The following is a 53,053-nucleotide window of genomic DNA, read 5'->3' on the forward strand; positions in this document are numbered from 1 at the left end:
CATTGAATATCCGAAAGGGGGGTGGGTTTTTGCTTGGCACAGCCTGAATATGAGGCGTGGTTCCTGGTAGCAGCTGACTTACTGGATTTAGGTAACCCTATTCCTGAAACTAAGCTTCCGAGAGGGTGTAAAGAAGAAATTCGTAATAGAACCAGGTATTCGCCCACTATAGACCAACCACGCTTCACTAGCAAGCTGACTAATCACCTAAAAGAGGTGCGGAAGCGCTCCCGGTCTTTTGACAAGCTCTTAAGGGAAGCGGAGCGGTTGTGCAACCTTTTGCGGTAAGCTCTTCCCATGGACTGCGTCTTCTGCCGGATCATCCGGGGGGAGCTGCCCTCGAGGAAGGTGTACGAGGACGAGGGCTTCGTGGCCTTCCACGACATCAGGCCCCGGGCGCCCGTGCACGTCCTGGTGGTGCCCAAGGAGCACGTGGCCAAGCTTTCCGACTACCCCGACTCCGAAGAGGGGGAGCGGAGGCTTGGGGCCCTCTTCCGCACCGCGGGCCGGGTGGCCAAGGCCCTGGGGCTGGAGGGCTACAAGCTCCAGGTGCACGTGGGGGCGAAGGGAGGGCAGGAGGTCTTCCACGTGCACGTGCACGTCATGGGAAGCCCCTAAGCCTCCGCGGCCCCGTGGGGCCTGAGGCTGGCCTCCTCCACCCCAGCCCTCTCCAGCACCTCCTCGGCCACCAGGATGGGGGCCCCCACCCGCAGGGCCAGGGCCATGGCGTCGGAAGGGCGGGCATCCACCTCCAGATCGATCCCCCGGTGCTCCACGATGAGGCGGGCGTAGAAGGTACCATCCTTGAGGTCGGTAATCTCCACCCGTTGGAGCTTTCCATGGAGCATATCCATAACAGACAGCAGGAGGTCGGGGGTGAGGGGACGAGGGGGTTTCTCCCCCTGGAGGGCCACCACAATATGATGGGCCTCGAGGGGGCCGATCACGATGGGGAGGAGCTTGTCGTTTTCCGCCCGGAGCAGAACCACCACGCTCCCGTTCTGGGGGTCCACGCCCAGGGTCTCGATCTTGGCGCTCAGCATACCTTGAGTATAGACTGGGCGGCGTGAGGACCTATCCGGTGGAGATCGCCGGGGTGCGGCGGGACCTGCCCATCGTTCGGGTGGGGCCGGACGTGGCCGTGGCCCTTTTGAACCTCCTGGGGGACACCGAGCTTACCGAGGCCGCTGCCGAGGAGCTGGCCAAGCACCTGCCCGAGGAGGCCGAGACCCTGGTCACACCCGAGGTCAAGGCCGTGCCCCTGGCCCACGCCCTGTCCCGGATCACGGGGAAGCCCTACGTGGTGGCCCGCAAGACGGAGAAGCCCTACATGATCAACCCCATCACCCGCCAGGTCCTCTCCATCACCACGGGAAAGCCCCAGCTCCTGGTCCTGGACGGGGCCGACCTGCCCCTGATCCGGGGGCGCAAGGTGGCCATCGTGGACGACGTGGTGTCCACGGGCTCCACCCTTTCGGGCCTCCGGGAGCTCATCGAGAGCGTGGGCGGGGAGGTGGTGGCCGTCCTGGCGGTCTTCACCGAGGGCACGCCCCGCCAGGACGTGATCGCCCTAGGCCACCTGCCCCTTTTCAAGCCGGAGTAGGAGGCGGTATGGAGACCTATCCCATCACCATCGGCGGCGTCACCCGCCACGTGCCCCTTATCGAACCCCTGCCGGGGCGGCGCATCCCCCTGGTAGAGTTCCTGGGAGACCCCGAGCTGGTGCGGGCGGCGGCCCGGGCCTTGAGGCCCCTGGTGCCCGAGGGCACCGAGGTCTTCTTCACCACGGAAACCAGCCCCATCCCCCTCACCCACGTCCTGGCCGAGGAGATGGGCTTGCCCTACGTGGTGGCCCGCAGGCGGCGCCGCCCCTACATGGAGGACCCCATCATCCAGGAGGTGCAGACCCTGACCCTGGGGGTAGGGGAGGTGCTCTGGCTGGACCGGCGCTTTGCCGAGAAGCTTCTGAACCAGCGGGTGACCCTGGTCTCCGACGTGGTCTCCAGCGGGGAGACCATGCGGGCCATGGAGCGGATGGTGGGGCGGGCGGGAGGACGGGTGGTGGGGCGGCTCGCCGCTTTCCGGCAGGGAAGCCCCGCCCTCGAGGTGCACACCGTGGCCGAGCTGCCGGTGCTCTGAACGCCCCGCGGCCGCCGAAGCCGCGGCGGGGACCCCAGAAGACGGCCCGCGCCGCCAGGGGGCCACGGTAGGTCCCCTCCTCTCCCTCCCAGGGAGCCCCTTCCCAGGCGCTTAGCCCGGCCCCGGGCAGGCTCGGGGGACGGGCCACACCCCTCTCTCCGTAGCCAGGTAGCCCACGGGAACATCCCAGGGGTCCTGGGGAAGCTCGGGGAGGAGCAGGGCCTCCGGCACCACCCCCACGCTTTCCGCCCCCACCGCGGCCAGGAAGCGGTCGTAGTACCCTAGGCCATGGCCCAGGCGGAAGCCCCGGCGGTCAAAGGCCAGCCCCGGCACCACCACCAGGTCCAAGACCCCGGGGTCCACCGCCTCCGTGAGGGGCTCCAGGAGGCCGAAGGGCCCGGGGGCCAGGGGGCCCAGGGGGTGCACGGTAAGCCCCTCCCCGGCCACCTTGGGCAGGTAGTAGCGGGCGGGGTAGCGCTGGGGCAAGGCCAGGAGGTCCAGCTCGTGGGGCAGGGGATGGTAGAGGAGGATGTGCCGAGGGAGACGGGCCACGAGCCAGGGCAGGAGGGTCTCCACCACCTGCCGGGAGAGGGCCTCCCGGTCCAGGCGCCGCCAAAGGCGCAGGCACCGCTGGCGCAGGGCAGGCTTGTCCACGGGGGGAGGGTACCATTCCCCTCTCTTGACACTCAAGGGTGGAAAGTGTCAAAATCCCCGTGGGAGGGTAGGGTATGCCGGTATACGTGTACAAGGGCCTGGAGACGGGCAACTACTACGAGTTCGAGCAAGGCTTCTGGGATGAGCCCTTGCGGGCGCACCCTGAGACTGGGGAGCCCCTCAAACGGGTGATCACCCCCCCGGCCATCCTGTTCAAGGGCTCCGGGTGGCATGTGAAGGACTACGCCAAGAAGGAAGGCGGGGGCAAGGGGGCGGGTTCCGCGGGCCAGGGCTCGGAGGAGTAGCCCCCCTCCTTGGGGGCAGGGGCTTCAGGGAACCACCCGGTCCCCGGGGCGGAGCTCCAAAAGGCCCTCCCGCACCTCCAGAAGGCCCCGGTAGGCGGTACCGGGGCTCAGGCGCTCCCCGGGCTCCAGCCGCGCCACCCGCAGGACCTGGCCCTGGGCGTCCAGGAAGGCCACCACCACCGGGAAACGGTAGCCTTCGGCGGTGAAGGACCGGTCCGTGGCCTGGGGAAAGAGGTAGAGGAGGGCTTCCAGCTCCTCCCGCCGCACCCCGAGGCCCCGGGCCTGTCCCTCCGGGGAGCGGATAACCCGGGCCTTGAGGGTGTGAGGCCCCTCCTGGGTGAGCACCGTCACCGTCTGGGGGGGCGGGGGGGTCTGCAGCCTCCGGGCCGCCAGGAGGTAGCCCGTGAAGGACAGCAGGGAGAGGACGATGAGGAGGGCGAAGCCCACCAGGGGGAAGAGGGGGTTCCGCTCCACTACCTAGGCCAAAACCCGAGGGCCTCCCCCCCCACCCGGGCCCCGGGGGTGAGGCCGTGCCGGGCAAACCAGCCCTGGTTCACCTCCAGGGCACCCTGGTAGATCACCCCCGGGTGGTAGACGGGGCAGGGGTCGGCCCGGCAGGGCTCCATGTCCAGGATGCGCAGGATCATCCCCTCCCGGTCGAAAAAGGCGATGGAGAGGGGGATCAGGGTGTTTTTCATCCAGAAGCCTCCCGCGGTGGGGGCGGGGAAGAGGAAGACCATGCCCTCGTCCTCCGCCAGGGCCTCGCGGAACATGAGGCCCCGGGCCTGGCGCTCGGGGGTGTCGGCCACCTCCACCCGCAGGTGGTGGCGGACCCCCTCCCCCTCTACCCAGAGGGTGCTGCGGGGAAAGGCCGGGCCCTCCCCCGGGGCCCGCTGCAGGGCCCAGAGGGCAAACCCTACCCCCAGAAGGAGGAACAAGGCCAAAAGGGCCCAGCGCCGGGGCGCCATGCCCCTATCCTACCCCCAGGAGGCCCTCGAGGTGGGCCAGGATCGCCCGGTGGACCTCCTCCACGGGGGCCGCGGCCGGGACAACCCGGAAGCGCTGGGGCTCGGCCCGGGCGAGCTCCAGGTACCCCTCCCGCACCCTCTGGAAGAAGGGGAGGCCTAGCCCCTCCAGGCGGTCGGGGTCCCTGACCCGCCCGAGGGCCTCCTCCGGGGGCAGGTCCAGGAGGAAGGTGAGCCTGGGTTTCAGGCTCCCTGTGGCCTCCTGGGCCACCGCCAGCAACCAGGGGAGGGACAGGCCCCGGCCGTAGCCCTGGTAGGCCAGGCTGGAGTCCAGGTAGCGGTCGGAGACGACCCAAAAGCCCGCCTCCAGGGCGGGGAGGATCACCCGGCGCACGTGTTCCGCCCGGTCGGCGCTGAAGAGGAGGTACTCCGCCTCCGGGGAAAGGGGTTCCCCTTTCAGGAGCAGGTCCCGCACCCCGGGAAGCCCTCCCCCGGGCTCCTGGGTGAGGCGCACCCTTAGCCCCCGGGCCTCCAGGGCCTGGGCCAGGAGCCGGGCCTGGGTGGACTTGCCCGAGCCGTCCAGGCCCTCGAGGGTCAGGAACACCCCCCTCATAGCCCTGTGGGGTGGTCCAGGAAGACCCAGGGCAGGCGGAAGCGGGCCTCCAGGTGGCGGGCCAAGGCCTTCACCCCGAAGACCTCGGTGTCGTAATGCCCGGCGTAGATCACGTTGAGGCCCCGCTCGAAGGTCTCGTGGAAGACGCCGTGCTTGGGCTCCCCGGTGATGAAGAGGTCGGCCTCCACCCGGCCCACGAGCCCCGCCGCCCCGCCGGAGACGATGACCACGGTTTCCACCACCTCCGCCCCGCCCTGGTGCACCAGGGGGGTCATGCCCGTGAGCTGGCCCAGCCGGTCCGCCACCCGCACCAGGGGGGTGGGTTGGGGGAAGCGGCCCCGCACCCCCACGTCGTAGGGCTCCAGGGCCACAAGCCCCAGGGCCCGGGCCAGCACGGGGTTGTTGCCCACCTCCTCGTGGGCGTCCAGGGGCAGGTGGGCGGCGTAGAGGCTGATGCCCCCCTGGAAAAGGAGCTCCAGGCGGCGCTTGTGGTGGCCCACGATGGGAAAGGGCTTCCCCCAAAAGAGGCCGTGGTGCACCAGGAGGAAGTCCACCCCCTCCTCGAGGGCCCGGCGGAAGGTGGCCTCGGCGGCGTCCACCGCCGCCCCCACCTTGCGCACCTCCCGCTTCCCCTCCACCTGCAGGCCGTTCAGGGAGGGGTCCTGGGGAAAGTCCCCGATCCGCAGGTAGGCGTCCAGGTAGCGCACCAGCTCGTCCCGGTCCATGGGGCCCAGCTTAGTACGCCCTCTTCGCCCGCGCCAGGGCCCTGCCTTGGGGCGGGGTCTGGGCAGGTGAATGACCGGTCAGTATCATGGGCCTATGGGACCGGAAGTTCTCCTCAGGCTCCGCTTCCTCTCCGACCTCACCCCTGGCCCCGAAGGGTTCCCCCTCCTCCTCCTCACGGACATCGTGGAGGGGGAGCCACCCCGGTACCGCTCCCGGCTCGCCCTCTTCGACGGCACCTTGCGCCTCCTCACCCGGGAGGAGGCCAAAAAGCCCCGCTACGCCCACCCCTACGCCTACTTCCTGCGCAAGGTGGGGGAAGCCCAGGAGCTCTTCCGCCTGGACCTCCGGGGGGGCGAGGCGGAGAGGCTCACGGAGACCCCGGGGGTTCTGGACTACGCCCTGGGCCCCGGGGGGGAGGTGGCCTTCCTGGCCCTCAAGGAGGCCCCGAAGCCCGGTAGCCCCCGGGTTTACGAGGGCTGGCCCTTCAAGTTCGACGGCCGCGGCCTCCTGCCCGAGGGCAACGTGGCCCTTTACCTCTGGAAGGACGGGGAGAAGCGCCTTCTTCTGGACCGCTACCCCGCCCCCAAGGAGATGGCCTTCGCCCCCGAGGGGCTCTACCTGGTGATGGCGGAGGACGTCCCGGCCCAGGCGGAGGGGCGGGACACCCTCTACCTCCTGCAGGATGGGGCTTTGCAAAAGGTCTACGGGGGGGTGGGCCCCATCTTCGCCCTGGAGTGGAGCCCGGAGGGGCTCTTCTTCCTGGGCCACGCCTTCGAGCGGGCCGGGGGCACGGAGGCCCGGCTCTACCACCTGCGGGACGGGGAGGCCCGGGTGCTCCTGGAGGGGAGCCTCCTGAACTCGGTGAACAGCGACCTGCGCTACGGCGCCTACCCCCAAGGGCCCCGGTGGGGCGGGGACGGGGTCTACCTGGTGCGCACCGAGGCGGGCCTGGCCCGGCTCTACCGGGTGGACCTCTCCGGCAGGGCGGAGGCCCTTTCCGCAGGGGGCAGCGTCCTCGCCTTCACCCCCACGGAGCGGGGCCTCTTCCTCCTCACCGAGGACTTCACCCGTCCGGCCCGCCTCGAGGGGCCCCTGGGTCCCTTCGACCCCAATGAGGGGGTTGCCCTCCCCCTAGCCGAGCCCCTTTACACCGAGTGGGAAAGCCCCGAAGGGCACCGGGTGCCGGGGTGGGTGCTGCTCCCGGAAGGGCCAGGACCCCACCCGGTCATCCTCTACATCCACGGGGGGCCCCACACCGCCTTCGGCCGGGCGCCCATGCTGGAGTTCCAGCTCTTCCGCCAGGCGGGGTACGCGGTGGCCTTCGCCAACCCCCGGGGCTCCACCGGCTACGGCCAGGACTTCGCCCTCCTGGAGGGGGCCTGGGGGGAAAGGGACGAGGGGGACCTCCTGGGCTTTCTGGACCACGTCCTGGTCCACTTCCCCCTGGACCCCGCCCGGGTGGGGGTGGCCGGGGGGAGCTACGGGGGGTACATGGTGAACTGGCTCACCGCCCGCCACCCCGGGCGCTTCCGGGCGGCGGTCACCGACCGGAGCATCTGCAACTGGCTGAGCTTCTTCGGGGCCAGCGACATCGGCCCCCGCTTCACCTTCCTGGAGCTCCTCGCCAAGCCCTGGGAGAGGCCGGAGATCCTTTGGGAGAAAAGCCCTTTGCGCCTCGTCCACCGGGTGCGGACCCCCACCCTTGTGGTCCACGCCGAAGGGGACCACCGCTGCCCCATCGACCAGGGGGAGACCTGGTACACCGCCCTCCTGCACCTGGGGGTGAAGACCCGCTTCTTCCGGGTGCCGGAGGAGGGGCACGAGCTCTCCCGCTCCGGCCGTCCCGACCGCCGCATCGCCCGGCTCAAGGCCTACCTGGACTGGTGGCGGGAGAACCTCTAGGTACCCCGTCGGGCTTGCGCCCCGACGGGGGCCCCAAAAAGGCCATGGGCAGGGCGCTCTGGCCCTTGCCCATGGGGCGACCCCCGTACGCGGGCACTGGGTTTCAGCACCGGGGCAAAGCCCTATCGCCGTGGGGCCTGGGGCCGGGAGAACCTCAGGCCTGGCCTTCCGCCACCGGCTCGGGGATGGGACCGAAGGCCTCCTCGTAGCGGGCCACGTTCTCCGCCAGGCTCCTGAGGAGGGCCTTGGCGTGCTGCGGGCTGGTGATCACCCGGCTCACCACCATGGCCCCCCCCTGGGGCTGCAGAAGGGCGAAGTCCAGGATGAACTCGTTCTTGGTGTGGGCGATCAGGGCCAGGTTGGTGTAGCGGCCGAAAGCGGTGTCCTTGTCGATCTGGATGTCCAGCTTCATCTCGCTCATGAAAGCGCCTCCTCTACTTGGGGCAGGACCTTCTTCAGGGCCAGGCGGGCCCGGCCCAGGCTTCCCATCCCGTCCAGCAGGAGAAGCAGGTGGTGGCCGGGCAGGGGCACCAGAAGGAGGGCCCCCTCGGGGTACTCTACCATGACCTCCTCCACCCCCTCCTGGGCCAGGGTCTGGGCCAGGGCCTTGGCCGTGCCCAAGACGGTGGCCGCCCGGGCCGAGAGGAGGGCCGCCTGGGGAGCCTCCTCGTCCCGGACCTCCTCCACCACGAACCCGTCCTCGCTGAGAAGGGCCGCCACCCGCACGCCCCGGGTGGCCTTGAGTTCTCTAAGGGCCTCTTCCACCATGCCTCCTCATGCTAAGGGCCAGCGGGGAGAGGGATTGCGGGCTCAAAGGCCCTGCACCCGCAGGGCGATGCGGGAAAGCTCCTGGCCTATGGCCTTGCGGTCCATTCCCCGCTCGATCACCGCCCCTAGGATGTAGTCTCCCACCCGCAAGGCCAGCACCTCCTGGTCCTCCGTGGCCACGGTGAAGCGGCGGACCTCCCCGGAAAGGGCCCCCGCCAGAGGGGCCATGTGCCGCACCAGGGAGGCCAGTTCCGCCGCCAGGACCTCCGCCGGGGGCGCCCCCCGGCCCAGGGCCTCGATGACCAGCCCGTCCAGACCGGTGAGCACCGCCCGCCGCACCTTAAGAGGCCCCAGGCTCTCTAGGTAGGCCATCCTACCACCTCTGCGAGCCCTTCCATACCCCTGGCCGAGGCGAGGCGCGCCTGCCCCAGGTTGGCCTCCGGGCCCATGAGCAAGAGGAGAAAGAGGTCCTCCCAGGGTCTGGGGCCGGAGAGAGGGCGCACCATCCGGGCATAGCCTACCACGGGGTACCCGGCCACCAGGAGCTCCTCCACCCCGGGGGTGCCCAGGCTGGCCGCGTAGGCCGCCCTAGCCTGGCGCAAGAGGGCGGCGTGTTCGGCCACCGCGGCCTCCAGGTCCACCCGCCTGCGCCGCACCCCCTCCACCAAAAGCCCCTCCAGGGTGCCGATGGCCGCGGCGAAAGCGCCCTCCACGCGATCCAAAAGGCTTTGCAGCAGTTCTTCCACAACGCGGGGCCCCCTCTACCCCCGACCCGGAATGGGCGCCGGCATGGCCCTAAAGGGGTTTGCGGCCCTCCAAGGCCCGCCCCAGGGTTACCTCATCGGCGTACTCCAGGCTTCCCCCCACGGGCAGGCCGTAGGCCGGGCGGGTGGCCCGGATCCCCCGGCGGCGGAGCTCCTCCGCCAGGTAGAGGGCGGTGGCCTCCCCTTCCACGGTCATGGAGGTGGCCAGGACCACCTCCTCCACCCCCGCAAGCCTCGGCCAGAGGCTCTCCAGGTTGAGCTCCTTGGGCCCCACGCCCTCCAGGGGGTTCAGGGCCCCCCCCAGCACGTGGTAAAGCCCCCGAAACTCCCCGCTCCTCTCCAGGGCGAAGAGGTCGGCCACGGTTTCCACCACGGCCATCACCCGGCGGTCGCGGCCCGCGTCCTGGCAGATGGGGCAAAGCTCCCCCTCCGCCAGGTTGCCGCAGAGGCGGCAGACCCCAAGGCCCTCCAGACCCCGGAGGGCGGCCTCCAGGTCCGCCGCCGCCTCCCGGCGGAAGGCCAGGTGCAGGGCCAGCCGCTGGGCGGTCTTGGGGCCCACCCCCGGCAGGCGGGAGAGGGCGCGGGCAAGCTTGAGAAGGCTTTCAGGGTACCTCACGCTTGTTTCCCCGGGGCCCCCAGGCAGGCCCATGCCCGCCTGGGGCTAAAAGAGCTTCCCCAGCATCTGCCCCACGCCCCCCAGCTCCCGGCTCATCTCCTTTTCCGAGAGCTCATGGGCCTTCCTCTGGGCGTCCTGGATGGCCACCAAGAGGAGGTCCTCCAGGCCCTCGGGGTCGTCGGCAAAGGCCTGCAAGGCCTCGGGCTTGAGGCGCAGGGCCAGGATCCTGCCGTGGCCGTTGGCCTCCACCTCCACCAGGCCCTGGGCCGTGCCCACCACGCTTAGGGTCTCCAGCCTCTCCTGGATCTCCGCGGCCTTCTTTTGGGCCTTCTGCGCTTCCTTCAGGAGCTTCTGCAGGTTCATGGCCCCTCCCCTATGAGTATAGTGGAAGCCATGGACCGCCCCAGAAGGCTCCGCTCTCCCCTCCTCCGTCCCCTGGTGGCCGGGGTGGACCTCTCCCCCCGCCACCTGGTCCTGCCCCTCTTCGTGAAGGAGGGCGGGGAACCGGAAGAGGTCCCCTCCATGCCCGGGGTCTTCCGCCATCCCCTGAAGGCCCTCCCCCGGGTGGGGGAGGAGGCCCTGAAGGCAGGCCTGGGAGGGGTCATCCTCTTCGGCGTCCTGCCGGAAGCGGCCAAGGACCCCCTGGGCCAAGGGGCCTACGCGGAGGAGGGGATCGTGCAGCGGGCCATCCGCCTCCTCAAGGAGGAGCTGCCCGGGCTTCTGGTGATGGCCGACACCTGCCTCTGCGAGTACACGGACCACGGCCACTGCGGGGTGGTGCGGGAAGGCCCCTCGGGGTTTTATGTGGACAACGACGCCACCCTGGAGCTTTTGGCCAAGACCGCCCTCTCCCAGGCTCAGGCGGGGGCGGACGTGGTGGCCCCGAGCGCCATGATGGACGGCCAGGTGCGGGCCATCCGGGAGGCCCTGGACCGGGGGGGCTTTGCCCATGTGCCCATCCTCTCCTATGCGGTCAAGTACGCCTCCGCCTTCTACGGCCCCTTCCGGGATGCGGCGGGGAGCGCTCCCCGGTTCGGGGACCGCGCAGGCTATCAGATGGACCCGAGGGCGGGCCTCTGGGACGCCCTCAGGGAGGCCCACCTGGACGACCTGGAGGGGGCGGACCTCCTCATGGTCAAGCCGGCCCTGCCCTACCTGGACGTGCTCGCCGCCCTCAAGGGCCGCTTCGCCAAGCCCCTTTTCGCCTACCAGGTCTCCGGGGAGTACGCCATGCTGAAGGCGGCAGGCCTAAAGGGCTGGCTGGACGAAGGGCGGGCGGTTTTGGAAAGCCTCCATGCCCTGAGGCGGGCCGGGGCCCAGGGGATCCTCACCTACTACGCCCTGGAGGCGGCCCGCTGGCTCCGGGAAGCCTGATACCCCCCCTGACCGCCTCGGGGTGGGGACCCCGGCGGGAGGGGCAAAGGGGCAGAGGGCACGGCCTGGAGGCCGGGGCTCAGGCCAGGGTCTGGCGCTCCTCCCGGGGGGCGGGGATGCCGCCGATGAGCAGGGTGTAGAGGGCGGCCAGGCTCACCATGCTCCCCGCCAGGAGGAAGACCATGGGGGCCCCGATGAACCCCTCCAGGGCCCCGCCCAGCATGGTGCCGATGAGGACGGCGGCGTTCATCACCGCGCTGAAGGCGGCGAAGATCCGCCCCCGCATCTCCTGGGGGGTGTTGAGCTGCAGGATGGAGCGGGCGGGGACGATGAAGACCATGTTCAGAAACCCCCCCAGGAAGAAGGCCACCAGCACCCAAGCGAAGACGGGGAAGGCCCCGACGGAGGCCTCGAAGATCCCAAAGAGCAAAAGGCCGAGGAGGAAGAGCCGCTCCCGGGGGATGCGCCTCAGGAGGTAGGGCATGGCGAGACCCCCCAGGATGGCCCCCAGGGCCATGGCCGCCTCCATGAAGCCGAAGCCCGCCGAACCCACCCCCAGCCACTTGATGGCCAGGACCACCCCAAGGGCGGTCTCCACCGAGCCGAAGGCCGCGGCCACGAAGAGGGTACCCACCGCCCGGCGGATGGTGGGGTGGCCCACCAGGTGGCCGATCCCCTCCTTCACCCGGGCGAAAAAGGCCCCCTTGGGGAGCTGCCGCGGCCGCAGGGAGGGCAGGCCCAGGAGGATGAGCCCCGAGGCCAGATAGGTGGCGGCGTTCAGGTAGAAGGCGTACTCCGCCCCCAAGGTGGCCACCAAGACCCCGGCGGCCCCCACGAAGAGCACCTCGGAGAGCCGGTCCGCCAGGAGGACCAGGCTGTTGCCCTCGTCCACCTCCTCCTTGGGCACCAGGTCGGGGACCACGGCGTTCTGGATGGGGTCGTGGAGGTCGCGGCAGAGCTCGATGAGGAAGACCAGGAGGAGGAGGACGGGAAGGCTCTTGGCCCCCAGGAGGGGGATGAGGGCCACCAGGGGTACCCGGAGGAGGTCCGACCAGACGAGAAGCCGCCTGCGGTCCTGGGTGTCGGCCCAGGCGGAGAGGAGGGGGGAGAAGACCACGGTGCCCAGGAGCTGGACCCCGAGGACCAAGGAGACCCAGAGGGCGTTTTCCGTGAGGAGGTAGACGAGGACCAGGAGGGCCACCCGGTGGATCTTGCTCCCCGCCTGGGCCACCACGTAGGCCAGGATGAGCCGGGCGAAAGCCCTGTGCCTAAGGACCTTCATACCCCACCTTGGTGGGGATTATACCAGAATAGAGGGCAGGGTCAAGGGGCTCGGCACCCCTAAGAAACCCCTCCCCAGGCCTCTTCCGGGGGCCTGGGGAAGAGGCAACCCCTAAAAGCGCTCCGCCACGGTCTTCATCTCCAGGAAGTGCAGGAGGTAGTCGGGCCCCCCCGCCTTGGTGTTCGTGCCGGAGAGGTGGAAGCCGCCGAAGGGCTGCACCCCCACCAGGGCCCCGGTGATCTTGCGGTTGAAGTAGAGGTTTCCCACGTGGAACTCCCGACGGGCCCGTTCCAGGTGCTCCCGCTTGCGGGAATAGACCCCCCCGGTGAGGCCGTAGACGGTGCCGTTGGCCACCTCCAGGGCCTCGGAGAAGTCCTTCACCCGGATCACGGAGAGCACGGGGCCGAAGATCTCCTCCTGGGCGATCTTGGCCGTGGGGGGCACCTCGGTGAAGACGGTGGGGGCGATGAAGTACCCCTCCCCCTCCAGGCGCTCCCCCCCCAGGACCAGCTGGCCCTCCCCCTTGCCGATCTCAATGTAGGAAAGGACCTTTTCCTCCTGGGCCCTGGAGGCCACGGGGCCCAGGTCGGGGTTCTCCTCCGCGGGGCCCACCACCAGGCGCTCGGCCCGCTTCAAGACCCTTTCCATCAAGGGCTCAAAGGCCTTCTCCGTGACGATGAGGCGGCTTGCCGCCGAGCACTTCTGCCCCTGGAAGCCGTAGGCGGAGATGAGGATGCCCTCCGTGGCCGCGTCAAAATCGGCGGTTTCGTCCACGATGAGGGCGTCCTTGCCCCCAAGCTCCAGGAAGACCCGCTTGATCCACTTCTGGCCGGGGGCCAGCTTGGCCGCCCTTTCGTGGATCCAAAGGCCCACCTCGAGGCTCCCGGTGAAGTTGATGAACCGGGTCCGGGGGTGCTCCACCAAATAGGCCCCCACCTCCCGCCCCTCCCCGGGCAGGAGGTTCACCACCCCGGGGGGGAAGCCCGCCTCGTGGAAGATCTCAAAGACCTTAGCGGCGATGACCACCGTGTCCTCTGCGGGCTTGGCCACCACGGTGTTCCCCACGACCACGGGTCCCGCGATCATCCCGGTGAAGATGGCGATGGGGAAGTTCCAGGGGGCGATGACCACCCCGGCCCCCAGGGGGATATAGAAACTCTCGTTGTCTTCTCCAGGGAAGGGCACCACCTCCACGGAGGGGTACTTGTACCGGAGGGCCTGGCGGGCGTAGTACTCCAGGAAGTCGATGGCCTCGGCCACCTCGGCGCTGGCCTCGGTCCAGTTTTTGCCGATCTCGTAGACCAGGGCGGCCTCCAGCTCCCGCCTTCTCCTTTTCATGAGGGCGGCCGCCTTCAGGAGGAGGCGGCTCCGGTCTTCCTGGGGCCAGTCCTTCCAGGTCCTGAAGGCCCGCCAGGCGGCCTCCAGGGCGGCTTCCGCCTCGGCCCGCCCGGCCTTGGCCACGCTTCCCACCACCTCCTTGGGGGCCGAGGGGTTTAGGGAGAGGATCTTCTCCCCCGTATCCATCCAGGCCCCGTCGATGTAGAGACCCCAGTGGCGGCCAAACTCGGCCTTAACCCGCCTCAGGGCCTCCCGCATCTCCCGCTTGGCCTCCTCCGTCCCGAAGGTCTCGATGGGCTGGTTGCGGAAAGGTTCCACGGTCATGGCATCCTCCTCCTAGCCTCCCAAGAGGCTTCTCAGCACCAAAAAGAGGTTCTCGGGCCGTTCGGCAATGCGCCGGCTTAGGTAGGGGTACCAGTGGGTGCCGTAAGGCACGTAGGCCCGCACGGTGTAGCCCTCCTGGGCCAGGCGCCTTTGCTCCTCGGGACGCACCCCGTAGAGGAGCTGGAACTCAAAGCGCTCCTTGGGGATGCCCATGGCCTGGGTGTAGCGCTGCACCTCGGCGATGAGGCGGGGGTCGTGGGTGGCGAAGGCCACGTAAAGCCCCTCCTTTAGCGCCAGCTTCCCCAGGTGCAGGAACTCGGCGTCGATGAGGCGCTTGTCCCCGTAAGCCACCTCCTTGGGCTCCCGGTAGGCCCCCTTCACCAGGCGGAGGTTGGGCCGGTAGGGGAGGAGGTCCCAGAAGTCCTTTTCCGTGCGGTAAAGGTAGCTCTGGAGCACGAGCCCCACCCCGCTGAAGCCCTCCTCCCTGAGCGCCTTGTAGAGGCGCAAGGTGGCCTCCACCCTGGGGGAGTCCTCCATGTCCAGGCGCACGAACACCCCCTTAGGCTCGGCCTCCCGGAGGATCCCCCGCAAAAGCTCCCGGGCCAGGGCCTCGGAGAGGTCCAGGCCCAGCTGGGTGAGCTTCAAGGAGATGTACTTGGGCCAAGGGCGCTCGGCCACCGCCCGGACGAGCTCCAGAATGCCTCTCTGGAAGGCGCGGGCCTCCTCCTCCCTATGGACCATCTCCCCCAGGAGGTCCAAAATGGCGTGGACCCCTTGGACTTCTAATCTCTCCGCCGCCTGGAGGGCCTCCTCCAGGCTCTCCCCCGCCACGTAGCGCCGCACCAGGCTCCTGGCCCGGGTCTTGATCAGGGCCTCCACCCTGGGACTCCCCGCCACGGAAAGCACCGCCTGCCGATACCAAAGGTCCAGGTTCATACCCCTCCTTTCAGCCTGCGCACCACCAGGTCGCGAAAGCGCCCCACGTGGGCCTCCACCGCCCGCTTGGCCCCTTCCGGGTCCCGCCTCCGTAGGGCCTCGAGGATGGCCCAATGCTCCCGGCGGGTGGCCGCCTCCTGGGAGAGGGTGGGGAGGGCGCTTCGCACCAGGGCCAGGCTGGAGAGGAGGTCCTCGTAGAGGCGAAAGAGGGTCTTGTTCCCGGAAAGCCGCACCAGGGCCCGGTGGAACTCCAGGTCCCGGCGCATCTGCTCCGGGTAGTCCTCCGCCGCCACCTCGTCGATGGCCTTTAAGTACGCCTCCAGCTCGGTAAGCTCCCAAGGAGTGGCCCTCTGGGCCGCCTCCCGCGCCGCCTCCCCCTCCAAAAGGGCCCGCACCCCGTAGACCTCCTCCACCTCCTCCGGGCTAAAGGCCCGCACCCGGGCCCCCTTCCCCGGGACGAGCTCCACCAGGCCTTCCTCGGCCAGGCGCATGAGGGCCTCCCGCACCGGGGTACGGGACACCCCAAGCTCCTGGGCCAAAAGGGGCTCGGAAAGCCTCTCCCCTGGGGCGAAGCGCCCGGAGAGGAGGAGGTCTTTCAGGTGGCGGTAGACCGCCTCGCGCACCTGGTTGGGGCGACGGAAACCCAAAGCTTGCATCCTGTATACAGGATAAACGGTGCAGGCGCAGGGGTCAAGCCAGCGAGGTGGCCCCCGTGGTCTCCCTTGGGAAAGGGTCCCCTAAGAAACCCGTTCCCGGAGGCGCCATACGCCTTTAAGGACGCCCCCCCACCGCTTCCACCACGGCCCAAACCGCGCCTCGTAGGAGCGGGCAGCCTCCTCGGGGCCCAGGTCCACCCCCAGCTCCTGGGCCAGGAAGTGGCGGTGGTCCATGACCCAGAGGTAGAGGTCGGCCTCCGTGCGCCCGGGGAAGTCCTCAAGGAGCCCCAGGCGGCGGATGGCCGCCACCGTGGGCTGGTAGAGGCCCCGGTACCAGTCCACCACCGCCTCCTCCCAGGGGATTTCCCGGTCCTCCTCGAGGCCCTTGAAGTAGCGCCGGGTGGCGATGTGGGAAAGGAGCAGGTCATAGCGGCCCAAGGCAGTGAAGCGGATCTCCTCCGCCTCCGGCACCAGCTCCTTGAGCCGGGTTCGCTCCAGGAAGTGGGCGTATTCCCCCTTCAGGATAAGGTCCTTTAAGGTGTCCCCCGGTTCCACGGGCACGGGCACCTCCAGGGCGATGACGTAGGCGTCGATGAAGCGCTGGCCCGTGGCCCTAGCCAGGGCCACCCGGTGGTTTCCGTCCTTGACGAAGTAGGCCTCCCCCACCTGGTAAACCTCAATGGGAGGAAACTCCACCCCTGCAAGCGCCAGGGCCCTAAGGCGCTTCCAGCGCTCCAGGGTGTGGGGGGTCTTGGGCAGGAAGTGGCGGTCGAAGTCCTCGTAGCGGTCCACGGAGCCCACCACCTTGTCCACCTCGATGGTGCGGAGGCCCAGGTGGCGCTCCCCCTTGGGCCGCAGGGCCAGGGCCTGGTGGAAGGGCAGCAGGGTGTCCGGCTCCCCCCGGAGGCGGTAGAGGAGCTCCTGGAACCTCACCCGCCGCTCCAGCCGCTCGGCCTCGGTTTCCGCCTGCCACACCCCCCTCATGGAAGCACTACCACCTCCCTAGCCCCAAGGTAGCACCCTCCCGTCAGGGGAGTGTGAGGCCCCCCACCTGGACAGGGAGGGCCCGGCGGGGTTTAGATAGGGCCATGAGCGTTCCCTTGCGCGCCCGCGTGCAGAGCGAGCTGGAGCGGCTGAAGCGGGAGGGGCTCTACATCCGCCCCAAGGTCCTCGAGGCCCCCCAGGAGCCCGTGACCCGGGTGGAGGGCAAGGAGGTGGTGAACCTGGCCTCCAACAACTACCTGGGCTTCGCCAACCACCCCCACCTGAAGGAGAAGGCCCGCCAGTACCTGGAAAGGTGGGGGGCGGGAAGCGGAGCCGTGCGCACCATCGCCGGCACCTTCACCTACCACCTGGAGCTGGAAGAAGCCCTGGCCCGCTTCAAGGGCACGGAAAGCGCCTTGGTCCTGCAGTCCGGCTTCACCGCCAACCAGGGGGTGCTGGGGGCCCTCCTCCAGGAGGGGGACCTGGTCTTCTCCGACGAGCTGAACCACGCCAGCATCATCGACGGCCTCCGCCTCACCAAGGCCACCCGGTTGGTCTACCGCCACGCGGACGTGGACCACCTGGAGGAGCTCCTCAAGGCCCACGACACCGAAGGCCTCAAGCTCATCGTCACCGACGGGGTCTTCTCCATGGACGGGGACATCGCCCCCCTGGACCGCATCGTGCCCTTGGCCAAGCGGTACGGGGCGGTGGTCTACGTGGACGACGCCCACGGGAGCGGGGTCTTGGGGGAGATGGGCAAGGGCACGGTGCACCACTTTGGCTTCCACACCGACCCTGACGTGATCCAGGTGGCCACCCTCTCCAAGGCCTGGGCGGTGGTGGGGGGGTACGCCGCCGGGGCCTTGGAGCTCAAGGACCTCCTCGTCAACAAGGCGAGGCCCTTCCTCTTCTCCACGGGCCACCCCCCGGCGGTGGTGGGGGCGCTTCTGGGGGCCCTGGAGCTCATCCAGCAGGAGCCCGAGCGGGTGGAAAGGCTTTGGGAGAACACCCGCTACTTCCAGAGGGAGCTCGCCCGCCTGGGCTACGACACCCTGGGGAGCCAGACCCCCATCACCCCCGTCCTCTTCGGGGAAGCCCCCCTGGCCTTTGAGGCGAGCCGCCTCCTCCTGGAAGAGGGGGTCTTCGCGGTGGGCATCGGCTTTCCCACCGTGCCCCGGGGCAAGGCCCGGATCCGCAACATCGTCACCGCCGCCCACACGAAGGAAATGCTGGACCGGGCCCTCGAGGCCTACGGGAAGGTGGGAAAGAGGCTCGGCGTCACCCGTTAGATGCCCTCTTCCCTACCCTTCTCCCCCAGGAGCCTGGGCCAGGTGGCAACCCCCGAGGCCCTGGTGGCCTTCATGGTGGGCCTGGCCGAGGCCCCCAGGGGGGGGTGGGTGCTGGAGCCCGCCTGCGCCCACGGACCCTTCCTCCGGGCCTTCCGGGAGGCCCAGGGCACAGGCTACCGCTTCCTGGGGGTGGAGCTGGACCCGCTGGCCCTAGACCTCCCCCCCTGGGCGGAGGGGGTGCGGGCGGACTTCCTCCTTTGGGAACCCGGGGAGGCCTTTGACCTCATCCTGGGCAACCCCCCCTATGGGGCCCTGGGGGCCGGGGCCAGGCTGGCCCCCGAGAGGCGCAGGCGCTACCGCCAGACCTTTGCCACCTGGCACGGGCGCTACAACCTCTACGGGGCCTTCCTGGAGAAGGGGGTGCGCCTCCTGAAGCCCGGCGGGCTCTTGGTCTACGTGGTCCCCGCGGGCTGGATGGTGCTGGAGGAGTTCCAAAAGCTCCGGGCCTTCCTGGCCCGGGAAGGGGCCCTGGAGGTCTTCTACCTGGGACGGGCCTTCCCCGGCCTCAAGGTGCGGGCCACGGTGTTGCGGTTCCGCAAGGGGGGGAGGGGGCTTCGCCTCTACGACGCGGAGGCCCTGCGGGAGGGAAGCCCGCCCCTCCTCCTCTTGGAGGCCCCCTCCTGGCGGGGGGAGATGGTCCGCTTTCCCGACCCCAAAGCCCTGGGAATGGAGGGGGAGGGGGTTCCCCTGGGGGAAGCCTTCCGCATCCACTTCGCCGCCAGGAGCCCGGAGGTCAAGGCCCACCCCCTCACCCGCCCCCATCCAGGCCCCGGCCTGGTGCCCGTCCTCACCGGGAGAAACCTCCTGCCGGGGGGGGTGGACTACGAGACCCCCCACTCCGGCCTCTACTTCCCCAAGGAAGCCGTCCACCTCCTCAAGCCCTTCTACGCCATCCCCCACCTGGTGGTGGGCCACACCCGCCACTACCGGGTGGTGGCCGCCTGGGACGGGCGGGCCTACCCCTGGCGGGAGGAGTTCCACCTCCTCCCCAAGGAAGGGGTGCGTCTGGATCCGGAGGCCCTGGTGGCCTACCTGAACGGCCCCCTGGTGCAGGCCTACTACCGGGGGCTTTACCGGGAGGCGGTGCCCCATCTCACCCGGGCCATGCTGGAAAGACTCCCGCTACCTCCGGGGCTGTTCTGAGGGGTCTGGCACCCTCTTCCGCAAAACACCTCCCTCCCCTAGGGGGGCCTTGGGCGCCCTTTCGCCGGTGGCCCCGCGCGGACAAGGCCCGCACCGGTCGGTAGGCAGAGCCCCGACCCAGGGAGCGGGGGACCCCGAAAAGGCCGCCCCCCTCGCGGGCGAGGGGGGCTTTGCCTGGAGCCGGTGGCCGGATTCGAACCGGCGGCCTACCGCTTACGAGGCGGTTGCTCTGCCGCTGAGCTACACCGGCCCGCCCTAACGAGTCTAGGGCAGAGGGGCCCTTTTGGCAACTACCGGAGCACCACCCCCGGCTGGACCCGGAGGGCCCGGAGGAGGGGGAGCAGGGAGGAGGCCACCACCGCCAGGAAGCTCGCCCCGCTCACCAGGAGGAAGTCCGCAAGGCGCATCTCCACCGGCAGGTGGGTGAGGAAGTAGAGCTCCCCGGGGAGGTCCACCGGGCGCCAGGCCAGGTAGAGGCCCAGGAGGTAGCCCAGAAGGTTGCCCAGGAGGACGCCTCCTACCCCCAGCAGGACCCCCTCCAGGGCGAAGACCAGGCCCACGGTGAGCCTCGAGGCCCCCATGGCCCGCAAGAGGGCGATCTCCGGGGTCTTCTCCACCACCTTCAGGACCAGGAGGTTCGCCACCCCCAGGGCCGCCACCGCCACGATCAGGAAAACCAGGATCCCCAGCACCCGCTTCTGGAGGGCCAGCTGCTCCAAGAGGGTGCGCTGGGTGTCCTGCCAGGACTGGGGGAAGAAACGGGTGTCGGCCAGGGCCCAGCCCACCTCCCGGGCCCGCCAGGGGTCCTTGAGCCGCACCTGGTAGCCCTGGGCCCGGAGGCCCGCGAGGCGCTCCACCGTTCCCAGGTCCACGAAGGCGTAGGCGGAGTCCAGGAGGTAGTTGCCCGTGCGGAAGGAGCCCAGCACCCTAAGCTCCACCCGCTCCTGGGCGGCGGAAAGGGCGTAGATCCGGTCCCCCGGAAAGGCCCCCAGGGCGTGCTGGAGGGCCGCGCCCAGGTAGATTCCCCCGGGTTCTACCCTGAGCCCCAGCTCCGGGTAAAGCCCTTCTCCCCCCTCCCCCAGACCCACCAGGGTGGCGAAGTCCACCCCTGGGCCCCGGGCCCCCTCCGCGGGCCGGGTGAGGAGGGCTTTGGTGGCCGCAAAGGGAGCGTACGCCTCCACCTCCGGGTGGAACGGCAAGGGGGGAAGCTCCTCGGTGAAGCTGAAGAGGACCAGGTGGGGGTAGGCCTTGAGGGTGGCCCGCACCAGGCCGCCGGTGAACCCGTTGGTGAGGGAAAGGGCAGCCAGCAGAACCGCCACCCCTACCCCCACCCCCAGGAGGGCCAGGCCGGTCTGCAGGGGCCTGCGCCTCAGGTGCGCCAGGGCCAGGAAGAGGGCGAAGCGCATAGGACGAGGATACGGGGCGGGGGCGGCATCCCGGCAAGGGCCCGTCCTCGGGCTCCGGGGCCTCCCTGGGGACCAGGGGCGGCCCTCAGCGCTGCGGCAGCTCCACCACCTCCAGCTCCACGAGCCTGCGCCCAAAGCGGAGGGCGGTGGCCCGGTCGGGCATCCACACGTCCACCCGGTTGCGCCAGCGGGCGTTCATGGTGTCCTCAACGACGAAGACCACCTCGCGGAAAAAGGGGTCGAACTGCCCCTTCCCCCTCCCGTGGACCGTGCCCAGGTCCCGGAGGCGCACCCGGGTACCGTAGGGCAGGACGCCGAGCAGGTCGCGGCTCACCGCCAAGACGCCGATGCGGGTCCGGGTACCCGTGGCGGTGACGAAGGGATTGCCCCAGGTCTCCCGGGGGCTCGAGGTGTAGGCGGTGGCCTCCAAAACCATCACCCGTCGCCCGGAGGACTGGGCCACGGCTTGGAAAAGGGCCAGGGCGAAGAGAAGCACGAGGAGGAAGCCCCGCATAACGCCCCTGAGTATGCGGGAGATTCCCGGAAAGCCGTGAGAAAGATGAGGTCATCCCCTCATGGGATGGGGGACAGAGGGAGATAGACTGTGTCCAATATCTTATCAGCGCCGCCGCACAGGGACAAGATCCCGGGTTCCGGGATAAGAGAAGACTAAGGGGCCTTTAGCCAGGGCTCAAACCGCTCAAAGAGGCCCTAGGGGCAAGGGGTGGCGGACAGGCTCAGGGTGTAGCGGCCGCTGCCCTCCTCGTCAAACCCCGCCCGGACCAGGGCCCGGTCGCGGACCACCAGGAGGGTAGCCCCGTCGACGGGGGCACAGTTGCGCAGGGGATCCAGGGCCCGGGGAGCGGGATCGCCGGGGCCTCGGTAGAGGAGGGCCACCAGGTCCAGGGGACCGGCGTAGGCGAGGCGCAGGTACCCGCTGGCCTGGGAAACATCGTAGCGGTCGAACTGCCGGGCAAACTCGATGGCCCCGGTCCGGCTTCCCGCGGTGAAAGCCTCCCCCTGGCCTGCGGGGTTGGGAGTGAAGGCCTGAGCGTAGAGGCGGACGCGGTCGGCCCTGGGAGCGTAGTTTTCCACCCGCAGCTGGAAGACCTGGCCCGCCTGCCCCCGGAGGTTGAGGCGGACCCCGGGGTCGGCGGGGCTTGTGGCGATCTGGGGGGCCAGGCCCAAGGGGGCCACCCCCGGCTCGGCGGCGAACCAGTGGGGGGCCACGCTCACCGCCTGCACCACCCCCCGCTCGTCCAGGAGGAGCAGGCGGAGGCGGGCCTGGAGGCCGAGCCCCTGGGAGACCGCGCCCACCCTCACCGCCCCGTCCTCCTCCAGCCGCAGCCAGTACACGCGGACGCTGGGGCTTACCCGGTCCCCCGCTCCCACCCGGGCGGCTTCCAGGTCCACCAGCCGCCTCTCCCCCACGGCCAGCCCGTCCCTCACCGGGGGCGGCCCCTGGAGGTTGCAGGCCGCAAGGGGCAAGAGGAGGAGGGTCCAGAGGGCAAGCCGCATGGCCACCTTTCTCCCCCACTTTAGCGCGACGGGGCCCTTCGGGGGTTAGGCTTCCCTTTAGCTACTCCAAGACCCCCAGGTAGGCGTAGAGGTCGGGCCCCCCGGGGAGGATCTCCACCGCCAGGGCGGGAAACCTCTCCGCCAAGGCCTGGGCGGGCTCCTTGGGGGTATCCGGTCCCAGGAAAAGGGTGAGGATCTCCTTACCCTCCCCCGCCAGGCGCACGAGGCCCTCCAGGACCTCCTCCGGGGTCTCCCCCACCAGGACCAGCCGGCCGTCCAGGAGGCCGATGGGCTTGTCCTTGAGCACCTTCACCCCGTCCACCTCGGCGTCCCGGCTGGCCCAGGTGACCTCCAGGGTCCTGGCCCCCGCCATGGCCGCCTCCATCTCCGGCAGGAGCTCTTCCGGCTCCCCCTCGGGGAAGTAGCGCACCGCCGCCGCCAGGCCCTGGCCCATGGTGCGGGTCCTGAGGACGTGGACCTCCTTCCCCCCCTCCCCGGCGAGCCTTGCCGCCTCCTCCGCCGCCAGGAAGACGTTGGGGTTGTTGGGCAGAAGGATGGCCTTGGGGTTGGGGAGGCTCCTGATGGCGGAAAGGAGGTCCTCCACGCTGGGGTTTTGCGTCTGCCCCCCCGCCACCACCCGGGCTCCCAGGCTGCGGAAGGCCCGGGCCACCCCGTGCCCCAGGGCCACGGCCAAAAGGCCCGTGGGGGGCGGGGCCTCCGCCGCCGCCCCGGCCATGGCCAGGATCTCCGTGTGCTGCTGGGTCATGTCCTCCACCTTGGTGCGCACCATGCGGCCAAAGCGGGCCACGGCGGCCAGGAGGCCATCGGGGTCATCGGTGTGGATGTGCCCCTTCACATAGCCCTCGGCCCCCACCACCAGGAGGGAATCCCCGAAAGGGGCCACGGCCTCTTGGATCCGCTCGATGGGCACCTCCACCCCCTCCATGAGGAACTCCGTGCAGTAGCCGAAGGCCTCGGTGGCGAAGGCCGTCTGGGCGTAGCGCTCCACCTTGGGGGGCTCGGGGAGAGGGAGCCTCAAGGCGTAGCCCCTGAGGCCCTCCAGGAAACGCACGTACCCCGCGCCCCCCGCGTCCACCACCCCCGCCTGCTTGAGGACTGGGAGAAGCTCGGGCGTCCTCTCCAGGGCCTCCTTCGCGGCCGCCAAGGCGCTCTCCAAGGTGGCCTCGAGGCCCTCCCCCTTGGCCCCCTCCCCTGCCGCCCGGGCCACGGTGAGGATGGTGCCCTCCACGGGCTTCATCACCGCCCGGTAGCCCGTCTCCGCCCCCAGGCGCAGAGCCTCCCTCAGGATGGATGCGTCCAGAAGGTCCTTCCGGCGGATGGCCTCGGCGAAGCCCTTCAGGATCTGGGAGAGGATCACCCCGCTGTTGCCCCGGGCCCCCAGGAGGCTCCCGTAGGCGATGGCCCGGGCCACTTCGGGCATCCGGGAGGTGTCGGCGAGGTCCAGCTCCCGCCGGACGGCCTCCAGGGTGAGGTGCATGTTGGTACCCGTGTCCCCGTCGGGCACGGGGTAGACGTTGAGGGCATTGAGCTCCTCCACGTAGACCCGGAACCAGTCCGTGGCGTAGCGGAAGGCCTCCGCCAGCTCCCCCGGGGTCCAGCTAGCCACGCCCCACCCCCACCACGTGGACCCGCACCTGGGAAAGCTCCACCCCGGCGAACCGCTCCGCGGCGAAGGCCACCCGTTCCGCCAAGGACTCCACCACCGCGGGGATGCGGGTGCCCAGGGCTACCACCACGTAGAAGTCCGCGGTGTACTTCCCGGGGCTCGCCGGGTCCTGGCGCACCACCACCCCTTCGCTGGCCTCCTGCCGTCCCAGGATGCGCACCACCTGGTCCTTGAGCCCCGCCGGGGCCATGCCCACCACCCCCGGCACTTCGTGGGCCGCCAGGGCCAGGAGGGCGGCCAAAGCGTTTTCCGTAAGGGTCACGCGCCCTGGCATCCTACCTCCTCAGGGCCTCCTCCGGGGGGGTGTAGGGTAGGCCGAAGGCCTCGGCCACCCCCGGGTGGGTGAGGCGCCCCTGGTGGGTGTTGAGCCCCTTGAGGAGGGCCCCGTCTTCCAAAAGGGCCGCCAGGCCCTTCTCCGCCAGCCGCAGCACGTAGGGCAGGGTCTGGTTGGTGAGGGCGAAGGTGCTGGTCCTGGGCACCGCCCCCGGCATGTTGGCCACCCCGTAGTGCACCACCCCCTCCACCAGGTAGGTGGGCTCCGCGTGGGTGGTGGGGCGGATGGTCTCCACGCACCCCCCCTGGTCCACGGCCACGTCCACGATCACCGCCCCCTCCTTCATCAGGGGGAGCATGTCCCGGGTGACGAGCTTGGGGGCCTTGGCCCCCGGCACCAGAACCGCCCCGATGAGGAGGTCCGCGTGCTGGACGCTCCGCTTGATGTTGGCCTCGGTGGCGGTGAGGGTGATGACCCTTCCCCCGAAGACGTCGTCCAGGTACTGGAGCCTCCGGTGGTTCACGTCCAGAAGGGTCACCTGGGCCCCCATGCCCAGGGCGATCTTGGCGGCGTTGGTGCCCACGGTCCCGCCCCCCAGGATCACCACGCTGGCCGGGGCCACCCCGGGCACCCCCCCGAGGAGCACCCCCCGGCCCCCGTGGGGTTTCTCCAGGAACTGGGCCCCCACCTGGGGGGCCATGCGCCCCGCCACCTCGCTCATGGGGACGAGGAGGGGCAGGGAGCCATCCGGGAGCTGCACCGTCTCGTAGGCGATCCCCGTGACCCCGCTTCGCAGCATGGCCTCGGTGAGGCCGCGATCCGCGGCCAGGTGCAGGTAGGTGAAGAGGATGAGCCCCTCCCGCAGGAAGGGGTACTCCTCGGGCAGGGGCTCCTTCACCTTCACCACCAGCTCCGCCCCCCAGGCCTCCTCCCGGCCCACCAGCTCCGCCCCGGCCCGCTCGTACTCCGCGTCGGATAGCCCCGAACCCATCCCGGCCCCCCGCTCCACCAAGACGGTGTGGCCGCGGCGGACCAGGCTTTCCACGCCACCTGGGGTCAGGGCCACGCGGTTTTCCAGGGTCTTGATCTCCTTGGGCACGCCGATCACCATACTAGGCCTCCTTGACCAACACCCGCTTGATCTTGAGCTTGAAGCCGTCGCCCTCGGCGATGGCCAGAAGCCGCCGCCTCGAGTCCACCAGGGTCACATAGCCCAGGGCGGGGATGGGCAGGGGTACCCCCTCCAGGACGCGCCGGGCCTCGGTGTGGGAAAGCTCCACCACGGGGAAGGGCAGGACATCCGGCTCAGGAATGGCCTTGTCCGGGGAAAGCTCGGAAAGCCGCACCGCCCGCTCCAAACCCACCTTGCCGATGCGGGTGCGCACCAGCCCCGCCAAGAAGGCTTTGGTCCTGAGCCTTTCTCCCAGGTCGCGGGCAAAGGCCCGCACGTAGGTGCCGGGACCCACCACCAGGCGGACCACCGCGGTGGGGTAGGGGCCCAGAGGAGCGGGGAGTTCCACCTTCCGCCCCCCCTTTTCCGCCAGGCGCCAGCCCCTGGCCGAGGGGGCGATGGGGTGGGGGGTGGGCTCGGGGTCAAAGGCCAGAAGCTCCACCTCCAGGTACCGGACCGGACGGGGCCCAAGTTCCAGAGGCCTCCCCTCCCGGGCCGCCTCGTAGGCCCGCTTACCCCCCACCTTGATGGCGGAGTAGAGGGGGGGGACCTGCTCCCTGAGGGAGAGAAACGAGGGGAGCGCGCTCTCCAGATCCTTGCGGTCGAAGCGCACCGGGGCCTCCCCGCTTACGGGCCCCTCCGCATCCAGGGTGGGCGTGGTGGCCCCGAAGGAGATCCAGGCCAGGTACTCCTTGTCCTCCCCCGAGAGGTAGGGCACCAGCTTGGTGCTTTCCTCGGAAACCAGGAGGAGGAGCCCCGTGGCCAAGGGGTCCAGGGTGCCCGTGTGCCCCACCCGGCGGGTGCCGAGGCGCCTTCTGGCCTCCTCCACCGCGTCGTGCGAGGTCAGGTGGAGGGGCTTGTCCACCGCGTAAAGGGCCATGCCTAGGGGATTCTACCATCCGGCAACCTTCCGCCTTATGCTTGGACCCATGGGAGCATTTAAGGGAGTGGGGGCCTTGGTGACGGGCGGGGCCTCAGGGATTGGACGGGCCGTGGCCTTGGCTTTGGCCCGGGAAGGAGCTAGGGTGGCGGTGGCCGACCTCAACGGGGAAGGGGCAGCCCGGGTGGCCGAAGCGGCCAGAGCTCTGGAGGCCGAGGCGCTTCCCATTTCCATGGACGTCCGCTTGAAGGAGAGCGTGGTCAAAGGTGTGGAAGCAGCCTTGAGGGCCTTTGGCGAGCTGGAGGTCTTGGTGAACGCAGCAGGGGTGGACCGGATCGCACCCTTTTTGGAAACCGAAGAACCGCTCTGGGAGGAGATCCTTGCCGTGAACTTCAAAGGGGTTCTGCACGTTTGCCGCCAGGTGCTGCCCCAAATGGTGGCCAGGGGCAGGGGAGCCATTGTGAACGTGGCCTCGGACGCAGGGCGGGTAGGGAGTTCGGGAGAAGCGGTCTACTCGGGAGCCAAAGGTGCGGTGATCGCCTTCACCAAGGCCCTGGCCCGGGAGGTGGCCCGATACGGCGTTCGGGTTAACGCCGTGGCCCCAGGGCTCACAGATACCCCTCTTCTCCACGCCCTACGCCAGGGGCACGAGGGGCTCTTCGAGGCCATGGTCCGGGCCACCCCCATGCGGCGCCTGGCCCAGCCAGAGGAGGTAGCAGAGGCGGTGCTCTTTCTAGCCTCCGCAAAGGCCGGCTTTATCACTGGCCAAACCCTGAGCGTCAGCGGCGGGCTCACCATGTGTTAGAGGAGGGTACGATGGATATCACGACCCTGGGAAACCGGTACCCAAGCCTGGGCTTCGCCTGGCCCCGGCCGGGGGTGCTGGAGATCGCCTTTGGGGGGGAAAAGCTCAACGCCATGGGCCCCGCTCTCCACCGGGAGCTTTCCCGGGTGTGGCGGGACCTCGAGGCCCAGGAGGAGGTCCGGGCCGTCCTCCTCCGGGGGGAAGGCGGGGTCTTCTCCGCCGGGGGTTCCTTCGCCCTCATCGAGGAGATGCGCGCCTCCCACGAGGCCCTGATGCGGGTTCTCTGGGAGGCCCGGGAGCTCGTCTTGGGCCCCATCAACTTCCCGAGGCCGGTGGTGGCCGCGGTGGAGGGGGTGGCGGTGGGGGCAGGGCTGGCCTTGGTCCTGGCCGCGGACGTGGCGGTGGCGGGCAAGGGGGCAAAGCTCCTGGACGGCCACCTGCGCCTGGGGGTGGCGGCGGGGGACCACGCCGTCCTCCTCTGGCCGCTTCTGGTGGGCCTGGCCAAGGCCAAGTACCATCTCCTCCTGAACGAACCCCTCACCGGGGAGGAGGCAGAAAGGCTCGGCCTCGTGGCCCTGGCGGTGGAGGACGGGGAGGTCTACGCCAAGGCCCTGGAGGTGGCCACCCGCCTGGCCGAAGGCCCCAAGGAGGCCTTAAGCCTCACCAAGCACGCCCTGAACGGATGGCTCCGCACCTTCGTGCCCCACTTTGAGGTGTCCTTGGCCCTGGAGTTTCTGGGGTTTTCCGGTAAAGAGCTGGAGGAGGGCCTGAAGGCCCTCAAGGAAAAGCGTCCGCCCAAGTTCCCATGATACGCCTGCAAGCCTTCCTGGCCCGGGCCGGGGTGGGAAGCCGCAGGAAGGCGGAAGGCCTCATCCTCGAGGGCCGGGTGCGGGTGAACGGGGCCCTGGCCCGCCTGGGGCAGAAGGTGGGACCGGGGGACCTGGTGGAGGTGGACGGGAAACGGGTGGAACCCCCGAAGGAGCGGGTGGTCCTGGCCCTCCACAAGCCCAAAGGCTACACCACCACCCGCCATGACCCCTATGCCCAAAAGACGGTTTTCGACCTCCTCCCCCCTATTCCCGGCCTCCACCCCATAGGCCGCCTGGACCGGGACTCGGAGGGGCTCCTCCTCTTCACCAACGACGGGGCGCTTACCTTCCGCCTCACCCACCCCCGGCACGGGGTCAAGAAGGTCTACCGGGTCTGGACCGAGGGGGGCAGCCTGCCGGAGGCCGTCTGCCGGAAGCTCGTGCAGGGGGTGGAGCTGGAAGACGGCCCTGCCCGGGCCCTTTTCTGCCGCCCCGCCCCCGGGGGGGCCTTCCTCGCCCTGGCCGAGGGGAGGAAGCGGGAGGTGCGGCGGATGCTCCGGGCGGTGGGCTACCCGGTGCGGCGCCTCCTTCGGGTCCGGGTGGGCCCCATCCGCCTGGGGGATCTGCCCCCAGGGAGGTGGCGCAGGCTCTCCGAGGAGGAGGTGGCGGCTCTCTTGCGGGAAAGCGGGCTAGAATGAAGGGCATGTTCGCCGCGGGGAACGGACCCGTGCAGATCAGCGCCGAGGCCATCGCCAAACGGGTACAGGAGCTGGGAGCCCAGATCGCCCGGGACTATCAGGGCAAGACCCCCCATCTGGTCTGCGTGCTGAACGGGGCCTTCGTCTTTACCGCGGACCTGGTGCGGGCCATCCCCCTGCCCCTTACCCTGGACTTCATCGCCATCAGCTCCTACGGGAACGCCTACCGCTCTAGCGGCGAGGTGGAGCTCATCAAGGACCTCAGGCTTCCCATCCACGGTCGGGACGTGATCGTGGTGGAGGACATCGTGGACACCGGGCTCACCCTCGCCTACCTCCTGGACTACCTCGAGGCCCGGAAGCCCGCCTCCATCCGGGTGGCCGCCCTCCTCTCCAAGCCCGCCCGCCGCCAGGTGGAGGTGCCCATCCACTACCTGGGCTTTGAGATCGAGGACGCCTACGTCTACGGCTACGGCCTGGACCGGGCCCAGTTCGACCGCAACCTGCCCTTCATCACCTCCCTCCGCCCGGAGGAAGAGTGAGGTACCTGGACCTCCTCACCGCCCTCTTCGCCACCGTCCTCCTCACCTCCAACCTCGCCTCCACCAAGGTGGTGGCCCTGGGGCCTTTCACCTTCGATGGGGGCACCCTCCTCTTCCCTCTGGCCTACATCCTCGGAGACGTGCTCACCGAGGTTTACGGCTACCGGAAAAGCCGCCGGGTCATCTGGATTGGCTTCCTCACCCTCCTCCTCGCCACCCTCACTTTCCAAATGGTGGCTGCCCTCCCCGCTCCCGAGGGGACGGAGGCCTACGGGGAGGCCTTCACCCTCCTCCTGGGCCTTGCCCCCAGGATCGTCCTGGGGAGCCTCCTGGCCTACCTGGTGGGGGAGTTCGCCAACGCCTACCTGCTGGCCAAGCTCAAGGTGCGGACCGAAGGGCGCCACTTCTGGTTCCGGGCCCTCCTCTCCACCCTGGTGGGCCAGGGTCTGGACACGGCCATCTTCCTCCTGGTGGCCTTCTATGGGGTCTGGCCGGGGGAGCTGCTCCTGGCCGTCTTCGTCTCCAACTACCTCTTCAAGGTGGGGGTGGAGGTCCTGCTGCTTCCCTTGACCTACAAGGCGGTGGGGTTCCTCAAGCGGACCGAAGGGGTGGACGTCTACGACCGGGACACGGACTTCAACCCCTTCCGCCTGGCGTAAGCTTAAGAGGATGCCGGGAGTCGCCATCATCGGGGCGCAGTGGGGGGACGAGGGCAAGGGCAAGGTGGTGGACGCCCTGGCCCAGGAAGCCGACTATGTGATCCGCTACCAGGGCGGGGCCAACGCTGGCCACACGGTGGTGGCGGAGGGGCGGGTTTTCAAGCTGAACCTCCTGCCCTCGGGGGTTATCCATCCCCATGCGGTGAACGTGCTGGGGGACGGGATGGTCATCGACCCCTTCCGCTTCCAGGAGGAGCTTTCCGCCCTGGAAAAGGAAGGCTTCAAGCCCCAGGTCCTGGTCTCGGAAAGGGCCCACCTGGTCCTCCCCCACCACAAGCACGTGGAAAGCCGCCACAACTTCGTGGGCACCACTGGCCGGGGCATCGGCCCCGCCTATTCCGACCGGGCCAGGAGGGTGGGGATCCGGGCTGGGGACCTCCTAAAGGAAGAGGTGTTAAGGGAACGGGTGCGCCGCCTTCTCTTGGAAAAGCCCAACTCCACCCGGGAAGCGGGCTGGGACACGGAGGAAAAGGCCATGGCCGACCTCTATCGGATGCGGGAGATCCTGGCCCCCTTTGTGGCGGACACCGGAAGCCTCTTGCGGGAAGCCCTCAAGCGAGGCAAGCGGCTTCTCTTTGAGGGGGCCCAGGCCACCCTGTTGGACCTCAACTACGGCACCTACCCCTACGTGACCAGCTCCCACCCCACGGTGGGGGGCATCCTGGTGGGCACGGGGCTAAACCACAAGGCCATCACCAAGGTCTACGGGGTGGCCAAGGCCTACGCCACGAGGGTGGGGGAGGGTCCCTTCCCCACGGAGCTCCAAGGGGAGCTGGCCCATTATTTAAGGGAAAGGGGCGGGGAGTACGGCACCACCACGGGCCGGCCCAGGCGGGTGGGCTGGCTGGACCTGGTAGCCCTCAAGTACGCCTGTGAGGTGAACGGGTTTGACGGCCTGGCCCTCACCAAGCTGGACGTGCTCTCCGGGTTGGACAGGATTAAGGTGGCGGTGGAATACCTGGATGGGGCCCGGCCCGGAGAGGCGAGCCCCGAGGCCGTGCGCTACCTGGAGCTTCCGGGCTGGGGGGAGCTTTCTGGGGTGCGAAGCCGGGAGGACCTTCCCGCATCCCTAAGGCGCTACCTGGAGCTCATCGAGGAATACACCGGGGTGCCCGTGGTCCTCTTCTCCACCAGCCCCAGGCGGGAGGACACCTTCGGGGCGGTGAGCTGGGTGTAGGGCCACCCCAGAGAACTCCGATGGGGGCCCCACCCTGGCTTCGTAAGGGCAAGGCGGAAAGGTTATCGGCCCCTTAAGAAGGCCACGTAGCGCTCCAGGAGCAGGTACGCCTCCCCCGAGGCCAGGACCTCCCGGGCCAGGCGCACCCCCTCCCCCAAGGTGGCCACCTTGCCCGCCGCGTAGAAGCCCGCCCCCGCCGCCAGGGCCACCCCTTGGGCGTGGGGGCCCCTTTCCTTCCCCTGCAGAATGGCCTTGGCCAGCTGGGCGTTCTCCTGGGGGGGGCCGCCCTTTAGGGCCTCGAGGGGCAAGCGGGGAAGGCCCACCTCCTCGGGGGTGAGGGCATAGGCCCCCCGCCCCACCTCCACCACCTGGTTCTCCCCCAGGACCAGCTCGTCCGCCCCCTCCCCGTGGACCACCAGGCCCCCTGCCCCCAGGCGCGCCAAGGCCTCGGCCATGGGGGCAAGCCACCTGGGGCTAAAAACCCCCAGCACGTACCGGTCCGCCCCCGCGGGGTTGGTGAGGGGGCCTAAGAGGTTGAAGACGGTGCGGATGCCAAGCTCCGCCCGCACCGGGGCCACGTGGCGCATGGCGGGGTGGAAGAGGCGGGCGAAGAGAAAGCCGAAGCCCAGCGCTTCGATGGCCTCCCCCACCCTTTCGGGCGGGGCTTCCAGGTCCACCCCCAGGGCCTCGAGGAGGTCCGCCGAGCCCGCTCTTGAGCTTGCCGCCCGGTTCCCGTGCTTGGCCACCGCCACCCCCCCCCCCGCCGCCACCAGCGCCCCCAGGGTGGAGAGGTTCAAAAGCCCCTGGTGGTCCCCCCCCGTGCCCACGATGTCCAAAAGGGGCCGCCTTCCCACCGGCAAGGGCCTCGCCGCCTCCCGCATGGCCCTTGCCATGGCGGCGATCTCCTGGGGGGTCTCCCCCCTCAGGGCCAGGGCGGTGAGCACCCCCGCCACCTGCACGGGGGAAAGCTCCCCGGCCATCATGGCCCGCATGAGGCCATGGGCCTCCTCCTCGCCGAGCACCTCGCCCAAAAGCGCCCGCTTCAGCGCGTCCATGGGTCCTCCAGGAAGTTTTTGAGGATGCGCTTACCCGCTTCCGTCAGGTAGCTTTCCGGGTGGAACTGCACCCCGTGGGTGGGGTAGTGGCGGTGGCGGAAGCCCATCACCGTCCGCCCCCCCGCCTCTTCCACCCAGGCGTTCACCAGGAGGTCTTCCGGCACCGCCTCCACCACCAGGGAGTGGTAGCGGGTGGCGGGAAAGGGGCTCGGGAGGCCCCGGAAGAGGCCGGTGCCGTCGTGGTGGATGGCGCTCACCTTGCCGTGCATCACGATGGGGGCGGGCACCACCTTCCCCCCGAAGGCCATGCCGATGGCCTGGTGCCCCAGGCAGACCCCCAGGATGGGGTAGCGGGGGGCGTAGCGGCCGATCAGGGGTAGGGAAAGCCCCGCCTCCAGGGGGGTGCAGGGACCCGGGCTGATGAGGATGCGGTCCGGGTCCAAGGCCGCCACCTCCTCCAGGGCAAAGCGGTCGTTCCGCCACACGATGGGGCCTGCCCCAAGCTCACCCAGGTACTGCACCAGGTTGTAGGTGAAGCTGTCGTAGTTGTCGATCACCAGCACCCTCATCCTGCCCGCCTCCTTTTCGGGACCCCCGCCCTGGCTTGGGCCAGGGTGGGGTGGTCATAGCCCCTCCTCCGCCATCTCCACCGCCCTCAGGAGGGCCCTCGCCTTGTTCCAGCACTCCTCGTACTCCCTTTCCGGCACCGAGTCCGCCACGATGCCCGCCCCCGCCTGCACGTGCATCCGGCCGCCCGCGATCACGAAGGTGCGCAAGGTGAGGGCCACGTCCATGGCCCCGTCATAGGCCAGATACCCAAAGCTTCCCCCGTAGGGCCCCCGGCGGTGGGGCTCCAGCTCCTCGATGATCTCCATGGCCCTTATCTTGGGGGCCCCCGAGACCGTGCCCATGGGGAGGACGCTGGCCAGGGCGTCCAGGGGGGTCTTGTCCCCCGCCAATACCCCTTCCACCGTGGACACCAGGTGCATCACGTGGGAGTACCCCTCCACATGCAGGGGCTCCAGAACGCGCACCGTGCCGAAGGCGGAAACCCGGCCGATGTCGTTGCGGGAAAGGTCCAGGAGCATCACGTGCTCCGCCCGTTCCTTCTCATCCCGTAGGAGCTCCTCCGCAAACCTTTGGTCCTCCTCCTCGTCCTTTCCCCGGGGCCTTGTGCCGGCGATGGGCCGGGTGACCACCTTGCGGCCATCGGAGCGGAGAAGGCTTTCGGGGCTCGCCGAAACCAAGACCGCCTCCCCCAGGTCCAAATAGCCCATGTAGGGGCTCGGGTTCACGCTCCTAAGGGCCCGGTATAGGGCAAAGGGGTGCACGGTAAGAGGGGAGGAAAGCCGTAAGGAGAGGACCACCTGGAAGATGTCCCCGGCCTGGATGTACTCCAAGGCCCTTTCCACCGCCCTTAGGTACTCCTCCCGGCCCATGTCGGGCTCAAAGCGGGCCCTTCCCCCCGGCCGCTCCCCCGGCACCCCGGGAAGCGGGCCTTTAAGCTTCTTCTCGGCCCAAAGGAGCCGGGCCTCGGCCTCCTCCGGGTCCGTCCCCGGGGCCACCAGGTGGAGGAGGCTTTTCAGGTGGTCGAAGACCGCCACCACCTCGGGCTCCACGAAGAGGAGGTCGGGGAGGCCCAGGTCGTCGGGCTTCAGGGCGGGCAGGCGCTCGTAGTGGCGGATGAGGTCGTAGGCGGCGTACCCCACCACCCCGCCGAAGAAGGGGGGAAGGTCGGGGGGGCGCTCCAGGGGGGCGTGGACCATCCCGTAGAGGGTGCGCAAGGGGTCTTGCGCGTCCACCCGCTCCCCGTTCACCGTGAAGGTCCCATCCTTGAGGCGGAAGGTGCGCCGGGCCCCCACCCCCACGATGGAGAAGCGGCTCTGCCTGCCCCGCTCCACCGACTCCAGAAGGAAGCTCACCGGGGCCTTTTCCGAAAGCTTCAGGTAGGCGGTCACCGGGGTTTCCAGGTCGGCGAGCCGGGTCTTGCGGAAGGGCCTTAGGGTCTCCATCCCACCTCCCAAGGGAAACCCCCGGGGTGCACCCCGGGGGAAAGGCCACCTCCACCCCGGGGCCTAGCCGGGCCACCAGCGGGGGGCGGGAAAGGCCATGCCCCAAGGATAGCGCAAGGGGCGGCCTGCGGTCCAGGGGGTTCCCGGGGGAAAGCCCCTCTAGCGGTTTTCCGTCACGTACCGGGTGAGGCCCTCGATGAGCACCTCCTGCTCCGTGATGACCGCCTTGACCACGTCCCCGATGGAGATGACCCCCACCACCTTCCCCTCCTCCACCACCGGGAGGTGGCGGATGCGCCGCTCGGTCATGAGGCGCATGACCTCGGCGAGGTCCGCCTCCGGCCCGATGGTGATGGGGTTGGGGGTCATGACCTCCTCCACCCGGGTGTCCTTGGAAAAGCGCCCCAGGAGGACCAACCTGCGGGCGTAGTCCCGCTCGGAGAAGATGCCCACCAGGGCCTCGCCCTCCATGACCAGAAGGGCCCCCACATCGTGCTGGGCCAGTTTCTGCAAGGCTTCCAAAACCGTGGCCTTGGGGGGAACGGCGTACACCTGGCTCCCCTTGCGGAGCAACACCTGGCGAACGGTCATAACACCTCCTCTCCTCGAGGGGAAGGTCATTATACCAGGAGAACCCCCTTAGGGATCAGCGCACCGTGAGCACAGGGCCCACCGCGTGGCGCAGCACGTGCTCCGCGGTGCTTCCCAGGACCAAGCGGCGCACCGGGGCCCCCAGGGCCAGGAGGTCGGAGGGGCCCTGGAGGGCCAGGAGGTGCTCCGCCGGGTCGCCGGAGAGGACCAGGGCCTCGCCCCTCACCCCCTGGTCCTTCAGGTAGGTCTCCGCCTCCTGAGCCCAGGCCCCCGCCTGGTGCGGATCCTCGTGGACGCTCACCACCCGCACGAGGAGGCCCAGCGGCTTGGCCAAGGCGGCCAGGGTGTGCAGGGCCCGCACCGCGCTTTCCGAGGCGTTGTACCCCAGGATGGCCCCCGCGAGCTCCACGTAGTCCACCGGGGCCACCAGCACCGGGACGGGGGAGGCCCGGAGGACCCGGTCGGCGGTGCTGCCCAGGCCTAGGAAGCTCGCCCCGTGGGTCTCCCCGCTCCGTCCCAGGACCAGGAGGTCGGCGGAGCGGGCGTGGCGCAGGATGACCTCGTGGGGGAGGCCGGTCTCCGCCAGGGCTTCCACCTCGAGGCCCACCTCCCGGGCTGTCTTCCCGAGCCGCTCCAGGATGGCCTCCCCCTTAGCGGCCAGGGCCTTTTCCAGCTCCTCCCGGTAGGTGGGAACGGGGATGGTGAGGGCCCCGAAGTCCAAAAGCTCCGGCACCCGGATGAGGCGCGCGTCGCGAACGAAGAGGACCACCAGCTTGGCGGAGAGCTTGTAGCCAAGCCACTCCGCCAGCACCTCCGCCCCCCTTGCCTGGAAGGAGCCGTCCGTGGCCAGGAGAATCCTCATGCCCCCATCTTAAGGGCGGGCCGCGGGGCGAGCCCCCAAAGGGCCCGGTCCCCAGGCAGGGGGAGGGTCCGCCCATTGGCCTTTTATGGCCCCCAAAGGGCCACGGGCACCTCCCTTCCCCTCTCCCCCGGGGGGCGCCCGGGCGTTCAGGCCTCCCGGGGCCTGGGCTCCCCCACGGAGCGGGCCAGGGCCCAGGCGGGCAGGATCAGGACCCCCAGGCTCAGCAACACGGGCATCACCCCGTAGGCCTCCACCAGGTGGCCGATGGGGGCGTAGAGGAGCCCGGCAAACCCCCAGGTGAAGCCCATGAGCAGCCCCGAGACCGTGGCCGTCTGCCCCGGCTCCAGCTCCTGGGCCAGGGCCACGGCCACGGGGATGCCGGCGTTCATCAAGGCCCCGGTGACCGCCAGGAGGAGGAGGTAGGCCAGGCCCCCCGGGGGGAGGAGGAGGAGGGCCAGGTAGAGGGGAAGCCCGAAGGCCAGGGTCCCCACCAGCACCGCCTTGCGGCCCAGCCGGTCGGAGAGGGTTCCTCCCAGAAAAGCCCCCAGGGTGGCGGAAAAGCTGTAGACGGAGAGGCTGAAGGCGGTGTAAGCGTCGGGGAGGCCCTTCTGGGCGAACCAGTAGGGCAGGGTGGTGGCGAAGCTCATGAAGACCAGGCTCCTCAGGGTAGCCATGCCCCAAAGCCGGGCCACATCCCCCCGGAAGACCCGGAGGAAGTCCCCGAAGCCCGCAGGCCGCCCCTGGCGCCGGACGGGGGGCAGCCGGAAGAGGAGGAGGGCGGGCAGGAGGGCCAGGGGGGTGAGCCAGATCAGGCCCGCAAGGCCCCAGGCCCCCACGGCGAAGAGGGCCACGATGGGGCCCAGGGAGAGGCCCAGGTACCCCGCCGAGCCAAAGAAGGAAAGCCAGAACCCCCGCCGGTCCTTAGGGGCCAGCTCCCCCACCAGGCTGGCCCCCGAGGCGTGGAAGAGGGCTGAGCCCAGGCCCGCCAAGGCGAGCACCAAAAGGAGTACCTCAAACCGGGGCCAGAGGCCCAAAGAACCCATCCCCAGGGCCACCAGCACCGGCCCTAGGGCAGCGAGCAGCCTGCGGTCGGCGCGGTCGGCGATGAGGCCGGCCAGGGGCTGAAGGAGGCTACCGGTGAGGGAGTAGACCGAAACCAGAAGCCCCACCGTACCCAAGCCCACCCCGAAGTGGGCCATGAGCTTGGGCAAGAGGGGGGTGAGGAAGTTGGAGAAGAGGTCGTTGGCCGCGTGCAGCCAGGCCAAAAGGGGCAGCACCCCCCCATGCTAAACCCAGTTCTCAGGAAGAGTGTGCTAGAATCCCCTCGTACCCAGGGCCTTCCGGGGTACCAAAAGGAAAATGGCGCGCCCGAGAGGACTCGAACCTCTGACCTTCGGCTCCGGAGGCCGACGCTCTCTCCAGCTGAGCTACGGGCGCACTCAGCGGGAAGCATGGTAGCACGCAAAGGAGGAGGCGGTCAAGTGTTTGGCTTGAGCAAGCGGTTCATCACCTTCCTCTTCGGCTTTCTCGCCCTGGCCTTCGCCGTGGGGGCCATCCTCCTCTTCACCCCCCAGGCGGGGCAGCAGGCCCGGGGCCAGCCGATCCTCTGGGTGAACGGCCAGGCGGTCCACGAGCTGGACCTCCTGCGGCTCCAGGGAGGGGATCCCCTCTACGCCGCAAGCCCCCAGGGGCTTCTCCGGACCCTGGTGGACACCCACTTCTTGGAGCAGGTGATCCTCACCGAAGCCCTCAAGCAGGACGCGGCCCGGGTGCGGGTGGGGGGCGCCGAGGTGCGGCGGGAGGTGGACCGCATCCGTGAGCAGTTCGGCCTGCGGGAGAAGCGGGCCTACGAGATGTTCCTGAACCAGATCGGTTTCACCGACGCCCAGCTGCGGGCGGAGATCCGCCACCAGCTGCAGATCCAAAAGCGCCTGGAGCAGATCCGCTCCGCCGCCCGGCCCACCCCCGAGGAGGTGCGCTTCTACTACGAGGTGCACCGGGAGGACTACCGCACCGAGCCCCGGGTGCGGGCGCGGCAGATCGTGGTGGACGAAAGGGGGCTGGCGGAGGAACTCCTCGCCCGGGCCCGGGCCGGGGAGGACTTCGCCCTCCTGGCCCGGGAGCACTCCCGGGTGGGGGCAGAGGGGGACGGGGCCCTGGGAGCTGGGCCCGGGGAGAGGGAACCCCGGCCGGTGAGCCGGGTGGTCTTCCCCGAACCGGTGGCCCAGGCGGTCTTCGCCCTCCGGGGGCCCGGCCTGGTGGGACCCCTGGAGGCCGGGGGGCGGTTCTACCTGGTGCGGGTGGAGGAGTACCTGCCCCCCAGGGTGTCCGACTTTGAGGAGATCCGGGAGCGGGTGGAGCGGGACGCCCAGGCGGCCAAGGGAGATGCAGCCCTGGAGGCCTACCTGGAGGAGCTCCGGCAAAGGGCCCAGGTGCGCTTCGCCGAGGGGAGCCCCTACGCTTACCAGAACCCCACCGTGGCCCGGGTGGGGGAGCGGGAGATCCGCCTCACCCAGGTGCTCCAGCCGGTCTTCGGCAACCCCCAGACCGCCCTCCTGATCCAGCAAGGCCTGGGGGAGCTGGCGGTGCAGTTCTTCCTGCCCCAGGCCCTGGAGGACCTCATCGAGCGGGAGCTCCTGGTGGAGGCAGCCCGGGCCAGCGGCCTGCCCTTCATAGGCAGCCGGGACGAGATCGCCGAGGCCTACCTCCTCTACCGGACCCAGGACCTCACCGCCACCGAGGAGGAGGCCCGCCGCTTCTACGCGGAAAACCCCGCCTTCTTCACCGTGCCCGCCAGCGCCGAGGTGGTGGGGGTGAGCTTCCGGGAGGAGGCCAAGGCCCGGGCCTTCCGGGAGGGGGCCTTGCGGAGCCGGGATCTCCAGGGCCTGGCCCGGGCCCAGGAGGGCACGGCCACGGAGTACGGCACCGTGCGCCCCGGGCAGCTCCCCGTCATCCTGGACCAGCTGGTCTTCCGGGTGCGGGAGGCCTTCCCCGAAGGCCCCCTGGGGGAGGTGACGGAAGTGCTCAAGCTGGAGGACGGGACCTATATGGTCCTCCTGATCCGCAACCGCCAGCCCGAGTTGGTGCGCCCCCTGGGGGAAAGCCTGGAGGAGGCCAAGGAGCTGGTGGTGGCCAGGAAGCGCCAGGAAAAGGCCGAGGCCCTGATCCGGGAGCTGAGGGAGGGGGCCGAGGTGGAAAACCGCCTGGGCCAGGTGCTGGCGGAGCTGGCCCCCCCGAGGGAGGAGGCGCCCGAGGAGGCGCCGGCGGAAGAGGCCCCCGCTACACCCTAAAGCGCCCCACCGTGCTCCCGGGGAGGCCTAGGGGCCTCCCCGCCCCCCTTAAGATGGGGGTATGGACCTCCCCCGGCTCCTCACCCTCTACTACGAGGAACGCCCTGACCCGGAAGACCCCCACCGGAGGGTGGCCTTCGGCACCAGCGGCCACCGGGGCACGAGCCTCAAGGGGACCTTCACCGAGGCCCATGTCCTGGCCATCGCCCAGGCGATCGCCGACCTCCGGGCCTCCTTCGGGGCCACGGGGCCCCTTTTCCTCGGCAAGGACACCCACGCCCTTTCTGAGCCCGCCTGGGCCACGGCGCTTTCCGTCTTCGCCGCCAACGGCCTCGAGGTGCGCATCGAGCTGGAGGAGGGCTACACCCCCACCCCCCTGGTTTCCCTGGCCATCCTGGAACACAACGCCCGCCACGAGGCCAAGGCCGACGGCGTCCTCCTCACCCCCAGCCACAACCCCCCGGAGGACGGGGGCTTCAAGTACAACCCCCCCACGGGGGGCCCGGCGGACACCCGGGTCACCCGGGCCATCGAGGAGCGGGCCAACGCCCTCCTGAAGGAAGGGCTCAAGGGGGTGCGGCGCCTCCCCCTGCGGGAGGCCTTGGGGCGGGCCCGGGCCTTCGACTATGCCGGGCTCTACGCGGAGAAGGTGGCGGAGGCGGTGGACCTGGAGGCCATCCGGGCTTCCGGGTTGCGCCTTGGCGTGGACCCCCTGGGCGGGGCGAGCCTGAGGGTCTGGGAGCGCCTGGCGGAGCACCACCGCCTGAACCTGGAGGTGGTGAACCCCACCCTGGATCCCACCTTCCGCTTCATGCCCAAGGACCACGACGGCAGAATCCGCATGGACTGCTCCAGCCCCCACGCCATGGCGGGGCTTCTCGCCCTCAAGGACCGCTACGACCTGGCCGTCGGCAACGACCCCGACGCCGACCGCCACGGGATCGTCACCCGGCGGGGCCTCATGAACCCCAACCACTACCTGGCGGCCGCCGTCCACCACCTTTACACCACCCGCGCCTGGCCGGGGGCCAAGGTGGGCAAGACCGCGGTCACCAGCGCCTTCCTGGACCGGGTGGCCCGGGCCCTGGGCCGGGAGGTCTACGAGACCCCGGTGGGCTTCAAGTACTTCGTGGAGGGGCTCCTGGGGGGCTGGCTCGGCTTCGGCGGGGAGGAAAGCGCGGGGGCGAGCTTCCTCCGCTTCGACGGCAGGCCCTTCGCCACCGACAAAGACGGCCTCCTGCTGGGCCTCCTGGCGGCGGAGATCCTGGCCAAGCAGGGAAAGGCCCCCGACGAGCTCTACGAGGGGCTGGCCCAGGCCCTGGGCCGCCCCCACTACGCCCGCCTGGACCTGCCCATCCCCCCCGAGGCCAAGGCCAGGCTCGCCCACCTCTCCCCGGAGGAGGTAAAGGAGCGGGAGCTCGCCGGGGAACCCATCCTCCAGGTCCTCACCCACGCCCCGGGAAACGGGGAGCCCCTGGGAGGGGTCAAGGTGGTCACGGCCAGCGCCTGGTTCGCCGCCCGGCCCAGCGGCACCGAGGACGTGGCCAAGGTGTACGCGGAAAGCTTCCAGGGAGAAGGGCACCTAAAGGAGGTCCTCGAGGCCGCCATGGCGCTGGTGGGCAGGGTCCTGGGAGGGGCCTAGCCCGGGGGCTACTTGGCCGCCCCCCCGATCAGCCCCTGGATGTAGTAGCGCTGCAGGAGGAGGAAGACCAGGATCGGGGCCAGCATGGTGAGGATGGTCCCCGCGGAGAGGAGGCCCCAGTCCACCAGGAACTGGCCCCGGAGGTAGGGGATCATCTGGGTGGCCACCATCTTCTCCGGGCTGAAGATGAGGATCAGGGCCAGGAAGAAGTCGTTCCACACCCAGTTAAACTGCAGGGCTCCCACGGAGGCCAGGGCGGGGAACATGAGGGGCAGAACGATGCGGAAGAAGATCTGGTAGCGGTTGGCCCCATCCACCCAGGCGGCCTCCTCCAGTTCCTTGGGCAGGGTCTCCAGGTAGCCCCGCAGGAAGAGGAGGATCCAGGGCAGGCCCCAGGCGCTGTGGACCAGGACCAGGCCAGTGTAGGTGTCCAGGAGGTCCAGGCGGTTCAGGAGCTGGAAGAGGGGCACGGCCACCATCTGCTGGGGCACGGCCAGGAGGAGGGCCGCCGCCATGAGCACCGTCCCCCGGAAGGGCAGGCGGAAGCGGACCAGGCTGTAGGCGGCCAGGGCCCCCACCAGAAGGGGGATGAGGGTGGCGGGCAGGGCCACCTGCAGGGAGTTGCGCATGCCCAGAGCCAGGGGGGCGGTGGGGTGGTTCAGGGCGCCCGCGAAGTTGTCCAGGGAAAAGGTGCCAGGAAACCGCCACCAGCCGTCCAGGATCTCCACCTGGGGCCTTAGGGCCGACATCAGCACCCCCAGGAAGGGGACGAGCCAGACCAGGCCCACCAGGAAGGCCAGGAGGCCGAGGAGAAAGGCGCTGCGTTGCCTGCGCCGCACGGCCTACCTCCCTCCCCCCAGGCTGCGCCGGGCGAACCAGAGGCCGATGGGCAGGCTGACCAGGGTGAGCAGGGTGGCGGTGGCCGCCGCCCGGTGGAAGTCCAGGTCCCGGAAGGCGTAGAGGTACATCTGCAGGGCCAGCACCAAGGAGGCCCCTCCGGGGCCCCCCTGGGTGGCCACGAAGACGATGTCGAAGATCTTCAGCTCCCAAAGCAGGGTGAGGGCGATGACCACCATGGTGACCGGCCACAGGAGGGGCAGGGTGATAAACCAGAACTGGTGCCAGGCCGTGGCCCCGTCGATCTCCGCCGCCTCGTAAAGCTCGGGGTCGATGGTGGAAAGCCCCGCGGCGTGCAGGACCATGCTAAACCCCGTCCAAAGCCACACCGAGCCCAGGATGAGGGCCAGAAGGGCGGTCTCGGGGTAGGCGGTCCAGGTGCGGTCCCAGGGAGCGCCCAGGCCGAGGAGGCCGAGGACCTGGGGGACCAGGCCCGCGTTCTGGTCAAAGAGGAAGCGGATCAGGACCCCCCCCACCACCAGGGGGGTGACCATCCCCAGGAAGATGGCCAGCCGCAGGAGGCTCACCCACCAGCCCTTGAGGCGGGAGAAGAGCACGGCCAGGAAGAGGCCCAGGAGGACGGTGAGGGGCAGGTGGATGAGGATCCAGAGGGCGTTGTGGACCAGGGAGCCCCAGGGAGGGGGGCTTCCCGGAAACCGCCCCGGGTTAAAGGTGTCCGGGCTCCCCAGGACCTCCCGGAAGTTGGCCAGGCCCGCGAAGCCCTGGGGGCCCAGGAAGGCCAGGCGCAGGGTCTCCAGGGCGGGCCAGAGGATGAAGACGCCGATCAGGACCAGGGCGGGAAGGATGAAGAGGAGAGCAGGAAGGGTCTCTTGGCGCCCCACAGTCTCCCTCCGCAAGGGGCTCCCCCAGGCCCTGCCAGGCCTGAGGGGGAGCCCCAGGGCCCCCTACCGCCGGGGCATCCGGTCGTCCAGGGTCCTGAGGACATCGTCCAGGGCCCCGGGGCGCACCCAGAGGAGCTTGAGCTGGTCCCAGAAGGCCTGCTGCCAGGCCCCACCCACGGTGTCGTCCAGGTCGGGGATGATCCTCAGGCCCGCCAGGGCTCGGGCCAGGGCCTGCTCGGCGGGGGGATAGGAGGCCGGCCCCACATCGGCCCGCATGGAGAGCTTGCCCCCCTGGCGCACGCGCAGCTCCACCCCCTCCCGGCTCACCAGGAAGGCCACCAGGCGCTTGGCCGCCTCGGCATTGGGGGAGTAGCTGGGCACGAAGAGGTAGTCCGCTCCCCCCACCACCGCCCGGGCCCCGGGAAGGGGGAAGACGCCCAGATCGGCGGGGTCCTCCACCATGCCGGTGATCCAGTTGCCCATGAAGAAGAGGCCATAATCCCCCCGCCACCAGAGCTGCAGGGCCTGGGTCCACTCGATGGGGTCGCTAAAGTGCCGGCGCTCCAGGAGGGGGATGAGGCGCTGGGCGAAGACCTGGCGCACCCGGGGATCCTGCCAGCGTAGGCGGCCCCCCATCAGGGCCAGGTTCATCTCCGGACCGCCGTAGGTGGCCAGGAAGTGCTCCACCACATCGGAAAGGGGCCAGCCCACCCCGTTGCCCGAGGCGATGGGGGCCCTGACCCCGGGGAGGGCGCGGATCCTGTCCAGCAGGGCCACGAACTCCTCCCAGCTCCGGGGTTCGGAGAGGCCGTGCCTCTGGAAGAAGGAGCGCCGGTACCAGAAGCCCGGCTTGGCGAACATCACGTAGGGGAGCCCCACCACCCGCTCCCCGTCCCGCACCGTGTCCAGCAGGAAGGGCACCCCCTGGGCCTGAACGCGGAGGTCCTCGGCGTGCCGGGCGTTCTGCCCGATCCACCAGCTCCACATGAAGATCACATCCCCCACGGTGCGCCGGGCGGCGAACTGGGCGGGGAGGATCTGGGCCAGGTCCTCCGCCCGCCGAACCTGATACTCCACCCGGATACCCGTCTGCTGCTGGAAGGCCCGCAAGACGGGGAGGAACTCCTCCGCCTCGGACCCCGACCAGGGGCCCACCACGGTCAACGTCTGGGCGAAGCCCAAGCCCAGGGCCGCCACGAGAAAACAGGCCAACCTCCGCATAACCATTCACCTCCCAAACCGAGATTCGCGGTCATCGCAAGGCGCCATGTCCGAAAGCACATGAAAAATCTTCCAAAATAAATTCTACCCTTTTCCCTACCCCTTGTCAACCAAGGCCAGGCCGGCCCCCCGATAGCCCCTGGGGGACCTCTGCTATACTCCCCCCGAGGGGGTGGGAGGAGGGAAGGTGGTCGGGAAGGGATGGCGGGAAGCGCAGGGGGCCCCAAGGGGGCCTGACGAGGTGGCGGACCCCGCGTGGGGATAACCGGCCTGGGCCGGGAAAGGTCGAAGGGATCCGCGGATGCCGCCCGGGGTGTGCCCGCCCCGCCCGCCTGAGAAGCGCCCGAAGGGAAAGCCCCGCGGGGGACAACCTGAGGGCAGGGCGTCAAAAGGAGACTGGGTTTGGAGCCCATGGGGGCTCCTTCGGGAGAGGACATGTGCGGAATCGTCGGGTATGTGGGCTTTCGCAACGCCACGGATGTGCTCATCGACGGGCTGAGGCGGCTGGAGTACCGGGGGTACGACTCCGCCGGGGTGGCGGTGAGGACCCCGGTGGGCCTTAAGGTGGTGAAGCGCTCGGGGAAGCTTTCTGCCCTGGAGGGTGCCCTCAAGGAGGAGCACCTGGAGGGGTCTTTGGGCATCGGCCACACCCGCTGGGCCACCCACGGGGCCCCTACCGATCCCAACGCCCATCCCCACACCACGGAGGACGGCCGGATCGCCGTGATCCACAACGGCATCATCGAGAACTACCTGGAGCTCAAGGAGGCCCTCCTGGCCCGGGGCCACCGCTTCCGCTCGGAGACGGACAGCGAGGTGCTGGCCCATCTGGTGGAGGAACGGTACCGGGGAGATCTCCTCCAGGCCCTGCGGGAGGCTCTCAAGGAGGTGCGGGGGGCCTACGCGGTGGTGGTGGCCCACGGGGCCCACGAGGAGATCGTGGCCGCGCGCACGGTGAGCCCCCTGGTGGTCGGCCTGGGCGAAGGGGAGAACTTCCTGGCCTCGGATGTCCCCGCCCTCCTGCCCTACACCCGGCGGGTCGTCTTCCTCCACGACGGGGACCTGGCCCGCATCACCCGGGAGGGGGTGGAGGTGATCGACCTCGGGGGCCAGCCCCTGAAGCGGGAGGTGGTGGAGATCGACTGGAGCCTCGAGGCCGCGGAGAAGGGCGGCTTCCCCCACTACATGCTCAAGGAGATCTACGAGCAGCCCTGGGTGCTGGAGAACACCCTGGGGGGCCGCCTCCGGGAGGAGGAAGGGGACGTGGACCTGGGGCTTGCCCTGGACCCCAAGGAGGTGGCAAGGGTCCACCTGATCGCCTGCGGCACCGCGGCTTACGCGGGCTGGTACGGGAAGTACCTCCTGGAGGCCCTGGCCCGCATCCCCACGGAGTGGGACGTGGCCAGCGAGTACCGCTACCGGGATCCCGTGGTGGACGCGAGGACCCTGGCCATCGCCATCAGCCAGTCCGGGGAGACCATCGACACCCTGGAAGGGATCCGGGAGGCCAGGCGCAAGGGGGCCCGCACCTTAGGGGTCATCAACGCCAAGGGCAGCAGCCTCACCCGGGAGGTGGAGGACGTCCTCTACATCCACGCGGGCCCCGAGATCGGGGTGGCCTCCACCAAAGCCTACACCGCCATGCTGGCGGCCATGGTCCTGCTGGCGGTGCGCTTCGGCCGGGCCCGGGGCACCCTCTCCAAGGAGGTGGCCCGGGAGCTTCTCCAGGAGATGCGCAAGCTCCCCCGCCTGGTGGAGGAAGTGCTGGAAAGGCGGCCCCTCATCGCCCACATCGCCGAGAAGTACCACCAGACCCAGGACTTCCTCTTCCTGGGGCGGCACGTGCAGGCCCCCACCGCCTACGAGGGGGCCTTGAAGCTCAAGGAGATCAGCTACATCCACGCGGAGGCCTACCCCGCGGGGGAGATGAAGCACGGGCCCATCGCCCTCATCGACGAGCGGCTCCCCGTGGTGGTCCTGGCCACAAAAGGCCCCCTTTACGAGAAGACCCTCGCCAACATCCAGGAGGTGCGGGCCCGGGGGGGGAGGGTGATCGCCATCGCCACGGAAGGGGATGAGGAGCTGCCCAAGGTGGCCCAGGACGTGGTCTACCTGCCCGAGGTCCACCCCCTCCTCGCCCCCATCGTGAGCGTGGTACCCCTGCAGCTTCTGGCCTACGAGATCGCCGTCCTCCTGGGGCGGGACGTGGACCAGCCCCGGAACCTGGCCAAGAGCGTGACCGTGGAGTAAAACCACCCCACCCTGACCTCGTCAGGGCGGGGGGCGCTCGCCGAAAAGGCGAGCGCGGCTTCGGTTTGGGGGCGATGGGGTATAGGGGATTCCTAGCCCCCCTCCCCGATCAGGTCCAAAAGGGCTTCCACCGCCTTCGGATCCAGGCCCCTTCCCGCCTGGTCCCTGAGCTCTCTCTTGGCCTCCTCGCGGGTCCAGGCCCGCTTGTAGGGGCGCTCGGAAAGGAGGGCGTCGTACACGTCCACCACGGCGAAGATGCGGGCCTCCAAAGGGATCTCCTCCCCTCTTAGCCCCCTGGGGTAGCCCGAGCCGTCCCAGCGCTCGTGGTGGTAAAGGACCACGTTGAGGGCCGCCCGGGGGAGGAAGGGCAGGCTCTTCAGGATCTCCAGGCCCACCTCGGGGTGGGTCTTCACCGCCCGCCACTCCCCCGTGGAAAGCGCCGCGGGCTTGCGCAGGATCTCGTCCGGCAGGGCCAGCTTACCCAGGTCGTGGAAGTAGGCCCCCAGGCGCAGGCCCTCGAGGTCGGGAAACCCCAGGACCATCCCCAGGCGCAAGGAGAGCTCCGCCACCCGCTCCGTGTGCCCCCGGGTCTCCAGGTCGCGGTACTCCAGGACCCGGGCCAGGGCTTTGAGGGCCGCCTCCCGAGTGGCTCTGAGGGCGCGGAGGTGGAAAAGCCGCTCCAGGGCCTCCTCCAGGCGCCCGGCCACCAGGCGCAAGACGGTCAGGTCCTCGGGGTGGTAGGGAACCCGCTCCCCAAAGGATCCCAGGGCCAGGACCCCAAAGCGCCGCCCCCCGGGCCTCAAGGGCACCAGGAGGGCTGAGGTGAGGCCGCTTTCCGCGTAGGGCCTGAGGGCGCCAGGGAAGCGGGCGTAGTCCTCCACGTACACCGGCCCTTGCCACAGCCGGGGGTGGCCCAAAAGCCCCTCCCCTGGGCGGATGGGGTGCTCCTGGTAAAGCCCAGGGAAGCCCGGGGGGTAACGGCCGCAGAAGACCGCTGGGCGGACGGTCCCCGAGCGGAGGAGGTAGAGGGCTCCCCCATGGTAGGGGGTGAGGCGGAGGAGGGTCTCCAGGGCCTCCCGGGCCATGGAGAAGGGCTCCCGGGCGCCTTCCAGGGCCAGGGAGAGCTCAAGGAGGGCCCGGGCCCGAGCCGCCTCCTTACGGGCCTGCTCCAGGGCAGCGATGCGGGCCAGGACCACCCCGGCGGCCTCCGCCAGGGCCTGGATCCAGAACCCCTCCTCGGGAAGGATCTCCCCCACCCCCCCGGCGGTGTCCATGGAGAGGACCCCCAGGGGCCGCCCCTCCGGGTCGCGCACCGCCACCCCCAGGTAGGCCCCGGGGCAGGGCTGGCCGGAGAGGAAGACCGCCCTCGGCTCCCGGCTCGCGTCCGCCAGGAAGAGGGGTTCTCTCCCCTGCAGCACCTGCCAAGAAACCCCCCGCCCCCGCCCCAGGCGGAAGCCCACCATGTCCCGGGCCATCCCCTCGGCGGCCACCAGCACCAGGGCCTCCTCCTCGGGGAGGTAACGGAAGAAGAGGGTGGAGACCGCCCGGGTGTGGGCCTTGGCGGTGGCCACCACCTGGTGGTAGACCTCCTCCGGCCGCTCCAGGGGAGCCAGCAGGCGCCAGGCCTGGGCCAGGGCCCGCAGACGCCCGAGCTCCGCCCTGCCGGAGGCCATAACGGCCCCTACTCTACCAGACGCACAGGGCGGTCCCCCGGGACCAGCTGCAGGCGCCCCCGGGCCTCGAAGGACCGCCCCCAGGGAAACTCCAGCCCCCGTAGGGCCACCCGGTGCCCGTCCAGCTCCGGGGCCCTCCAGAGGGCGGCCACCCCCCGGGCCTCCTCCGGCAGGGGCTCGGGGAAGTGGGCCCGCACAAAGGGCCGGCCCACCTCGCCCCACCAGTAGTGGAAGTAGGCCTCGGCAAGCCGCTCCCGACGGCCTCCCCGGTCCCCCAGGGCAAGCCCCCCCTGGGCCAGGGCGCTCCCCAGGTTGTTAGCCGGGGTGCCCCAGCTGGCGTAGGCGAAAAGGCGCCCGTAGAGCCCCAGGGCCTGGAGGTAGGCCATGAGCCGGGGATCCCCCCGGTTCACCCGGGAGAGGTCGGCTAGGGCCACGGGGTAACGGCCCATGAGGTGGAGGAGGTCCAGAAGGGCCCCCCGGGGGTCCTGCCCCCCGTAGGCGTAGAGGACCAGGTCCGGCCCTTCGGCCAGGGCCACCTCCTGCGCCCCGGCGCTTCCCAAAAGCCCCGCCACCGTCTCCCGCAAAGGGAGGCCCTCATAGGGGGTGACGCGGTCCGCCAGCCCCTCCCCCTCGTAGACCAGCGCCACCCGGAGCCCAGGGGAAAGGGCACGGAGGAGGAGGACCTGCCCCGCCTCGTCCGCCCCCGGGCGGCTCGGGTAGGGCAGGGCCCGGGCCTCCTGGGGGGCGGGGGAGCCGCGCACGGCATCGTCCCAGACGGCTTCCAGATAGACCCCAGCCAGGGAGGCCCAGGGGGCGAGGCGCCCGAGGACCTCCAGGTTCCGCCCCCGCCGGGTGGCGTCCCAGCGGGGGACCACCCCGAAGAGGAGGAGCTCCCCCCGGTGGCGCACCCTCCAGGAGAGGAGGGGGCCGAGGCGGGCCAGGGCGTCCTCGGGAGAGAGGGGGAGGTGGCGGCTTGGCAAAAGCCCCCCGTAGGCCAGGGCGTCCAGGCTGGCCACCAGCCTCTCCCCGGGGGTGGCAAGAAGCCAGGCCCGGAGGCCGGGCAGATCCGCCCCCTCCGGCCCCCGGTAGGCCGCCTTGGGGGGGCAGAGGACGAGGCCCCAAGCGCAGGGGGCCCAGTTTGGGGGGCGGTCGTCCAGGGGCAGGTAGAGGGTCTGGGCCAGGCCCCAGGGAAGGAGGCCGGTGAGGAGGGCGAGGAGGACGAGGGCAGGCCCCTTCATCCCCTGCACGGCCCCGGTCCTCAGCCCCTCACCGCCTCGTGGGCCTCCGCCAGGTAGCGCTCGGCCATCATGGCCGCCCGGGTGCCCGCCCCCACGCTGGTGGTGAGCTGGCGGTAGATGGGATCGGCCACATCCCCGGCGGCGAAGACGCCGGGCACCGAGGTGAAGACCTCCTCCCGCACGGCGATGTAGCCGTCGGGCCGGAGCTCCACCACCCCCTGGAGGAAGGCGGTGTTGGGCTCGTGGCCGATGAAGACGAAGACTCCGTCCGTGGGGTAAACGAACTCCTCCCCGGTCTTCAGGTTCTTAAGGCGCACCCCCGTCACCTGGTCCTCCCCCAGAACCTCGGTGACGATGTGGGAGAAGAGGAAGTGCATCTTGGGGTTCTGGAAGGCCCGGGCCTGGGCCACTTTGTTGGCCCTTAGCTCGTCCCGGCGGTGGACCAGGGTGACCTTGCGGGCAAACTTGGTGAGGAAAAGCCCCTCCTCCACCGCCGCGTCCCCCCCGCCCACCACCACCACCTCCTTATCCCGGTAAAAGAAGCCGTCGCAGGTGGCGCAGGTGGAAACCCCCCGGCCGTAGAACCTCTCCTCCCCGGGCACCCCAAGCCTCCGGGGGTTGGCCCCGGTGGCGATGATCACCGCCCGGGCCCGGTAGGTGCGCTCAAAGCCCCGCACCAAAAAGCCTTCCCCGGCCCGTTCCAGGCCCAGGACCTCGTCCATCACGATCCTTGCCCCGAACTTCTCCGCCTGCTGCACCATGCGGCGGGCTAGCTCCGGCCCAGAGATACCCTCGGGGAAGCCGGGGTAGTTCTCCACCTCCTCCGTCTGGGCGATCTGCCCCCCGGGGAGGCCCTTTTCTACGATGACCGCCTTGAGCTGGGCCCGGCCCACGTAGATCCCCGCGGTGAGGCCCGCGGGCCCCCCCCCGAGGATGACCACATCGTAGGCCTCTTCCCCCTCGCCTTTTCCCGCAAGCCCGGTAAGGGTGAACTCCATGAGCGCCTCCCACTTCCCAGACTACCACCCTCATACCCAGAGGGGGTATCTGGCCCCTCCAGTCTGGGCCAAGGGGCGGGAGAAGTCAAGGGACGGAAGGGCAATCCGAGCCGCTTCTGGTGACCCCAGGGGGATTCGAACCCCCGTCTCGGCCTTGAGAGGGCCGTGTCCTAGGCCTCTAGACGATGGGGCCGTGGGCGGCTCGGACTGCTCCTGGTGACCCCAGGGGGATTCGAACCCCCGCCGCCGCCTTGAAAGGGCGGTGACCTAACCGCTAGTCGATGGGGCCAGAGTTTGGCTGGGGTGCGTGGACTCGAACCACGACCGGCGGATCCAGAGTCCGCTGTCCTGCCGTTAGACGACACCCCAGCGGCGGGCGCCCGATCCCTCGGGCAGAGGTTATGGTACACTCTGAGGGGCGGATTGACAAGCCCCTCGGTGTGCGTCCCTATGGAGGAAAGCCTGTTGCAGATCTTAAGCCGCTATGTCTCCCCCAAGGCCGCGGAAAGCCTGGTGCGGCGGGCAGCCGGGGAGGAACCCCCCCGCACCCCCGAGGCCTGGGCCAGGGTTATCGAGGAGACCCTCTGGCCCGAGCTCGCCCGCCTCCTCCCTTTTCGGGAGATGCCCCCGGAGCTCAGGGACCTGGTGCGGGAGCTCAAGCGCCTCACCCCCCCCGAGCCCGAGGCAAGGGAGGGGCCGGAAGGGGAGGAGGGCCTCCCCGAGGTGGTGGACCTGGAAGACCCCGCAGCCCGGCAGGCCCTGGCGGGAAGGCTTGCCCGGCTGGAAGGGGTAGTGGGGGTGGCGGTGGCGGCCGGGGGAGGTAGGGAGGAGCGCTTCGCCGGGGAGCCGGTGCCCCTGGATCCGGTCCACCTCCTCCTGCAGCGCCAGGGGTACGGGGTGTTCTACGCCCTCCTGGAGGGGAAGGTGGTGGCCTTGAGGCCCCTGGCCCGAGGGTATGTGGCCCTTGTAGCCCGTAAGGAAAGCAACCTCGGGCAGCTTCTACAAGCCCTGAAGAGGCTGGTTGCCCCAGCGGAGGTGGGGGAATGAGAGGATGGCTTGCCCTGGTTCTGGCCTTCGGCCTTTCCGCCCTGGCCGCGCCCCTCGCGACCCTCTACGACGGCCTGGAGGAGGCCCTCAGGCAAGTGCGCCCCGAAGACCCCAGCCGTACCCTGGCCGCCCTGGACCGGGCCCAGGGGGTGCTGCGCCAGGGGGAGGGGCTGCCCCCGGTGATCCGGGACGCCGCCCTGGCCAACCTGCAGGAGGCCCGGCAGGCCGCCCTGAGGCGGAGTTCAGCGGACCTGGAGGCCCGCCTCTTCCTGGTGCGCCACCTGGTGGGCAAGGCCCTGTACGACGGCTACCTCCAGGCCCAGGGTGCGGAAGGGGAGGCCCTGCTCGCCAGGCTGGCCCGGGCCACGGACCTGCCCCAGGAGGCCGTGGCCGAGGTCCGGGGCCTCCCTCCGGAAGAGGCCCGGCGCAGGCTGGAGGCCCGCTACCTGCAGCTTTTGGCCCAGGACCTGAACCGGACCCTCGGCGCCGCCTCCCGCCCGGAGGCCTACCTGGCCCTGGCCCGGGCCTACGCCCGCTACCTGGTGGTCCAGGACAGCCCGCAAAGCCCCTTGAGGGCCCAGGAGTTCGTCCGGGCCCTCGCGCGGATCTCCGCCGGGGAGGAGTTCCGCCCGGAGGTACGGGAGCTGCGGGAAAGGGTCCTGGCCTGGCGCACCGCCCTCCTGCAAGCCCCAGGGGTGCCAGCCCCCCCGGCCCCCCGGGCCCAGGCGCCGACCCCGGCCCCGCCCACCGTGACGCCCAGGACCCCGCCCCCTGGCGCTCCTCCCTCGGGCCCTGAGGCCGAGGCCCTCCTCACCCCAGCGCTGCGGGAGGAGATCGGCTTCCTGCCCCTACCGGAGGAGGTGGCCCTGGAGCTGGGGCTCGCCCTGCAGCGCCTGGCCATCCCCAGCGTGGTGGACTGGCTAGGGGTGGTCAACGAGGTCCGCAGCAGCTTAGCCATCGCCCTCCTCCATGTGCAAAGCGGGGACCCCGCCTGGGCCCGCACCCAGCTGCGCTACGCCCACGAGCAGTACCGCCTCCTCATCCAGCCCGTGGCCCGCACCTACGCGCCCGAGCTGGCCGAGCGGGCCGACCGCCTGTTCCTGCGCACCGAGGGAGCCCTGGGCCTGCGCACCGTGGACCTGGCGGTCCTCCTGGGGGAGATGCAGGAGATCGAGGAGCGGCTTTTCGGCAACACCCAGGGGCTTTGGCACGCCCTGCAGGTGCAGGTGCAGCTCCTGACCCTAGGGCTACCCCGGGCGGTCTTCTTCCTCCTGGCCGCCGCCTTGGCCTTCTTTCCCCTTTACCTGATCCGCCTGACCTTCGGCGGCCGCAACGTCTACTGGAACCTCCTGGGCCTGGCCTTCCTCTTTCTGGTCCTCCCCATCCTGGCGGAGGGGCTCTCCTACCTGGGTTCCGTCCTGGCGGAGCACGGCGGCCTGCCCCTCCTGGCCGCCCTCGCCAACCTCTCCATCGCCCAGGCCCTGGTGCCCTACCTGGCCTGGGGGCTCACGGTCTTCCTGGTGGTGGCCCTGGCCGGGGCGGGCCTCCGGGGCATCGCCGCCCAGTTCGGCCTCCTCAAGGAGCGGGGGGCGGAGGTGGCCGCCGGAGGCTGGGAGGAACGGGCCTCCACGGGGCTCACCAGCGAGACCATCGTGGAGTGGGACGAGGAGTTCTAGGTACCCCGTCGTGGCCCAAGCCACGCCGGGGGCCCCACCCCGGGAAGAGGAGCAATCCCGCCGAGAAGCCCTATTCCAGCCGGGTGCCCGGCCCCACCCCGTACCCCCGGGCCCAGTCGGCAGCGGGCATGGGGCGCCTCCCCTCGGGCTGGACCAGGAGCAGGCGGATGAGGCCCTCCCCCGTCCCCACCAAGACCCCCTCCCGGTCCACCCCCAGGACCACCCCGGGCTCACCCTGGCCAGCCTCCGGGCGCATCCGGAGCACCTTCACCCGCTTCCCCTCGTGGAAGCAGTAGCTCCCCGGCCAGGGCTGCACCCCCCGGTGGCGGTTGTAGATGGCCTGGGCGCTCTCCCCGAAGCGGATGCGCCCCTCCTCCCTGGTGAGGAGGGGGGCGTAGGAGGGTTCCCCCTCCTGGGGGATGGGGGTAAGACGGGGGAGATCTTCCAGCACCCTCAGGAGTAGCTCGACGCCTCGGTCCCGGAGGCGCTCGGAAAGGGCTACCGCGTCCTCGTCAGGCCCGATCTCCGTACGGTAGACGGCGTAGAGCGGCCCGGTGTCCAGGCCCTCCTCGGTCTTCATGACGGCTACCCCCGTCTCCCGCTCCCCCCGGACCAGGGCCCACTGCACGGGGGCCGGGCCCCGGTACTTGGGGAGGAGGGAGGGGTGGAGGTTGAGGAAGCCCCAGGGGGGGACCTCCAGGACCTCCTTCGGCAGGATCTTGCCGTAGGCGGCGGTGACCGCCACCTGCGGGGCCGAGGCCTCGAAGGCCTCCAGAAACTCCCGGTTGCCCTTGAGGCGTTCGGGCTTCCGAAGGGGTAGCCCGTGGGCCGAAGCGTACTCCGCCACCGGGCTAGGGGCCGGCCTCAGACCCCGGCCCTTGGGCCTGTCGGGCTGGGTAACCACCAGGACCACCTGGTGGCGGCGGTTCAGGGCGTCCAGGACCGGCACCGCCCAAGCCGGGGTGCCGAAAAAGGCCACCCTCATCCCTGGGAAAGCTCCTTTAGGAGGGCCCTGGCCTCCTTCTGTATCCGGGCCAGCTCCGCCCGGTTTTCCTCCAGGAAGGCCTCCCGCCTGGCCTTGGGCAGGCGATCGAAGAAGAGGAGGCCGTCCAGGTGGTCGATCTCGTGCTGGAAGACCCTGGCCATGTACCCCTCCAGCTCCAGGACGCGGGGTCTCCCCTCCTCGTCCTGGTACTCCACCCGGAGGCGCTCCGCCCGGGGCACCTCCTCGG

General features: G+C 70.1%; 57 protein-coding genes and 5 tRNA genes (1 of these 62 cut by a window edge). 19 read left to right on the plus strand and 43 right to left on the minus strand.

The window, feature by feature from the left end; translation table 11 throughout:
- Positions 1-297 precede the first annotated feature (297 nt).
- Complete coding sequence (locus tag ETP66_RS08715) at positions 298-618, plus strand: histidine triad nucleotide-binding protein (protein ID WP_130842252.1); 321 nt, start codon at positions 298-300, stop codon at positions 616-618.
- Here ETP66_RS08715 and ETP66_RS08720 read toward each other — a convergent pair.
- Complete coding sequence (locus ETP66_RS08720) at positions 615-1,043, minus strand: bifunctional nuclease family protein (protein WP_130842253.1); 429 nt, start codon at positions 1,041-1,043, stop codon at positions 615-617. The genes ETP66_RS08715 and ETP66_RS08720 overlap by 4 nt on opposite strands.
- A gap of 23 nt (positions 1,044-1,066) precedes the next feature.
- On the opposite strand from ETP66_RS08720, the gene ETP66_RS08725 reads away from it, so the two are divergent.
- Together ETP66_RS08725 and ETP66_RS08730 are read left to right on the plus strand one after the other, a co-directional pair.
- Entirely contained in the window at positions 1,067-1,603 is a 537-nt protein-coding gene (locus tag ETP66_RS08725) for a phosphoribosyltransferase family protein (RefSeq protein WP_130842254.1), read from the plus strand.
- An 8-nt stretch (positions 1,604-1,611) separates the two neighbouring features.
- Positions 1,612-2,139, plus strand: coding sequence for a type I phosphoribosyltransferase (locus ETP66_RS08730; protein ID WP_130842255.1), 528 nt, complete (start codon positions 1,612-1,614; stop codon positions 2,137-2,139).
- Positions 2,140-2,250: 111 nt separating this feature from the next.
- Here ETP66_RS08730 and ETP66_RS08735 read toward each other — a convergent pair whose 3' ends face one another.
- Positions 2,251-2,793 (minus strand): 5-formyltetrahydrofolate cyclo-ligase, encoded by a 543-nt coding sequence (locus ETP66_RS08735; protein ID WP_130842256.1) that lies wholly within the window; start codon positions 2,791-2,793, stop codon positions 2,251-2,253.
- Between the two features lie 74 nt (positions 2,794-2,867).
- Between ETP66_RS08735 and ETP66_RS08740 the strand changes: the two genes are divergently transcribed.
- Positions 2,868-3,098, plus strand: coding sequence for an FmdB family zinc ribbon protein (locus ETP66_RS08740; protein ID WP_130842257.1), 231 nt, complete (start codon positions 2,868-2,870; stop codon positions 3,096-3,098).
- A gap of 24 nt (positions 3,099-3,122) precedes the next feature.
- Here ETP66_RS08740 and ETP66_RS08745 read toward each other — a convergent pair whose 3' ends face one another.
- The 4 genes from ETP66_RS08745 to ETP66_RS08760 are packed head-to-tail and all read right to left on the minus strand — an operon-like array spanning position 3,123 to position 5,401.
- On the minus strand, positions 3,123-3,572 hold the full coding sequence (locus ETP66_RS08745) for a DUF192 domain-containing protein (protein ID WP_130842258.1): 450 nt from the start codon (positions 3,570-3,572) through the stop codon (positions 3,123-3,125).
- Entirely contained in the window at positions 3,572-4,066 is a 495-nt protein-coding gene (locus ETP66_RS08750) for a DUF192 domain-containing protein (RefSeq protein WP_130842259.1), read from the minus strand. The genes ETP66_RS08745 and ETP66_RS08750 overlap by 1 nt, the downstream gene beginning before the upstream one ends.
- Positions 4,067-4,070: 4 nt before the next feature.
- On the minus strand, positions 4,071-4,676 hold the full coding sequence (gene tmk / locus ETP66_RS08755; RefSeq protein ID WP_130842260.1) for a dTMP kinase: 606 nt from the start codon (positions 4,674-4,676) through the stop codon (positions 4,071-4,073).
- Complete coding sequence (locus ETP66_RS08760; RefSeq protein ID WP_130842261.1) at positions 4,673-5,401, minus strand: Nif3-like dinuclear metal center hexameric protein; 729 nt, start codon at positions 5,399-5,401, stop codon at positions 4,673-4,675. The genes tmk and ETP66_RS08760 overlap by 4 nt, the downstream gene beginning before the upstream one ends.
- 94 nt (positions 5,402-5,495) lie before the next feature.
- Between ETP66_RS08760 and ETP66_RS08765 the strand changes: the two genes are divergently transcribed.
- Complete coding sequence (locus ETP66_RS08765; protein WP_130842262.1) at positions 5,496-7,304, plus strand: S9 family peptidase; 1,809 nt, start codon at positions 5,496-5,498, stop codon at positions 7,302-7,304.
- A gap of 154 nt (positions 7,305-7,458) precedes the next feature.
- Here ETP66_RS08765 and ETP66_RS08770 read toward each other — a convergent pair whose 3' ends face one another.
- The 6 genes from ETP66_RS08770 to ETP66_RS08795 are packed head-to-tail and all read right to left on the minus strand — an operon-like array spanning position 7,459 to position 9,815.
- Positions 7,459-7,725, minus strand: coding sequence for a DUF3467 domain-containing protein (locus tag ETP66_RS08770; protein ID WP_130842263.1), 267 nt, complete (start codon positions 7,723-7,725; stop codon positions 7,459-7,461).
- On the minus strand, positions 7,722-8,069 hold the full coding sequence (locus ETP66_RS08775; protein WP_130842349.1) for a roadblock/LC7 domain-containing protein: 348 nt from the start codon (positions 8,067-8,069) through the stop codon (positions 7,722-7,724). The genes ETP66_RS08770 and ETP66_RS08775 overlap by 4 nt, the downstream gene beginning before the upstream one ends.
- A gap of 45 nt (positions 8,070-8,114) precedes the next feature.
- Positions 8,115-8,444 (minus strand): roadblock/LC7 domain-containing protein, encoded by a 330-nt coding sequence (locus ETP66_RS08780; protein WP_130842264.1) that lies wholly within the window; start codon positions 8,442-8,444, stop codon positions 8,115-8,117.
- Positions 8,432-8,818 (minus strand): roadblock/LC7 domain-containing protein, encoded by a 387-nt coding sequence (locus ETP66_RS08785; RefSeq protein WP_130842265.1) that lies wholly within the window; start codon positions 8,816-8,818, stop codon positions 8,432-8,434. The genes ETP66_RS08780 and ETP66_RS08785 overlap by 13 nt, the downstream gene beginning before the upstream one ends.
- A 49-nt stretch (positions 8,819-8,867) precedes the next feature.
- Positions 8,868-9,452 carry a recombination mediator RecR gene (recR, locus tag ETP66_RS08790; RefSeq protein ID WP_130842266.1) on the minus strand — a complete coding sequence of 195 codons (585 nt, stop codon included), beginning with the start codon at positions 9,450-9,452 and terminating at the stop codon, positions 8,868-8,870.
- 45 nt (positions 9,453-9,497) lie between these two features.
- Positions 9,498-9,815: a YbaB/EbfC family nucleoid-associated protein gene (locus ETP66_RS08795; RefSeq protein ID WP_130842267.1), complete on the minus strand. Its 318-nt coding sequence runs from the start codon at positions 9,813-9,815 to the stop codon at positions 9,498-9,500.
- A 30-nt stretch (positions 9,816-9,845) separates the two neighbouring features.
- On the opposite strand from ETP66_RS08795, the gene hemB reads away from it, so the two are divergent.
- Entirely contained in the window at positions 9,846-10,826 is a 981-nt protein-coding gene (gene hemB / locus ETP66_RS08800; RefSeq protein ID WP_201738515.1) for a porphobilinogen synthase, read from the plus strand.
- A 79-nt stretch (positions 10,827-10,905) separates the two neighbouring features.
- Here the strand turns inward: hemB and ETP66_RS08805 are convergent, their stop codons facing one another.
- From ETP66_RS08805 to ETP66_RS08825, 5 genes are all read right to left on the minus strand, one after another.
- Positions 10,906-12,108, minus strand: coding sequence for an MFS transporter (locus tag ETP66_RS08805; RefSeq protein WP_130842269.1), 1,203 nt, complete (start codon positions 12,106-12,108; stop codon positions 10,906-10,908).
- A gap of 111 nt (positions 12,109-12,219) precedes the next feature.
- Positions 12,220-13,770, minus strand: a complete 1,551-nt coding sequence (gene pruA / locus ETP66_RS08810) for an L-glutamate gamma-semialdehyde dehydrogenase (RefSeq protein WP_130842270.1) — start codon at positions 13,768-13,770, stop codon at positions 12,220-12,222.
- 12 nt (positions 13,771-13,782) lie between these two features.
- Positions 13,783-14,706 (minus strand): proline dehydrogenase, encoded by a 924-nt coding sequence (locus ETP66_RS08815; protein ID WP_130842271.1) that lies wholly within the window; start codon positions 14,704-14,706, stop codon positions 13,783-13,785.
- The gene (locus tag ETP66_RS08820; RefSeq protein WP_130842272.1) at positions 14,703-15,362 is read right to left on the minus strand and encodes a GntR family transcriptional regulator; all 660 of its coding nucleotides are present in this window, start codon (positions 15,360-15,362) and stop codon (positions 14,703-14,705) included. The genes ETP66_RS08815 and ETP66_RS08820 overlap by 4 nt, the downstream gene beginning before the upstream one ends.
- A gap of 81 nt (positions 15,363-15,443) precedes the next feature.
- Complete coding sequence (locus ETP66_RS08825) at positions 15,444-16,346, minus strand: DUF4032 domain-containing protein (RefSeq protein ID WP_130842273.1); 903 nt, start codon at positions 16,344-16,346, stop codon at positions 15,444-15,446.
- A 104-nt stretch (positions 16,347-16,450) separates the two neighbouring features.
- On the opposite strand from ETP66_RS08825, the gene ETP66_RS08830 reads away from it, so the two are divergent.
- Together ETP66_RS08830 and ETP66_RS08835 are read left to right on the plus strand one after the other, a co-directional pair.
- Positions 16,451-17,638 (plus strand): glycine C-acetyltransferase, encoded by a 1,188-nt coding sequence (locus ETP66_RS08830; RefSeq protein WP_130842274.1) that lies wholly within the window; start codon positions 16,451-16,453, stop codon positions 17,636-17,638.
- Positions 17,639-18,841, plus strand: a complete 1,203-nt coding sequence (locus ETP66_RS08835) for an N-6 DNA methylase family protein (protein WP_130842275.1) — start codon at positions 17,639-17,641, stop codon at positions 18,839-18,841.
- Between the two features lie 175 nt (positions 18,842-19,016).
- Here the strand turns inward: ETP66_RS08835 and ETP66_RS08840 are convergent.
- The 8 genes from ETP66_RS08840 to truB form a co-directional block, all read right to left on the minus strand.
- Positions 19,017-19,091: transfer RNA gene (locus ETP66_RS08840), tRNA-Thr, on the minus strand.
- Positions 19,092-19,131: 40 nt separating this feature from the next.
- Positions 19,132-20,247: an FtsX-like permease family protein gene (locus ETP66_RS08845; protein WP_130842276.1), complete on the minus strand. Its 1,116-nt coding sequence runs from the start codon at positions 20,245-20,247 to the stop codon at positions 19,132-19,134.
- An 85-nt stretch (positions 20,248-20,332) separates the two neighbouring features.
- Positions 20,333-20,761: a 3D domain-containing protein gene (locus tag ETP66_RS08850; protein ID WP_201738516.1), complete on the minus strand. Its 429-nt coding sequence runs from the start codon at positions 20,759-20,761 to the stop codon at positions 20,333-20,335.
- Between the two features lie 197 nt (positions 20,762-20,958).
- The gene (locus tag ETP66_RS08855; RefSeq protein WP_130842277.1) at positions 20,959-21,765 is read right to left on the minus strand and encodes a hypothetical protein; all 807 of its coding nucleotides are present in this window, start codon (positions 21,763-21,765) and stop codon (positions 20,959-20,961) included.
- A 61-nt stretch (positions 21,766-21,826) separates the two neighbouring features.
- Entirely contained in the window at positions 21,827-23,392 is a 1,566-nt protein-coding gene (locus ETP66_RS08860) for a DAK2 domain-containing protein (RefSeq protein WP_130842278.1), read from the minus strand.
- Positions 23,385-23,726: an Asp23/Gls24 family envelope stress response protein gene (locus ETP66_RS08865; RefSeq protein ID WP_130842279.1), complete on the minus strand. Its 342-nt coding sequence runs from the start codon at positions 23,724-23,726 to the stop codon at positions 23,385-23,387. The genes ETP66_RS08860 and ETP66_RS08865 overlap by 8 nt, the downstream gene beginning before the upstream one ends.
- 1 nt (position 23,727) lies before the next feature.
- Positions 23,728-24,837 carry an alanine dehydrogenase gene (ald, locus tag ETP66_RS08870; RefSeq protein ID WP_130842280.1) on the minus strand — a complete coding sequence of 370 codons (1,110 nt, stop codon included), beginning with the start codon at positions 24,835-24,837 and terminating at the stop codon, positions 23,728-23,730.
- 1 nt (position 24,838) lies between these two features.
- The gene (gene truB / locus ETP66_RS08875) at positions 24,839-25,777 is read right to left on the minus strand and encodes a tRNA pseudouridine(55) synthase TruB (RefSeq protein WP_130842281.1); all 939 of its coding nucleotides are present in this window, start codon (positions 25,775-25,777) and stop codon (positions 24,839-24,841) included.
- Positions 25,778-25,826: 49 nt separating this feature from the next.
- On the opposite strand from truB, the gene ETP66_RS08880 reads away from it, so the two are divergent.
- The 6 genes from ETP66_RS08880 to ETP66_RS08905 are packed head-to-tail and all read left to right on the plus strand — an operon-like array spanning position 25,827 to position 30,527.
- On the plus strand, positions 25,827-26,582 hold the full coding sequence (locus tag ETP66_RS08880) for an SDR family NAD(P)-dependent oxidoreductase (protein ID WP_130842282.1): 756 nt from the start codon (positions 25,827-25,829) through the stop codon (positions 26,580-26,582).
- A gap of 11 nt (positions 26,583-26,593) precedes the next feature.
- Positions 26,594-27,391, plus strand: coding sequence for an enoyl-CoA hydratase/isomerase family protein (locus ETP66_RS08885; protein WP_130842283.1), 798 nt, complete (start codon positions 26,594-26,596; stop codon positions 27,389-27,391).
- Positions 27,388-28,089: a pseudouridine synthase gene (locus tag ETP66_RS08890; RefSeq protein WP_130842284.1), complete on the plus strand. Its 702-nt coding sequence runs from the start codon at positions 27,388-27,390 to the stop codon at positions 28,087-28,089. Before ETP66_RS08885 ends, ETP66_RS08890 begins: the two co-directional genes overlap by 4 nt.
- Positions 28,086-28,631, plus strand: a complete 546-nt coding sequence (hpt, locus tag ETP66_RS08895) for a hypoxanthine phosphoribosyltransferase (protein WP_130842285.1) — start codon at positions 28,086-28,088, stop codon at positions 28,629-28,631. The genes ETP66_RS08890 and hpt overlap by 4 nt, the downstream gene beginning before the upstream one ends.
- Entirely contained in the window at positions 28,628-29,290 is a 663-nt protein-coding gene (locus ETP66_RS08900) for a queuosine precursor transporter (protein ID WP_130842286.1), read from the plus strand. The genes hpt and ETP66_RS08900 overlap by 4 nt, the downstream gene beginning before the upstream one ends.
- A 10-nt stretch (positions 29,291-29,300) precedes the next feature.
- Positions 29,301-30,527, plus strand: a complete 1,227-nt coding sequence (locus ETP66_RS08905; protein ID WP_130842287.1) for an adenylosuccinate synthase — start codon at positions 29,301-29,303, stop codon at positions 30,525-30,527.
- A 62-nt stretch (positions 30,528-30,589) separates the two neighbouring features.
- Here the strand turns inward: ETP66_RS08905 and trpD are convergent, their stop codons facing one another.
- From trpD to ETP66_RS08940, 7 genes are all read right to left on the minus strand, one after another.
- Positions 30,590-31,582, minus strand: a complete 993-nt coding sequence (trpD, locus tag ETP66_RS08910; protein ID WP_130842288.1) for an anthranilate phosphoribosyltransferase — start codon at positions 31,580-31,582, stop codon at positions 30,590-30,592.
- Positions 31,570-32,151 carry an anthranilate synthase component II gene (locus ETP66_RS08915; protein ID WP_130842289.1) on the minus strand — a complete coding sequence of 194 codons (582 nt, stop codon included), beginning with the start codon at positions 32,149-32,151 and terminating at the stop codon, positions 31,570-31,572. Before ETP66_RS08915 ends, trpD begins: the two co-directional genes overlap by 13 nt.
- 54 nt (positions 32,152-32,205) lie before the next feature.
- Positions 32,206-33,594, minus strand: a complete 1,389-nt coding sequence (gene trpE / locus ETP66_RS08920) for an anthranilate synthase component I (RefSeq protein ID WP_130842290.1) — start codon at positions 33,592-33,594, stop codon at positions 32,206-32,208.
- 159 nt (positions 33,595-33,753) lie between these two features.
- The gene (locus tag ETP66_RS08925) at positions 33,754-34,185 is read right to left on the minus strand and encodes a CBS domain-containing protein (protein ID WP_130842291.1); all 432 of its coding nucleotides are present in this window, start codon (positions 34,183-34,185) and stop codon (positions 33,754-33,756) included.
- Between the two features lie 55 nt (positions 34,186-34,240).
- The gene (locus ETP66_RS08930; RefSeq protein WP_130842292.1) at positions 34,241-35,047 is read right to left on the minus strand and encodes a universal stress protein; all 807 of its coding nucleotides are present in this window, start codon (positions 35,045-35,047) and stop codon (positions 34,241-34,243) included.
- A 146-nt stretch (positions 35,048-35,193) separates the two neighbouring features.
- On the minus strand, positions 35,194-36,324 hold the full coding sequence (locus ETP66_RS08935; RefSeq protein ID WP_130842293.1) for an MFS transporter: 1,131 nt from the start codon (positions 36,322-36,324) through the stop codon (positions 35,194-35,196).
- 83 nt (positions 36,325-36,407) lie between these two features.
- Positions 36,408-36,484 (minus strand) — tRNA-Arg (locus tag ETP66_RS08940).
- Between the two features lie 44 nt (positions 36,485-36,528).
- Here ETP66_RS08940 and ETP66_RS12430 point away from each other — a divergent pair.
- Together ETP66_RS12430 and ETP66_RS08950 are read left to right on the plus strand one after the other, a co-directional pair.
- Positions 36,529-38,337, plus strand: coding sequence for a peptidylprolyl isomerase (locus tag ETP66_RS12430; RefSeq protein ID WP_161569076.1), 1,809 nt, complete (start codon positions 36,529-36,531; stop codon positions 38,335-38,337).
- A gap of 61 nt (positions 38,338-38,398) precedes the next feature.
- Complete coding sequence (locus ETP66_RS08950; RefSeq protein ID WP_130842295.1) at positions 38,399-39,979, plus strand: phosphohexomutase domain-containing protein; 1,581 nt, start codon at positions 38,399-38,401, stop codon at positions 39,977-39,979.
- Positions 39,980-39,987: 8 nt separating this feature from the next.
- On the opposite strand, the gene ETP66_RS08955 is transcribed toward ETP66_RS08950, so the two are convergent.
- From ETP66_RS08955 to ETP66_RS08965, 3 genes are read right to left on the minus strand one after another with little or no spacing between them, the layout of a single operon-like run.
- On the minus strand, positions 39,988-40,818 hold the full coding sequence (locus ETP66_RS08955) for a carbohydrate ABC transporter permease (RefSeq protein WP_130842296.1): 831 nt from the start codon (positions 40,816-40,818) through the stop codon (positions 39,988-39,990).
- A gap of 3 nt (positions 40,819-40,821) precedes the next feature.
- On the minus strand, positions 40,822-41,733 hold the full coding sequence (locus tag ETP66_RS08960; protein WP_236630182.1) for a carbohydrate ABC transporter permease: 912 nt from the start codon (positions 41,731-41,733) through the stop codon (positions 40,822-40,824).
- 48 nt (positions 41,734-41,781) lie between these two features.
- A complete protein-coding gene (locus ETP66_RS08965; protein WP_130842298.1) occupies positions 41,782-42,939 on the minus strand; it encodes an ABC transporter substrate-binding protein in 1,158 nt (385 codons plus the stop codon).
- A gap of 435 nt (positions 42,940-43,374) precedes the next feature.
- On the opposite strand from ETP66_RS08965, the gene glmS reads away from it, so the two are divergent.
- Entirely contained in the window at positions 43,375-45,189 is a 1,815-nt protein-coding gene (gene glmS, locus ETP66_RS08970; RefSeq protein WP_130842299.1) for a glutamine--fructose-6-phosphate transaminase (isomerizing), read from the plus strand.
- A gap of 92 nt (positions 45,190-45,281) precedes the next feature.
- Here glmS and ETP66_RS08975 read toward each other — a convergent pair whose 3' ends face one another.
- From ETP66_RS08975 to ETP66_RS09000, 6 genes are all read right to left on the minus strand, one after another.
- The gene (locus ETP66_RS08975; RefSeq protein WP_130842300.1) at positions 45,282-46,862 is read right to left on the minus strand and encodes an HD domain-containing phosphohydrolase; all 1,581 of its coding nucleotides are present in this window, start codon (positions 46,860-46,862) and stop codon (positions 45,282-45,284) included.
- 8 nt (positions 46,863-46,870) lie between these two features.
- Positions 46,871-48,100: a DUF4127 family protein gene (locus ETP66_RS08980; RefSeq protein WP_130842301.1), complete on the minus strand. Its 1,230-nt coding sequence runs from the start codon at positions 48,098-48,100 to the stop codon at positions 46,871-46,873.
- Positions 48,101-48,120: 20 nt separating this feature from the next.
- The gene (trxB, locus tag ETP66_RS08985; protein ID WP_130842302.1) at positions 48,121-49,098 is read right to left on the minus strand and encodes a thioredoxin-disulfide reductase; all 978 of its coding nucleotides are present in this window, start codon (positions 49,096-49,098) and stop codon (positions 48,121-48,123) included.
- 117 nt (positions 49,099-49,215) lie between these two features.
- Positions 49,216-49,291: transfer RNA gene (locus tag ETP66_RS08990), tRNA-Glu, on the minus strand.
- 21 nt (positions 49,292-49,312) lie between these two features.
- Positions 49,313-49,387: transfer RNA gene (locus tag ETP66_RS08995), tRNA-Glu, on the minus strand.
- Between the two features lie 6 nt (positions 49,388-49,393).
- Positions 49,394-49,467, minus strand: a tRNA-Gln gene (locus ETP66_RS09000).
- An 81-nt stretch (positions 49,468-49,548) separates the two neighbouring features.
- Here ETP66_RS09000 and ETP66_RS09005 point away from each other — a divergent pair.
- On the plus strand, positions 49,549-50,145 hold the full coding sequence (locus tag ETP66_RS09005; RefSeq protein ID WP_130842303.1) for a hypothetical protein: 597 nt from the start codon (positions 49,549-49,551) through the stop codon (positions 50,143-50,145).
- Entirely contained in the window at positions 50,142-51,821 is a 1,680-nt protein-coding gene (locus ETP66_RS09010) for a hypothetical protein (protein ID WP_130842304.1), read from the plus strand. The genes ETP66_RS09005 and ETP66_RS09010 overlap by 4 nt, the downstream gene beginning before the upstream one ends.
- A 70-nt stretch (positions 51,822-51,891) precedes the next feature.
- On the opposite strand, the gene fmt is transcribed toward ETP66_RS09010, so the two are convergent.
- Positions 51,892-52,806: a methionyl-tRNA formyltransferase gene (gene fmt, locus ETP66_RS09015; RefSeq protein ID WP_130842305.1), complete on the minus strand. Its 915-nt coding sequence runs from the start codon at positions 52,804-52,806 to the stop codon at positions 51,892-51,894.
- On the minus strand, positions 52,803-53,053 hold the 3' end of the coding sequence (gene def, locus ETP66_RS09020; protein ID WP_130842306.1) for a peptide deformylase. It continues 325 nt past the right edge of the window; 251 of the gene's 576 nt are visible here — the last part of the coding sequence; its start codon lies beyond the right edge, outside the window; it ends in the stop codon at positions 52,803-52,805. The genes fmt and def overlap by 4 nt, the downstream gene beginning before the upstream one ends.

It is taken from the genome of Thermus thermamylovorans (genome assembly GCF_004307015.1).
GTDB classification, from domain to species: domain Bacteria; phylum Deinococcota; class Deinococci; order Deinococcales; family Thermaceae; genus Thermus; species Thermus thermamylovorans.

Excerpts from the sequence above, each read along its gene's own strand:
- ETP66_RS08715 (WP_130842252.1), top strand. The coding sequence starts at position 298 with ATGGACTGCGTCTTCTGCCGGATCATCCGGGGGGAGCTGCCCTCGAGG.
- ETP66_RS08720 (WP_130842253.1), bottom strand. The coding sequence starts at position 1,043 with ATGCTGAGCGCCAAGATCGAGACCCTGGGCGTGGACCCCCAGAACGGG.
- ETP66_RS08730 (WP_130842255.1), top strand. The coding sequence starts at position 1,612 with ATGGAGACCTATCCCATCACCATCGGCGGCGTCACCCGCCACGTGCCC.
- ETP66_RS08740 (WP_130842257.1), top strand. The coding sequence starts at position 2,868 with ATGCCGGTATACGTGTACAAGGGCCTGGAGACGGGCAACTACTACGAG.
- ETP66_RS08750 (WP_130842259.1), bottom strand. The coding sequence starts at position 4,066 with ATGGCGCCCCGGCGCTGGGCCCTTTTGGCCTTGTTCCTCCTTCTGGGG.
- tmk (WP_130842260.1), bottom strand. The coding sequence starts at position 4,676 with ATGAGGGGGGTGTTCCTGACCCTCGAGGGCCTGGACGGCTCGGGCAAG.
- ETP66_RS08760 (WP_130842261.1), bottom strand. The coding sequence starts at position 5,401 with ATGGACCGGGACGAGCTGGTGCGCTACCTGGACGCCTACCTGCGGATC.
- ETP66_RS08765 (WP_130842262.1), top strand. The coding sequence starts at position 5,496 with ATGGGACCGGAAGTTCTCCTCAGGCTCCGCTTCCTCTCCGACCTCACC.
- ETP66_RS08770 (WP_130842263.1), bottom strand. The coding sequence starts at position 7,725 with ATGAGCGAGATGAAGCTGGACATCCAGATCGACAAGGACACCGCTTTC.
- ETP66_RS08780 (WP_130842264.1), bottom strand. The coding sequence starts at position 8,444 with ATGGCCTACCTAGAGAGCCTGGGGCCTCTTAAGGTGCGGCGGGCGGTG.
- ETP66_RS08795 (WP_130842267.1), bottom strand. The coding sequence starts at position 9,815 with ATGAACCTGCAGAAGCTCCTGAAGGAAGCGCAGAAGGCCCAAAAGAAG.
- hemB (WP_201738515.1), top strand. The coding sequence starts at position 9,846 with ATGGACCGCCCCAGAAGGCTCCGCTCTCCCCTCCTCCGTCCCCTGGTG.
- ETP66_RS08805 (WP_130842269.1), bottom strand. The coding sequence starts at position 12,108 with ATGAAGGTCCTTAGGCACAGGGCTTTCGCCCGGCTCATCCTGGCCTAC.
- pruA (WP_130842270.1), bottom strand. The coding sequence starts at position 13,770 with ATGACCGTGGAACCTTTCCGCAACCAGCCCATCGAGACCTTCGGGACG.
- ETP66_RS08815 (WP_130842271.1), bottom strand. The coding sequence starts at position 14,706 with ATGAACCTGGACCTTTGGTATCGGCAGGCGGTGCTTTCCGTGGCGGGG.
- ETP66_RS08820 (WP_130842272.1), bottom strand. The coding sequence starts at position 15,362 with ATGCAAGCTTTGGGTTTCCGTCGCCCCAACCAGGTGCGCGAGGCGGTC.
- ETP66_RS08825 (WP_130842273.1), bottom strand. The coding sequence starts at position 16,346 with ATGAGGGGGGTGTGGCAGGCGGAAACCGAGGCCGAGCGGCTGGAGCGG.
- ETP66_RS08830 (WP_130842274.1), top strand. The coding sequence starts at position 16,451 with ATGAGCGTTCCCTTGCGCGCCCGCGTGCAGAGCGAGCTGGAGCGGCTG.
- ETP66_RS08835 (WP_130842275.1), top strand. The coding sequence starts at position 17,639 with ATGCCCTCTTCCCTACCCTTCTCCCCCAGGAGCCTGGGCCAGGTGGCA.
- ETP66_RS08845 (WP_130842276.1), bottom strand. The coding sequence starts at position 20,247 with ATGCGCTTCGCCCTCTTCCTGGCCCTGGCGCACCTGAGGCGCAGGCCC.
- ETP66_RS08850 (WP_201738516.1), bottom strand. The coding sequence starts at position 20,761 with ATGCGGGGCTTCCTCCTCGTGCTTCTCTTCGCCCTGGCCCTTTTCCAA.
- ETP66_RS08855 (WP_130842277.1), bottom strand. The coding sequence starts at position 21,765 with ATGCGGCTTGCCCTCTGGACCCTCCTCCTCTTGCCCCTTGCGGCCTGC.
- ETP66_RS08865 (WP_130842279.1), bottom strand. The coding sequence starts at position 23,726 with ATGCCAGGGCGCGTGACCCTTACGGAAAACGCTTTGGCCGCCCTCCTG.
- ald (WP_130842280.1), bottom strand. The coding sequence starts at position 24,837 with ATGGTGATCGGCGTGCCCAAGGAGATCAAGACCCTGGAAAACCGCGTG.
- truB (WP_130842281.1), bottom strand. The coding sequence starts at position 25,777 with ATGGCCCTTTACGCGGTGGACAAGCCCCTCCACCTGACCTCGCACGAC.
- ETP66_RS08880 (WP_130842282.1), top strand. The coding sequence starts at position 25,827 with ATGGGAGCATTTAAGGGAGTGGGGGCCTTGGTGACGGGCGGGGCCTCA.
- ETP66_RS08885 (WP_130842283.1), top strand. The coding sequence starts at position 26,594 with ATGGATATCACGACCCTGGGAAACCGGTACCCAAGCCTGGGCTTCGCC.
- ETP66_RS08890 (WP_130842284.1), top strand. The coding sequence starts at position 27,388 with ATGATACGCCTGCAAGCCTTCCTGGCCCGGGCCGGGGTGGGAAGCCGC.
- hpt (WP_130842285.1), top strand. The coding sequence starts at position 28,086 with ATGAAGGGCATGTTCGCCGCGGGGAACGGACCCGTGCAGATCAGCGCC.
- ETP66_RS08905 (WP_130842287.1), top strand. The coding sequence starts at position 29,301 with ATGCCGGGAGTCGCCATCATCGGGGCGCAGTGGGGGGACGAGGGCAAG.
- trpD (WP_130842288.1), bottom strand. The coding sequence starts at position 31,582 with ATGGACGCGCTGAAGCGGGCGCTTTTGGGCGAGGTGCTCGGCGAGGAG.
- ETP66_RS08915 (WP_130842289.1), bottom strand. The coding sequence starts at position 32,151 with ATGAGGGTGCTGGTGATCGACAACTACGACAGCTTCACCTACAACCTG.
- trpE (WP_130842290.1), bottom strand. The coding sequence starts at position 33,594 with ATGGAGACCCTAAGGCCCTTCCGCAAGACCCGGCTCGCCGACCTGGAA.
- ETP66_RS08925 (WP_130842291.1), bottom strand. The coding sequence starts at position 34,185 with ATGACCGTTCGCCAGGTGTTGCTCCGCAAGGGGAGCCAGGTGTACGCC.
- ETP66_RS08930 (WP_130842292.1), bottom strand. The coding sequence starts at position 35,047 with ATGAGGATTCTCCTGGCCACGGACGGCTCCTTCCAGGCAAGGGGGGCG.
- ETP66_RS08950 (WP_130842295.1), top strand. The coding sequence starts at position 38,399 with ATGGACCTCCCCCGGCTCCTCACCCTCTACTACGAGGAACGCCCTGAC.
- ETP66_RS08965 (WP_130842298.1), bottom strand. The coding sequence starts at position 42,939 with ATGCGGAGGTTGGCCTGTTTTCTCGTGGCGGCCCTGGGCTTGGGCTTC.
- glmS (WP_130842299.1), top strand. The coding sequence starts at position 43,375 with ATGTGCGGAATCGTCGGGTATGTGGGCTTTCGCAACGCCACGGATGTG.
- ETP66_RS08975 (WP_130842300.1), bottom strand. The coding sequence starts at position 46,862 with ATGGCCTCCGGCAGGGCGGAGCTCGGGCGTCTGCGGGCCCTGGCCCAG.
- ETP66_RS08980 (WP_130842301.1), bottom strand. The coding sequence starts at position 48,100 with ATGAAGGGGCCTGCCCTCGTCCTCCTCGCCCTCCTCACCGGCCTCCTT.
- trxB (WP_130842302.1), bottom strand. The coding sequence starts at position 49,098 with ATGGAGTTCACCCTTACCGGGCTTGCGGGAAAAGGCGAGGGGGAAGAG.
- ETP66_RS09005 (WP_130842303.1), top strand. The coding sequence starts at position 49,549 with ATGGAGGAAAGCCTGTTGCAGATCTTAAGCCGCTATGTCTCCCCCAAG.
- ETP66_RS09010 (WP_130842304.1), top strand. The coding sequence starts at position 50,142 with ATGAGAGGATGGCTTGCCCTGGTTCTGGCCTTCGGCCTTTCCGCCCTG.
- fmt (WP_130842305.1), bottom strand. The coding sequence starts at position 52,806 with ATGAGGGTGGCCTTTTTCGGCACCCCGGCTTGGGCGGTGCCGGTCCTG.